The organism is Streptomyces sp. NPDC058678 (assembly GCF_042714835.1).
Classification (GTDB): domain Bacteria; phylum Actinomycetota; class Actinomycetes; order Streptomycetales; family Streptomycetaceae; genus Streptomyces.
The window spans coordinates 1-56,307 of record NZ_JBHXSG010000055.1 but is presented as its reverse complement, the minus strand read 5'-3'; the positions used below and the strand labels follow the sequence as shown (position 1 = coordinate 56,307).

Annotated in this window: 48 protein-coding genes and 4 pseudogenes (1 of these 52 only partly in view); 25 read left to right on the top strand and 27 right to left on the bottom strand. The window is 70.9% G+C overall.

The features are described 5' to 3' along the window. The 4 genes from ACFWWR_RS36505 to ACFWWR_RS36490 all read right to left on the bottom strand — a co-directional run. Positions 1-341 carry the 5' portion of a hypothetical protein gene (locus ACFWWR_RS36505; protein WP_384307875.1) on the bottom strand. It extends 178 nt beyond the left edge of the window, so the window shows 341 of its 519 coding nt (coding positions 1-341); it begins with the start codon at positions 339-341; its stop codon lies off the left edge, out of view. Between the two features lie 213 nt (positions 342-554). Beyond that, positions 555-2,204, bottom strand: a complete 1,650-nt coding sequence (locus tag ACFWWR_RS36500) for a phytoene desaturase family protein (protein ID WP_383864224.1) — start codon at positions 2,202-2,204, stop codon at positions 555-557. Next, positions 2,197-2,700: an SRPBCC family protein gene (locus tag ACFWWR_RS36495; protein WP_383864226.1), complete on the bottom strand. Its 504-nt coding sequence runs from the start codon at positions 2,698-2,700 to the stop codon at positions 2,197-2,199. Before ACFWWR_RS36495 ends, ACFWWR_RS36500 begins: the two co-directional genes overlap by 8 nt. 226 nt (positions 2,701-2,926) lie before the next feature. Continuing rightward, positions 2,927-3,169 carry a polysaccharide deacetylase family protein gene (locus ACFWWR_RS36490; RefSeq protein WP_383864229.1) on the bottom strand — a complete coding sequence of 81 codons (243 nt, stop codon included), beginning with the start codon at positions 3,167-3,169 and terminating at the stop codon, positions 2,927-2,929. Positions 3,170-3,347: 178 nt separating this feature from the next. Between ACFWWR_RS36490 and ACFWWR_RS36485 the strand changes: the two genes are divergently transcribed. The 4 genes and pseudogenes from ACFWWR_RS36485 to ACFWWR_RS36470 all read left to right on the top strand — a co-directional run bounded on the left by ACFWWR_RS36485 (position 3,348) and on the right by ACFWWR_RS36470 (position 8,588). Further along, entirely contained in the window at positions 3,348-4,301 is a 954-nt protein-coding gene (locus ACFWWR_RS36485) for a zinc-binding alcohol dehydrogenase family protein (protein ID WP_383864231.1), read from the top strand. Between the two features lie 630 nt (positions 4,302-4,931). Then, positions 4,932-5,786, top strand: a pseudogene (locus ACFWWR_RS36480) (VOC family protein); the annotation flags it as partial. 802 nt (positions 5,787-6,588) lie between these two features. Next, positions 6,589-7,764, top strand: coding sequence for an alpha/beta hydrolase (locus ACFWWR_RS36475; protein WP_384307873.1), 1,176 nt, complete (start codon positions 6,589-6,591; stop codon positions 7,762-7,764). A gap of 17 nt (positions 7,765-7,781) precedes the next feature. Further along, a complete protein-coding gene (locus ACFWWR_RS36470; protein ID WP_384307870.1) occupies positions 7,782-8,588 on the top strand; it encodes an amidohydrolase family protein in 807 nt (268 codons plus the stop codon). Positions 8,589-8,797: 209 nt separating this feature from the next. Here the strand turns inward: ACFWWR_RS36470 and ACFWWR_RS36465 are convergent, their stop codons facing one another. The 3 genes from ACFWWR_RS36465 to ACFWWR_RS36455 all read right to left on the bottom strand — a co-directional run bounded on the left by ACFWWR_RS36465 (position 8,798) and on the right by ACFWWR_RS36455 (position 11,665). Next, the gene (locus ACFWWR_RS36465; protein ID WP_383864239.1) at positions 8,798-9,457 is read right to left on the bottom strand and encodes a TetR/AcrR family transcriptional regulator; all 660 of its coding nucleotides are present in this window, start codon (positions 9,455-9,457) and stop codon (positions 8,798-8,800) included. 737 nt (positions 9,458-10,194) lie between these two features. After that, positions 10,195-10,983, bottom strand: a complete 789-nt coding sequence (locus tag ACFWWR_RS36460) for a DUF2993 domain-containing protein (protein ID WP_384307868.1) — start codon at positions 10,981-10,983, stop codon at positions 10,195-10,197. A gap of 43 nt (positions 10,984-11,026) precedes the next feature. Next, complete coding sequence (locus ACFWWR_RS36455) at positions 11,027-11,665, bottom strand: TetR/AcrR family transcriptional regulator (RefSeq protein ID WP_384307865.1); 639 nt, start codon at positions 11,663-11,665, stop codon at positions 11,027-11,029. A 108-nt stretch (positions 11,666-11,773) separates the two neighbouring features. Between ACFWWR_RS36455 and ACFWWR_RS36450 the strand changes: the two genes are divergently transcribed. Further along, entirely contained in the window at positions 11,774-13,396 is a 1,623-nt protein-coding gene (locus tag ACFWWR_RS36450) for an MFS transporter (protein WP_384307862.1), read from the top strand. 49 nt (positions 13,397-13,445) lie between these two features. Here the strand turns inward: ACFWWR_RS36450 and ACFWWR_RS36445 are convergent. After that, positions 13,446-14,082: pseudogene (locus ACFWWR_RS36445) on the bottom strand (TetR/AcrR family transcriptional regulator). 135 nt (positions 14,083-14,217) lie between these two features. Between ACFWWR_RS36445 and ACFWWR_RS36440 the strand changes: the two are divergent. The 5 genes from ACFWWR_RS36440 to ACFWWR_RS36420 all read left to right on the top strand — a co-directional run bounded on the left by ACFWWR_RS36440 (position 14,218) and on the right by ACFWWR_RS36420 (position 20,869). Beyond that, a complete protein-coding gene (locus ACFWWR_RS36440; RefSeq protein ID WP_384307860.1) occupies positions 14,218-15,360 on the top strand; it encodes a VOC family protein in 1,143 nt (380 codons plus the stop codon). Beyond that, positions 15,357-16,295, top strand: coding sequence for a fumarylacetoacetate hydrolase family protein (locus ACFWWR_RS36435; protein WP_384307857.1), 939 nt, complete (start codon positions 15,357-15,359; stop codon positions 16,293-16,295). Before ACFWWR_RS36440 ends, ACFWWR_RS36435 begins: the two co-directional genes overlap by 4 nt. A gap of 19 nt (positions 16,296-16,314) precedes the next feature. Beyond that, positions 16,315-17,913 carry a bifunctional 3-(3-hydroxy-phenyl)propionate/3-hydroxycinnamic acid hydroxylase gene (locus ACFWWR_RS36430; RefSeq protein ID WP_384307854.1) on the top strand — a complete coding sequence of 533 codons (1,599 nt, stop codon included), beginning with the start codon at positions 16,315-16,317 and terminating at the stop codon, positions 17,911-17,913. After that, on the top strand, positions 17,910-19,928 hold the full coding sequence (locus ACFWWR_RS36425; protein ID WP_383864259.1) for an acetoacetate--CoA ligase: 2,019 nt from the start codon (positions 17,910-17,912) through the stop codon (positions 19,926-19,928). The genes ACFWWR_RS36430 and ACFWWR_RS36425 overlap by 4 nt, the downstream gene beginning before the upstream one ends. 338 nt (positions 19,929-20,266) lie before the next feature. Further along, positions 20,267-20,869: an NUDIX hydrolase gene (locus ACFWWR_RS36420; protein WP_384307852.1), complete on the top strand. Its 603-nt coding sequence runs from the start codon at positions 20,267-20,269 to the stop codon at positions 20,867-20,869. A gap of 358 nt (positions 20,870-21,227) precedes the next feature. Here the strand turns inward: ACFWWR_RS36420 and ACFWWR_RS36415 are convergent, their stop codons facing one another. Next, on the bottom strand, positions 21,228-21,620 hold the full coding sequence (locus ACFWWR_RS36415) for a hypothetical protein (protein ID WP_384307849.1): 393 nt from the start codon (positions 21,618-21,620) through the stop codon (positions 21,228-21,230). Positions 21,621-21,735: 115 nt separating this feature from the next. On the opposite strand from ACFWWR_RS36415, the gene ACFWWR_RS36410 reads away from it, so the two are divergent. Then, positions 21,736-22,065 carry an antibiotic biosynthesis monooxygenase family protein gene (locus ACFWWR_RS36410; RefSeq protein WP_383864268.1) on the top strand — a complete coding sequence of 110 codons (330 nt, stop codon included), beginning with the start codon at positions 21,736-21,738 and terminating at the stop codon, positions 22,063-22,065. A gap of 297 nt (positions 22,066-22,362) precedes the next feature. On the opposite strand, the gene ACFWWR_RS36405 is transcribed toward ACFWWR_RS36410, so the two are convergent. From ACFWWR_RS36405 to ACFWWR_RS36395, 3 genes are read right to left on the bottom strand one after another with little or no spacing between them, the layout of a single operon-like run. Then, on the bottom strand, positions 22,363-23,589 hold the full coding sequence (locus tag ACFWWR_RS36405) for an MFS transporter (RefSeq protein WP_384307846.1): 1,227 nt from the start codon (positions 23,587-23,589) through the stop codon (positions 22,363-22,365). Beyond that, complete coding sequence (locus tag ACFWWR_RS36400; RefSeq protein WP_384307844.1) at positions 23,586-24,977, bottom strand: NAD(P)-binding domain-containing protein; 1,392 nt, start codon at positions 24,975-24,977, stop codon at positions 23,586-23,588. Before ACFWWR_RS36400 ends, ACFWWR_RS36405 begins: the two co-directional genes overlap by 4 nt. 32 nt (positions 24,978-25,009) lie before the next feature. Beyond that, positions 25,010-25,177, bottom strand: coding sequence for a hypothetical protein (locus ACFWWR_RS36395; RefSeq protein WP_384307841.1), 168 nt, complete (start codon positions 25,175-25,177; stop codon positions 25,010-25,012). A 17-nt stretch (positions 25,178-25,194) separates the two neighbouring features. Here ACFWWR_RS36395 and ACFWWR_RS36390 point away from each other — a divergent pair, with 17 nt between their 5' ends. Next, positions 25,195-25,503 carry an ArsR family transcriptional regulator gene (locus ACFWWR_RS36390; RefSeq protein WP_384307838.1) on the top strand — a complete coding sequence of 103 codons (309 nt, stop codon included), beginning with the start codon at positions 25,195-25,197 and terminating at the stop codon, positions 25,501-25,503. Positions 25,504-25,774: 271 nt separating this feature from the next. Here ACFWWR_RS36390 and arsB read toward each other — a convergent pair whose 3' ends face one another. Continuing rightward, positions 25,775-26,878, bottom strand: a complete 1,104-nt coding sequence (arsB, locus tag ACFWWR_RS36385; RefSeq protein ID WP_384307835.1) for an ACR3 family arsenite efflux transporter — start codon at positions 26,876-26,878, stop codon at positions 25,775-25,777. Further along, positions 26,875-27,183, bottom strand: a complete 309-nt coding sequence (locus tag ACFWWR_RS36380) for an ArsR/SmtB family transcription factor (RefSeq protein ID WP_384307832.1) — start codon at positions 27,181-27,183, stop codon at positions 26,875-26,877. Before ACFWWR_RS36380 ends, arsB begins: the two co-directional genes overlap by 4 nt. A gap of 81 nt (positions 27,184-27,264) precedes the next feature. Between ACFWWR_RS36380 and ACFWWR_RS36375 the strand changes: the two genes are divergently transcribed. Together ACFWWR_RS36375 and ACFWWR_RS36370 are read left to right on the top strand one after the other, a co-directional pair. Next, a complete protein-coding gene (locus ACFWWR_RS36375) occupies positions 27,265-27,726 on the top strand; it encodes a hypothetical protein (RefSeq protein WP_383864274.1) in 462 nt (153 codons plus the stop codon). A 62-nt stretch (positions 27,727-27,788) separates the two neighbouring features. Continuing rightward, positions 27,789-28,208, top strand: a complete 420-nt coding sequence (locus ACFWWR_RS36370; RefSeq protein ID WP_383864277.1) for an arsenate reductase ArsC — start codon at positions 27,789-27,791, stop codon at positions 28,206-28,208. A 70-nt stretch (positions 28,209-28,278) separates the two neighbouring features. Here the strand turns inward: ACFWWR_RS36370 and ACFWWR_RS36365 are convergent, their stop codons facing one another. After that, on the bottom strand, positions 28,279-28,986 hold the full coding sequence (locus ACFWWR_RS36365; RefSeq protein ID WP_383864280.1) for a TetR/AcrR family transcriptional regulator: 708 nt from the start codon (positions 28,984-28,986) through the stop codon (positions 28,279-28,281). Between the two features lie 162 nt (positions 28,987-29,148). Between ACFWWR_RS36365 and ACFWWR_RS36360 the strand changes: the two genes are divergently transcribed. Both ACFWWR_RS36360 and ACFWWR_RS36355 read left to right on the top strand, forming a co-directional pair. Further along, positions 29,149-30,648, top strand: a complete 1,500-nt coding sequence (locus ACFWWR_RS36360; RefSeq protein ID WP_383864283.1) for an APC family permease — start codon at positions 29,149-29,151, stop codon at positions 30,646-30,648. A 23-nt stretch (positions 30,649-30,671) separates the two neighbouring features. Continuing rightward, entirely contained in the window at positions 30,672-32,330 is a 1,659-nt protein-coding gene (locus tag ACFWWR_RS36355) for an amidohydrolase (RefSeq protein ID WP_383864286.1), read from the top strand. A 59-nt stretch (positions 32,331-32,389) separates the two neighbouring features. On the opposite strand, the gene ACFWWR_RS36350 is transcribed toward ACFWWR_RS36355, so the two are convergent. Further along, on the bottom strand, positions 32,390-33,094 hold the full coding sequence (locus tag ACFWWR_RS36350) for a DUF6215 domain-containing protein (protein ID WP_384307829.1): 705 nt from the start codon (positions 33,092-33,094) through the stop codon (positions 32,390-32,392). A 486-nt stretch (positions 33,095-33,580) separates the two neighbouring features. On the opposite strand from ACFWWR_RS36350, the gene ACFWWR_RS36345 reads away from it, so the two are divergent. After that, positions 33,581-34,453, top strand: coding sequence for an amidohydrolase family protein (locus tag ACFWWR_RS36345; protein ID WP_384307827.1), 873 nt, complete (start codon positions 33,581-33,583; stop codon positions 34,451-34,453). 46 nt (positions 34,454-34,499) lie between these two features. Here ACFWWR_RS36345 and ACFWWR_RS36340 read toward each other — a convergent pair whose 3' ends face one another. From ACFWWR_RS36340 to ACFWWR_RS36330, 3 genes are all read right to left on the bottom strand, one after another. Continuing rightward, complete coding sequence (locus ACFWWR_RS36340) at positions 34,500-34,955, bottom strand: pyridoxamine 5'-phosphate oxidase family protein (RefSeq protein ID WP_384307824.1); 456 nt, start codon at positions 34,953-34,955, stop codon at positions 34,500-34,502. A gap of 123 nt (positions 34,956-35,078) precedes the next feature. Beyond that, complete coding sequence (locus tag ACFWWR_RS36335) at positions 35,079-35,705, bottom strand: glyoxalase (RefSeq protein ID WP_384307821.1); 627 nt, start codon at positions 35,703-35,705, stop codon at positions 35,079-35,081. 471 nt (positions 35,706-36,176) lie between these two features. After that, positions 36,177-37,148, bottom strand: coding sequence for a LysR family transcriptional regulator (locus tag ACFWWR_RS36330; RefSeq protein ID WP_383864301.1), 972 nt, complete (start codon positions 37,146-37,148; stop codon positions 36,177-36,179). 206 nt (positions 37,149-37,354) lie between these two features. Here ACFWWR_RS36330 and ACFWWR_RS36325 point away from each other — a divergent pair, with 206 nt between their 5' ends. Both ACFWWR_RS36325 and ACFWWR_RS36320 read left to right on the top strand, forming a co-directional pair. Continuing rightward, the gene (locus ACFWWR_RS36325; protein WP_383864304.1) at positions 37,355-39,127 is read left to right on the top strand and encodes an FAD-dependent oxidoreductase; all 1,773 of its coding nucleotides are present in this window, start codon (positions 37,355-37,357) and stop codon (positions 39,125-39,127) included. Positions 39,128-39,209: 82 nt separating this feature from the next. Then, positions 39,210-41,147 (top strand): maleylacetate reductase and hydroxyquinol 1,2-dioxygenase domain-containing protein, encoded by a 1,938-nt coding sequence (locus ACFWWR_RS36320; RefSeq protein WP_383864307.1) that lies wholly within the window; start codon positions 39,210-39,212, stop codon positions 41,145-41,147. A gap of 159 nt (positions 41,148-41,306) precedes the next feature. On the opposite strand, the gene ACFWWR_RS36315 is transcribed toward ACFWWR_RS36320, so the two are convergent. Beyond that, complete coding sequence (locus ACFWWR_RS36315) at positions 41,307-42,092, bottom strand: SDR family oxidoreductase (protein ID WP_383864310.1); 786 nt, start codon at positions 42,090-42,092, stop codon at positions 41,307-41,309. A gap of 126 nt (positions 42,093-42,218) precedes the next feature. Between ACFWWR_RS36315 and ACFWWR_RS36310 the strand changes: the two genes are divergently transcribed. Further along, entirely contained in the window at positions 42,219-45,362 is a 3,144-nt protein-coding gene (locus tag ACFWWR_RS36310; RefSeq protein ID WP_384307818.1) for an ATP-binding protein, read from the top strand. Here ACFWWR_RS36310 and ACFWWR_RS36305 read toward each other — a convergent pair. After that, positions 45,343-46,134, bottom strand: a complete 792-nt coding sequence (locus ACFWWR_RS36305) for an ABC transporter permease (RefSeq protein WP_383864316.1) — start codon at positions 46,132-46,134, stop codon at positions 45,343-45,345. The genes ACFWWR_RS36310 and ACFWWR_RS36305 overlap by 20 nt on opposite strands. Further along, on the bottom strand, positions 46,131-47,102 hold the full coding sequence (locus tag ACFWWR_RS36300; protein WP_383864319.1) for an ATP-binding cassette domain-containing protein: 972 nt from the start codon (positions 47,100-47,102) through the stop codon (positions 46,131-46,133). Before ACFWWR_RS36300 ends, ACFWWR_RS36305 begins: the two co-directional genes overlap by 4 nt. 121 nt (positions 47,103-47,223) lie before the next feature. On the opposite strand from ACFWWR_RS36300, the gene ACFWWR_RS36295 reads away from it, so the two are divergent. Further along, on the top strand, positions 47,224-47,943 hold the full coding sequence (locus ACFWWR_RS36295) for a hypothetical protein (protein ID WP_383864321.1): 720 nt from the start codon (positions 47,224-47,226) through the stop codon (positions 47,941-47,943). Between the two features lie 93 nt (positions 47,944-48,036). Here ACFWWR_RS36295 and ACFWWR_RS36290 read toward each other — a convergent pair. The 4 genes and pseudogenes from ACFWWR_RS36290 to ACFWWR_RS36275 form a co-directional block, all read right to left on the bottom strand. After that, positions 48,037-49,053: pseudogene (locus tag ACFWWR_RS36290) on the bottom strand (aldehyde dehydrogenase family protein); the annotation flags it as partial. A 12-nt stretch (positions 49,054-49,065) separates the two neighbouring features. After that, positions 49,066-49,479, bottom strand: a complete 414-nt coding sequence (locus tag ACFWWR_RS36285; RefSeq protein ID WP_384307815.1) for an ATP-binding protein — start codon at positions 49,477-49,479, stop codon at positions 49,066-49,068. Positions 49,480-49,692: 213 nt separating this feature from the next. Continuing rightward, entirely contained in the window at positions 49,693-50,295 is a 603-nt protein-coding gene (locus ACFWWR_RS36280; protein WP_383864324.1) for a dihydrofolate reductase family protein, read from the bottom strand. Then, the gene (locus ACFWWR_RS36275; RefSeq protein ID WP_383864327.1) at positions 50,292-51,191 is read right to left on the bottom strand and encodes a metalloregulator ArsR/SmtB family transcription factor; all 900 of its coding nucleotides are present in this window, start codon (positions 51,189-51,191) and stop codon (positions 50,292-50,294) included. Before ACFWWR_RS36275 ends, ACFWWR_RS36280 begins: the two co-directional genes overlap by 4 nt. A gap of 205 nt (positions 51,192-51,396) precedes the next feature. Here ACFWWR_RS36275 and ACFWWR_RS36270 point away from each other — a divergent pair, with 205 nt between their 5' ends. The 4 genes and pseudogenes from ACFWWR_RS36270 (at position 51,397) to ACFWWR_RS36255 (ending at position 54,592) form a co-directional block, all read left to right on the top strand. Then, positions 51,397-52,218: an endonuclease/exonuclease/phosphatase family protein gene (locus ACFWWR_RS36270; RefSeq protein ID WP_383864330.1), complete on the top strand. Its 822-nt coding sequence runs from the start codon at positions 51,397-51,399 to the stop codon at positions 52,216-52,218. Positions 52,219-52,485: 267 nt separating this feature from the next. Then, positions 52,486-53,691, top strand: a complete 1,206-nt coding sequence (locus tag ACFWWR_RS36265; RefSeq protein ID WP_384307812.1) for an FAD-dependent oxidoreductase — start codon at positions 52,486-52,488, stop codon at positions 53,689-53,691. Beyond that, a pseudogene (locus ACFWWR_RS36260) lies at positions 53,692-53,817 on the top strand (IS5/IS1182 family transposase); the annotation flags it as partial. It abuts the gene before it with no gap. Between the two features lie 160 nt (positions 53,818-53,977). Continuing rightward, complete coding sequence (locus tag ACFWWR_RS36255) at positions 53,978-54,592, top strand: dihydrofolate reductase family protein (protein WP_383864335.1); 615 nt, start codon at positions 53,978-53,980, stop codon at positions 54,590-54,592. 62 nt (positions 54,593-54,654) lie between these two features. On the opposite strand, the gene tal is transcribed toward ACFWWR_RS36255, so the two are convergent. After that, entirely contained in the window at positions 54,655-56,211 is a 1,557-nt protein-coding gene (tal, locus tag ACFWWR_RS36250; RefSeq protein ID WP_383864353.1) for a transaldolase, read from the bottom strand. Positions 56,212-56,307 lie beyond the last annotated feature (96 nt).

Sequence of the window (56,307 nt, the reverse complement as noted above, 5' to 3'; positions counted from 1 at the left end):
ACGGCGGAACGTTCGAAGTCCTTGAACGGCTGGTAGTAGGTGCTGTCGTAGGCCTCGACGACCTGGAAGGTCCAGTGCCCCGGGATGACGTTGCGGCCCAGGACCTGCGTCTGCAAGGTCTCGGCCCACTCGGGACGACCGGCCTCGCGCAGCAGCCGCACCGCCCGGTCCAGTTCGAAGTCCGCGGCTCCGGTCAGCTGGTGGAAGCTGTACAGGTGGCCGCGGGCGCGCTCGGTCGTCTCCAGCGCCTTGGACAGTGCCCCGAGGGCCTCCACCGTCTTGTCGGTCACGCCTTCGGGCCGCCGGTGGTCACGGTCGGGTCCGTCGCCGTTCATGGTCATGGTCCGCCTCCGGCGGTTTGGGAGTGAAGGGTCCGGCTGCGGCCCGGTGGCGCCGGCCCCACGTCCGCGACCCGGTCCCGTGGCCGCCCGGGTCTGCCGACCGGCCCGGGATCCGGACAGCACGCTCGGCTGCCGCGCTGTGCCCGCTCGGCGCGGTGCTCATCCGTCGCCCGCACGGCGCGGTGCTCATCCGTCGCCCGCACGGCGCGGTGCTCATCCGTCGTCCGCCTGTCGGTCGCTGTGCGTGCGCCGGGAGCCGGTGCGGTCACGGCGGGCCAGAATGCGTTGTGCCTTGGTCCCGCCCGGTGGCAGGCGCCGACGCAGTGCGGCGCGTGCGGCATTTGCGCCCGGAGCCCCGTGAACCCCGCCGCCCGGGTGCGCGCCCGCGGAGGCGAGGTAGAGGCCGGCCACCGAGGTCTCCGGCCGCGCGGTACCGGGCATGGGGCGGAAGAGCAGCTGCTGGTGAATGGCCGTGGTGCCGCCGTTGATGGCTCCGCTGACCAGATTGGCGTCGAGTGACTGCAGCGTGGGCGGAGCGAGAATGCGGCGGGCGCGGACCAGGGAGCGGAAGCCGGGAGCGAACCGTTCGACTTGACGTTCGACGCGGTCGGCCATGATCTCCTGCTCCCCCGCGTCCCAGCTGCCCGTCAGGCCCTCCTCGCCCGCGTCGCCGCCGACCTCCCGGGGGACATGGGTGTACGCCCACGCGGACTCGGTGCCCGTCGGCGAGCGTGAGGGGTCGGACGTCGTCATCTGGCCGAACAGGGCGAAGGGGCGGTCGGGGACCTGACGCATGGCGATCTGGGCGGCGAAGCGGGTGAGCTCGTCGACACCGTCCGCCACGTGGACCGTCCCGGCGCCCGCGGCCTGCGCGGCCTGCCACGGCACCGGGCCGTCGAGGGCCCAGTCGACCTTGAACGTGCCGAAGTCCCACTGGAAGCGCCGCAGGTCGTCCAGCAGCTGGGCGGGGAGGTGCTCCTCGGCGACGAGGTCGCCGTACAGAGCGGGCACGGACACGTCCGCGAGCACGGCGCGCCGGGCCGGGACCATTTCGCCGCCGGCGGTACGCACGCCTACGGCCCGTCCCTTCTGGACGACGACTTCATCGACCCGCTGCCCGCAGCGCACCGTGCCGCCCGTGGTGTCCAGTCGGCGGGTGAGGGCTGCGGTGAGGGCGCCGGAGCCGCCGACCGGCACGGGAAAACCGTAGGTCTGTCCGAGCATCGACATCAGCCAGCCGAAGCCGCCACTGCCCGCGGCTTCCGGCGCCAGGTCGGCGTGCAGCGCGTTGCCGGCCAGCAGGAGCCTGCCCCCCTCGCCCCGGAACTCCTCCTCGCCCATGCGCCGCACCGGCAGCAGCAGGCTGCGCGCGAGACGCAGGCCTCCCGCCCCGCGCAGGCGTAGGCCGAGGCGGACCGCGGCACGCACCGGTGGGAAGGGCGTGAACAGGGCCCGCAGGAGATCCTCCCGCACGCCCTGCCACACGTCGTGCAGGCGCCGCCAGGCGGCTCCGTCGCCCGGCGCGAAGGCCTCCAGCGAGTCCGCGGTGACCTCGAGACGCCGGTCGAGGACCGCGCAGCTGCCGTCGCTCAGCGGATGGGCCAGCACGTGCGAGGCGTGGCTCCACCGCAGCCCGTGGTCCTGCAGGCGCAGCCCCGCCAGGATCGGGGAGGCCGCGGCCAGCGGGTAGAAGGAGCTGAAGAGATCGCTGATGAACGCGGGGTCGACGCCCCGGTCGTGGCGCACCGCACCGCCGGCCTCCGCCTGTTCCTCCAGGACGGTCACGCTCCACCCGGCGTCGGCGAGCAGGTTCGCCGCGACCAGCCCATTGGGGCCGGCGCCGATCACCACGGCATCAGGCATGGCCGCTCCCCGCTGGGCCGATGCGCGCACCCCTGTACGGCTCGGCGCCACGCTCGCGCCGCTCGGCCTCCCCTTCGCACACCTTGGCGAGCCGAGGCAGCATCGCGCGGTGCCGCAACTGGATCACTGCCTCGGCCCCCATGTTGTGCAGCATGCCGCCGACGCCCTGCAGAGGATGCTCGTCGACGATCACCAGGCAGTGCTCGCCCCAGGGGCGCAGTTCGATGGCGATCCGCGCCGTGCCCAGCCAGCCGGCGTGGGCTTCGAGTTCCAGCGCGGTTCCCTCCTCGCATCGCCGCACCACGGTCTCGTTGGTCAGCCGGGCCGGCCCCAGCCGGACCTCGTAGGCGATCGCCGCGCCTTCCTGCGGCCACCGCCCCCGCAGGGGAGACGAGTCCGAGGTGCCCACCACCCACTCCGCGTACCGGTCACCGTCGGCAAGGACCGCCCACACCGTCTGTGGGTCGGCTGTGATCAGACGATGGCGTACTGCCATGCGAACCTCCCGCTCTAGGCATCCTGTCCGTCGTCATCGCGGAGTGCCCTGCTCAATCAATTCAAAACGGGCTATTCCGGGCATGAGCAGCGACGACCGGACCCGGAGCCGTTCCCGGCGAGACCGACAGCGAAGACCCAGGGGCCCGCGGACCGCGAGCCCGGCATCGGCATCGGCATCGGCATCGGCATCGGCATCGATGTGAACGGCGATGAGCACCGGTCGGTCACCGCGGTCCCCCAGGCCAGGTGCGAGGTGGGCTCTGGTGATGGTCATCACCGCAGGGCGGGCGGAGAGGCGCGGCTACTCGCGCGGCGACCTCGGCGACGAGGTCGCGCGCCCGGGCCAGGTCGCCGTACGTCCTGACGGGGCCACGGAGTAGCAGGGGGCGATGCTGCCAGCCGTGGATGCCGATCTCGTGGCCGGCGGCGGCCATCCCCCGGGCCGATCCCGGGCCGCGGACCAGCATGGAGCCGAAGGGGAAGAACGTTGCCTCGAAGGCATGACAGGTGCGCGTGCCCCCTGGCGCTTTTTATGGTTACTATGTATCCGTAAAGCGAGGTCCACTCCCAACCCTGGTTGCAGCATCCGGAATTCAGTCGGATCGGTGCTGAGCCGCAGCAGGACCCCTTGAGCCGTGGAGGCAAATGATGAAGGCAGCAGTGGTGGCAACGGCGGGTGGCGCGGTGCCCGAGTACCGGGACTTCCGTGATCCCGAGGCCGGACAAGGGCAGCAGATCGTCGACCTGGTCGCGACCGCGATCCACCCCGTCGTACGCGCCAAGGCGTCCGGCGAGCACTACAGCAGCAGCGGGCAGTTCCCGCTGGTGCCGGGCGTGGACGCGGTGGCACGCACGGCCGACGGGACGTTGGTGTACACCGGTGACGTCGAGGAGCCCTGGGGCACGTTCGCCGAGCGGATGGCGGTCACCATGGCCCTCCCGCTTCCGGACGGGACCGACCCGGTCGCCGTGGCGGCGGGCGTGAACCCGGGCATGTCGTCCTGGATGCCGCTCACCGGTCACGCGGACGAACACGGCACGCCGGACACCGTGATGATCCTCGGGGTGACCGGTGCGGCCGGCGGGCTCGCTGTGCAGAACGCCCGAGCACTCGGCGTACGGCGCGTCATCGGCGTGGGCCGCGGCATGGCCGACCTCAACCGTGTGGCCGGTCTCGGCGCCGAGACCGTCGAAATCGTCGGCACCAAGGACGCGGACGCGGCGGCCATCGGTGCGGCCCTCGACGGCAAGGCGCCCGACCTCGTTCTGGACTTCCTGTGGGGCGGCGCGGCCGAGGCCGCCTTCCAGGCGCTGGCGGACATTCCCTGCGCGGGCACCACCAGCTACGTGGAGATCGGCGGCGCGGCCGGCGAACAGGCCACCGTGCCCGCCTCGCTGCTGCGCAGCCGCCCCTTCCGCCTCAGCGGCAGCGGCATCGGCTCCTTCGACATGCGCCGCTATTTCACCCAGGTCGCCGCCTACGTACAGCTCATCGCCGACGGCAAGGTGAAGGTGGACGCCCACGCCTACCCGCTCTCCCGGGTCAGCGACGCGTGGACGGCCCCCGCAGGCCCCCGCCCCGTCTTGATCGCCGACTGAGCGGCCGCCCCGGCCGTACGCACGGGCCTGGCGGCGGTCACGTCACCGCCAGGCAGCACAACAAGGACGCTGCCCGCGACCACCAGCGCCCCGGCTCACCCCTACGCGAGGACCGGAGTGAACCGACCGCCGGCCTGGCCTGACCGTTCACGGCGGCGTCCAGCCTGACCTCGGACACACCCCGCCCTGCCGCGGGCGCACTCAGCATGGCCGCCACCGCACACGCGGCCCCACCCCGTGTCTGCTCGCCTAAGCGATCTCCTGCCTCGCTGTCGCGCCGTGCCGCTCGGACCGGTCCGTGCGAGGTGCTGGGCGGTGTCGTCAAGAGAGTGCCCGGCGACCGTGCAGGCCGGGACTGGCGGACACGCCACGTCAAGTTGGGCACGGTTCCGCATGGCCGCCGCGCCTGATGCACGGCCCGCGGCGGCACGAAGGCTCCGACAGGCGCCCGCATACCGAGGGCACCAGGCGGCGAGTCAGCACCCGCTGACCTTTCGGGCGCCTCGGACACCCTCGAGGAGGCCTCGGTCGCGGCGGCGCTCGACACCTTCAGTCGCCGACGCCGGAGGGCAAAGGGCACCGGGCGATCCCGCGAGCCTCCCCCTGTGGGCCCAGCATGCGCAAGGCCATCTCGGCCAGGCGTTCCGCGCGGCCGAGCGGGCCGATCTGGACCGGCTGGCCCGCGCGACGGCGACCGATGTGCGGGACGCGGACGTCCCTGGAGGCGGCAAGGTGATCGACCTGATGGACCCGTCCGGCCTCCCGGTGCGGGTGGTGCACTGTGCCGAGGAGCTGCCGGAGCTGCCTGGGCAGCGGCCGGTCCTCCTCAACTCCGGAACGGATCACCGTCGCAGGAACGCCACCCAGCGCCCACCGCGCGAGCCGTCGCGGATCCAGCGGCTGGGGCACCTGGTGCTGGAGACCCGGGCGTTCACCCGGGCCATGAACTGGTACCTCGGCACGCTCGGCATGATCATCAGCGACTTCCACTTCCTGGACCGGCAGCGGGAGCGCGGCCCGGTCATGGCGTTCTTCCGCTGTGACCAGGGAAGCGTCGCTGTGGACCATCACACACTGGCCATGCATCTGGGGCCGGGAACGCAGTACGTCCACTCCGCCTACCAGGTCACCGACCTCGACGCGATCGCCGCAGGCGGGGAGTATCTGGCCGAGCGCGGCTACCAGCGCAGTTGGGGCATCGGCCGGCACACCCAAGGCAGCCAGATCTTCGACTACTGGCGTGATCCGGACCGTCTCATGGTGGAGCACTTCGCCGACGGCGACCTGTTCTCCTCCGACGTGGAACCGGGGTGGGCTCCGCTGTCGGCGAGCGGGCTGGCGCAGTGGGGGCCACCCGTCACTCGCGAGTTCCTCGGTACGAACCCGTCTCCCGCCAAGGTCCGCGAACTGCTGCGCGCCCTGCGCGAGGACAACGAATTCGACCCCGCCCGGCTGTTGGGGCTACTGAAAGCGATGAACCCATGAGCACGAACGACGCGCCGCACCGCGGACGGCTGGTGGGTGGTGCGCAACGAGCGTGCCGTCCGTATCGAGACCAAGGCAGTCACCACAGCCGAGTTGTTCGCGGACCGCGAAGCCGTACGGGAGACCGTCGTCCCGGACGGCATCGCACGCCGCCCGAGCCGCAAGCGCCGACCTCCCAGCCTCCGATCAACTGCCGTCGGCGCGCGTCGAGTCAGGTACCCCCACTGAGGATATCTCCGGTCGACCGGTGAGTTGCGGGTGGCTTACCGGCATCGGTTGCACCTGACGCAATTTTACGGCTACGTTGTACCCGAAACACCTTCACGCACGGCTTAGGGACATCGGTGAACCCGCATCACCCTTCCCGAAGTCACAGCATGAAAGACCACAAGGATGTGTTCATGACGGCTGCCTGCTCGGCTGGACTGATGCCGACTGGGTTTCAGGCCCTGGGCGCAGAGGACCGGCCGAATTCCGGCCCCGGGCAGGGTGGGCAGGTGCGCCGAACGCTCGCTTCGGCAGCTACGAGGCCAAGCGGCAGCCAGTCGCCGCCCTGATCCTCTCCCCCTCCAGTGAGCAGAGGAGCGACCGCCGTCGGTACCGGGCCCCACCTGCGCCAAGCCCACGGAACCATGCACAGCTTCCGTGAGACCAGAGGGTCATGTCACCCATGCCGCTCAGAAGGGCTGGACCACAGCCCCGTACCGGCGCACACCCAATTCGTCCGACCGCAGCTCTCCGGACAGCCGCCCGGCGTACCGCTGCGCCTCCCAACAGCCACCGCACAAGAGGAATACCAGGGATGTCATCACAGCAGAGGGTCGCCGAGGGGCGGGCCCTGATAGTGACCCGCGACTTCGTCGGCAGCCGCCCGGAGACGAACGACATCGTGTCGAAGCTCTCGGCCGAATCGCAGGCCGCGCTGCGCCAGTTCTCGTTGGAGCGCATGACCGGCTACGGCGTCGATCACGCGGATGCCGTCGAGTTGCGTGCCCGCGTGGTCGAGGGGGAGGACTGGCGTTCGGCCGCCACGGAACTCGCGGAGGTGTGCGTGCGTCGCGTCAAGAGCGCCCCGGATGCCGCCGATAGGCCGACCCGGATCGGGTACCTGCGCCGCGCGTCCGCCCTGCTGCGCATGAGTCAGATGATGATGCTGTCCGACACCGCGCAGCGCCGGGCAATCTTTGCACGGGCCGGCGAGTTCTACGCCCAGGCCGCCGAACTCAGTGCTGACCGCGAGCGCGTCACGATCGGAACGGACCGCGAGGCCCTGGTGGGGTGGCTCGTCCCCGCGGCCGACACCGCGGTCGGCTCTGCCATCGTCATCGGGGGCGTCGAGGGCTGGGCCATGGACTTCGACAGCCTCGGTGAGGCCCTCGCGGCACGCGGCATCGACGCACTGCTGCTCGACGGACCGGGGCAGGGCGAAACGCGGCTCACGCACGAGCACTACCTCACCGCCCAGTGGCGTGACGCCTACGGACGAGCCGTCGACTTCCTCGACGAGCGCTCGCCGGGCCGCCCGATCGGCTTCGTCGGCAACAGCATGGGCGGCAGCGTCGCCATGGCCGTCGCAGCACAGGACACCCGAATCAGGGCGTGCGTCGACAACGGCGGCATCCACGCCCCGTGGCTCGTGCCGCCGACCATGGGGACCTTCTTCTTCAAGATGGTGGCCGCCTGCGGAACCGAGGACGCGGACCGGGCGGTGGGCGTCTGGGAGACCGTCACCCCGCTCGCCGACGGACCCAACTCCGGCTATCCGCTCCTGGTCGTGCAGGGCGGCAAGGACCCCATGATCTCGATGGACCTCGCACAGATCCTCCTGCGGGGCGCGCCCACGAACGACAAGCAGATGGTCGTCTTCTCCGACGGCAACCACTGCGTCTACAACCACAAACACGACCGCGACGCGCTGATCGCCGACTGGACGAGGGCGCGCCTCTGCGGCCTGCCGAGCCCCGAGATCGCGCACTGACACCAGGGAACGCACCCATGCAGATCATCGACGCCCAGATTCACCTGTGGGCGGCCGGGAGTTCGCCGCCACACCACTGGCGCGCGCCGTACACCGTCGACACCGCCCTGCGTGCCATGGACGAGGCCGGCGTCGACCGCGCGGTCAACTGTCCGGCGATCTGGGACGCCGGCGCGAACGACTACGCGGTGGAGGCGGCGAAGCAGCATCCCGAGCGGTTCGCGACACTCGGCTGGTTCCCGCTCGACCAGGCTGCGGACGAGTCCCTCGTCGACGCGTGGCTGGACAAACCCGGCATGCTCGGTCTGCGCTTCATGCTGGCGGCGCCCGACATGGCCGACCGCCTCGCATCGGGCGGGCTCGACTGGCTGTGGGCGGCCGCCGACCGGCGTCGCATCGCCGTGGGGATCATGGTCATGCCTCCGTACCTGCCCGCCGTCGGGGACATCGCAGCCCGGTACCCGCACGTGCGCCTGATGATCGACCACCTTGCGATCAACCCGTTCGAGAAGCTGCCCGACGCGGCCGCACACCTCGACGCACTGCTCGCCCTCGCGCGCCACCCCAATATCGCGGTCAAGGCCACGGGCGTGCCGAGCATGGCAACCGACCCATACCCGTTCGCCAGCACGCACGGCGTACTGCGGCAGGTCTTCGACGCCTACGGCGCCGAGCGGATGTTCTGGGGCACCGACATCACGCGTCTGCACTGCTCCTGGCGCGAGGCCGTGACCATGTTCACCGAGGAACTGCCCTGGCTGCGGGGCCGCGCCCTGGAGCTGGTCATGGGCCGTGCCGTGGCCGACTGGATCGGCTGGCGCTGAGCGGCGAACCCCGCCGACAACGCCGACGCGCGACCGTGATCCCGGAGGGCAGGATGCTCCTTCGGGATCACGGTCGTCGGGGGATCGAGGACGAGCATCCCACCTGTGCCACACAGCCGCATGGCCGAGCCGAAGCCGCGTCACGCCGAGCTGTGATCCTCGGAGTCACGCCACGTGACGTGCAGGACGGACCACCCCTACAGGCGGGCTCAATGCCCCCTGACTTCTTCATGCTCCTGCGACGAGTTGAGTCTGACCTTTTCCAGCCCGTCGAGAAGCAGGTCCAGGCCGAACCGGAACTCCTCGTCCAGCGGTACGGAGGTCAACTCGTCGGCCGCGGCCATCGTGGCCGGATAAGAGGCCGGGTCAAGCGAGTTGTAGTAGGTGCGCAGCTGCGACTGCTCCTCGGGGCGCGGTGTCCCGGGCCCGTGCTGCTGGATGGCGAAGCCGATCACGTAGTGGCCGATGGCCGTGAAGGCACGAGCGGCCAGGCCGACCGGGAACCCATGACTCAGGAACAGTGTGATGAGCCGTTCTCTGGCCCGGAGGCCGTTGGGGCCGACCGGAACCTGGGCCGCCAGCAAGGACAGCGCGTGGGGGTGCCGGCACAGGGTGCCGTAGAAGGCCTCCGCCGCGACGGTCACGGCTTCCCGCCAGGACAGGCCATCCAGTTCCTCGGGCGGGACGCGGACTTCGCCCAGGATCCTGTCGGCGACAAGAGCGAGCAGTTCGTCCTTGCCATTGAAGTGCCGGTAGAGCGTCGCCGTGCCCGAGTCCAGGGCTTCGGCGAGCATACGCAGGGTCAGCGCCTGGATCCCGACCTCGTCGATGAGCTTCAGAGCCGTGTCGACGATCCGCCCGACGTCCATCGGAGGGCGCCCGCGCCGGTACGCAGGGGCGGGCGTCCGACCCGCCCACCAAGCAGGACTTCCCGGAACGGGCTGGGCCTCCGAAGCCATGGAGCGGTCACCCTCTCGACCAGGTCACTGCGGACACGTATGGGGAAACAAGAGTTTCGGCCTTATCGTATCCGTTTTTGACAGCGGCACCGCGGGACGCTCCCCTACAGGCGCGTGGCCACCCTCGTCACGAGGGCGCGGGCCGTGAGTGGGCCGTCCGTGCTCGGTGTTCCGCGAGGAGGTCCAGGCCGAAGTCGGAGGCCGGGTCGCGCCATACCGAGTGGGCGTGGTTGGCGTGCCGTTGGGTGTTGGCCCCGGGTTCTACCGGGAGCTCGTGGCGTACAGCAGAAAGCATCCCTCGCAGCTGACAGAACGCTATCGGGACATGCTCACCGCTCTCGAACTGCCGCTGATCGCGGAGGCAGACCTGCCCGAGGGCGCCGTTCGCTGCTGACGGCCCGGGGCGTGGGCAAGGGGGCGCCGGGAGCGCTGCGAGGACGATCTCCTCGGCGGAGGACGTACGCGGCAACACCCAGCGCGCCCTGGTGCGGATGCTCGGCAATCCGGTGACGCCGTCGACGCGACGTCCGGGAGCGTCGGCTACCGGACGGGATGGCACGGTCGGCGCACGAGGCCGATGAAAGCCGGGGCAACCGCGACGGGCGGCCTTGCTCGAAAGTGAACGGGTCGATGCCGCCACGCCGGCATCAACCCACCGGCACCGCCTTCCCCGCACCGTCGACGACGGTGGGCGCACACCCTCCCGCTGATGCCCGGTCCGGTTCGGCTTCCCCTGCGCCGTCCGGGCGGAAGGTGACCGAGCGGCCCGAGAACCGAGCCCTCAGGCCTGTTGCCGTGCTGGTGATGGTGCGCAGGTGCAGGCCCGCGGGGATGTTCCGCAGCTGGATCGGCTCTGCGAAGGCCTTGTTGAGCAGTTCTTCCCCAGCCGTCGGCAGTCGGCCACCGGTGACATGGAAGTCCGTGAAGGCGATGCGGTTGCCGGAGGCCGCCGAGACGCTCGTGGTCACGGTGACCTCGTTGCCGGGAGGCAGCAGGACTGCCGCACTCACCTGGCCGGGACGGGCGCCTTGGGAGATCTCCAGCCCAAGGGCGTTCGACACGTCCGTGTACGACAGGTGAGCGAGGGCCTCCGCCGCGCCCGCGTGTGCCTCGCTCTCGTCGCCGGACTTCCGCAAGTCGTCGAGGCGGAGGGTGAGTTCGGTCACCGGTAGAGGACGCTCGGTTCCCCGGGCCGGTATGTCGTGCGCGGTGATGTCCACGTGGCTGAGGGTGCCGTCGGCCAGTTGGGTCAGGGCGGGAAAGCCGCGCACGTGAACCTCGGGCGGCAGCGGAGTCTCCATGCCTTCCTGGAATGCTTTGGCCGTACGGGCTTCCGCCCAGGCTGCCGCCAGACGGTCGGCCGAGACGGCGAGGAAAGCCATCGTGAGGAGAGCCGCGACGGCGATGACGTCCGTTCGCAAGGGTCGAGGGCTCACGGGGCGTTGATACATCAGGACTCCTCGGGAGGTGGGGGTGTGCTTACCGCTTGCCGGGCGGAGTGGCGCGCAGGCGGTGGACCGTTGAGGCCGCGACGCTCGTGTCGACGCCCGCGGCGATCAGCGCCGCGGTGGCGGCGCTCGTGCCGTCGTCGGCCCAGATCCCGGAGTTGACACTGTCGAGCAGGGCCTTCAGGTGCGCTTCGAGGGCTCTGCTGAGCGGGCCGGGCGGCACGCCGGTGTGGAAGGCGCCCTGCTGCTGGCCGCGGGCGAGGATCGCGGCCGCCGTGTCGCGGGCCGGGGCGAGCAGCTCGCTCACTCGCTGTGCCCCGAGGTCGTGAGGGGCGAGTCCGATCAGCATGCGGTAGCGGTCGCCTACCGGCCACAGAGTGAGGACGAAGCGCGCCAGGGCGGTCGCCGGGTCCGGGTGCGGAGTGCGCGTGACGGCGATCGCGAGCCGCACCGCCTCCGCGGCGTCGGCGGTGAGTCCCTCGATCAGCGCGGCCCGGCCGGCGAAGTGGACGTACACCGTACGACGTGCCACCCCGGCGGCCTCGGCGATGGCACCGAGGCTGCTGTCGGGGTCACGGCCGAGCATCTGGCGGGCCGCTTCGAGGATGCGGGTCCGTGTGGCGTGCGACCTGTGCCGGCGTGCTGCGTGCGGAGCTGGGGGGCTCGTCATGTGGGCACCTCGGTGCGGGTAGCGGTCTCGAGATATTTGCACGTTGATGGGCAATAAACTAGCCTGCACATCGATGGGCAATTAACTCGTCCCCCTTAGGAGCCTTCGATGTCCCTCCTGGCACAGACCCCCGTCGAGAAGATGACCGGGCCGTACCCACGGCGCTGGTGGGCACTGCTGGTGCTGTGTCTGAGCCTGCTGATCGTGGTCATGGCGAACACGTCGCTGATCGTGGCCGCCCCCGACATGACCCGGGATCTGAGTCTGAGCAGCAGCGATCTGCAGTGGGTCATCGACGGCTACACCGTCCCGTACGCCGCGCTGATGCTCGTGCTGGGCGCGATCGGCGACAAGTACAGCCGCCGTGGCGCCCTGATCGCCGGTCTGGTGATCTTCGGCGGCGGCTCCGTCATGGGCAGCCTGGTCGACGGGACCGGACTGGTGATCACGGCCCGGGCCGTGATGGGCGTCGGCGCCGCCGTGGTGATGCCGGCCACCCTGTCCCTGCTGGTCGCCACCTTCCCGCGGGGCGAGCGCGCCAAGGCCATCACGGCCTGGACCGCCACCTCCGGCCTCGCCATCGCCGTCGGCCCCCTGGTCGCCGGCTGGCTGCTGGAGGACCACGCCTGGGGCTCGACCTTCCTGATCAACGTCCCGATCGTCGTCGCTGCCATAGTCGGGGCGCTCTTCCTCGTACCGCCGTCCAAGGCCGAGGGCATGGGCCGGATCGACTACGTGGGCGGCCTGCTCTCCATCGTCTCCGTCGGCTGCCTCGTCTACGCGACCATCGAGGGCCCGCACTTCGGCTGGGGCGCCGGACCTGTCACCGCGGCCGTGGTCGCGGCCGTCGGCCTCGTCGCCTTCGTGGCCTGGGAGCTGCGGCACCCGCGTCCCATGCTGGACGTGCGCAAGTTCCGGCTGCGGCCCTTCAGCGGGTCGATGCTCGCGGTGCTGTTCTTCTTCTTCGGCACCTTCGGCGCGATCTACTACTCCACCCAGTTCCTGCAGTTCGTTCTGGGCTACGACGCTCTGCAGACCGGCGTACGGCTGCTGCCGTTGGCCGGTGCGGTCTTCGTCGGCGCCGCTCTCACCGGCCGGCTGACCCCCCTGCTCGGCATGAAGACGTCGGTCGTCGCCGGCATGGCGATCGGCACCGCCGGGGTCCTCCTGCTCACGCAGGTCGACAAGAGCTCGACGTACACCGACTTCCTGGCGTCGATGATGATGCTCGGGTTCGCGATCGGACTGAGCGTGTCCCCGGCCACGGACGCCATCATGGACTCCTTCCCCGAGGCCGAGCTGGGCGTCGGCGGCGGCGCCAACGACACCGCACTGGAACTCGGCGCCTCCCTCGGCATCGCGGTCCTCGGCTCACTCCTCGGCACGAGCTACCGGGACGAGCTGACCGGCCTGGTCGGCGGGCAGCTGCCGGCCGCGGCCCTCGACACCGCCAAGGACTCGGTGGGCGGCGGTCTGGCCGTCGCCGAACAGGTCGCGAAGGACCCGGCCGCCGGACCGCAGCAGGCCCAGGCCCTCGTCGACGCCGTCCATCAGGCATTCGCCCATGGTGTCGCCCAGACCAGCATGGTCGGCGGGATCGTCATGGCCGCCGGTGCGCTGATCGTCCTGGCGGTCCTGCCCGGCCGCTCCGGCGCGGGGAAGCGCCGGTCGGAAGGTCCGGCCGCCGAAGGAGCGGACGCGAGGGAGGAGAACCACACGAAGGTCGGCTGAAGTCCGGCCCCTGCGCCCCCTCCCGAACACCTCCGACCGGTATCCGCGGTCAGGCCAGGTCGGGCAGGGGGTGACGGGCGATGTCGCGGGCGCCTTCCGCGGGCACCCCCAGCATGCGCAGAACCATCTCCGCCAGGTTGGCGGTCGCCTCGTCGGCGTCGAGTTCGGGGCGGGCGAACCTCAGCTCCACCAGGGACAGCAAGGACCCGCCCAGCGCGGACAGGGCGACGGTCGGGTCGGCGACGACGAAGCGGCCCGCGGCGACGCCGCGTTCCAGGTCACGCAGGGCTCGGGGCGCCAGCCCCCGGTGGGAGCGGATGTGGCCGAGTCCGCGGTGGCGCAGTACCTGCATGAGCTCCGGGTGGGAGTCGACCATCCGCACGCTGAGCCGCAGGCCGGCCGCGACGAGCTCGGCCGGGTCATCGGTGCCCTCCAGGTGCCGGTCGACGGTCTGGCCGAACTCCTCGAGCGCGTCGACCACCGCCGTGTCGAACAGTTCCGTCTTCGACTCGAAGTGGTTGCAGAAGGTGCCGAAAACCCACGTCGGCGCGCTCCGCGATCGCCTGGATGCTCGCGCTCGTGTCTCCGGTCTCGGCCAGGATCTGCCGGGCCGCGCGGACGAGCGCCTGGCGGGTCTCGGCGCGGCGTCGTGCGAAACGGTTGCTGGGCGGGGCTGGGGTCGGCATGCGGTGACTTTTATCGACTCGGCGGCGGCGATCACATTCCTGACGAATCCATCACTTCGCCGGTTGGAGCCCTTGACGATCAAATACTCAGAGCTGATGATTTCCTCATTACGGCAATGTCGCTTGGAGGGCACCGTGTCCCACACGCACGTCGACGACGACGTCAAAACAGCTCACCAGGACCTCCACAGCGAGGAGGGCGCCCTGCGCGGCGAACGCCCCGGGCGCTCCCGCAATCCGCTGATCAAGGTGGCCGACCTGGCCTGGCTGGAGTTCGAGAAACCCGACCTCGACCGCGCGGAGGTGTTCGCCCGCGACTTCGGTTTCGGGGTCGCCGCCCGCGATGAGCGCGCGCTGTGGCTGCGGGGCACCTTCGCCGGCTCGCCCTGCATGGTGATCCGGCGCGGCCGCACGTCCCGTTTCATCGGCCCGGCGTTCCGCGCGGCAGAACGGGCCGATGTGGACCGGCTGGCCCGCGCGACCGAATCCGCCGTGCGGGACGTGGACGCGCCCGGCGGCGGCAAGGTGGTCGACCTGCTCGACCCCTCAGGCCTTCCGGTGCGGGTCGTGCACCGGGGAGAGGAACTGCCGGCGCTGCCCGGACAGCGGCCGCTCCTGCTCAACTTCGGGACGGATCACCGTCGTACCAACGTCACACAGCGCCCGCCGCGCGAGCCGTCACGCATTCAGCGGCTCGGTCATGTCGTCCTGCAAACACGGGTGTTCGCCCGTGCCCTGGACTGGTACCTGGACACCCTCGGCATGATCGTCAGTGATTTCCACTTCCTGGACGGTCAGCGCGAGCGCGGCCCGGTCATGGCGTTCATCCGCTGCGACCAGGGCAGCATCCCGGTGGACCACCACACGCTGGCGATGCATCTGGGGCCGGAAACGGGCTATGTCCACTCCGCCTACCAGGTCACCGACCTCGACTCGATCGCGGCGGGCGGGGAGTACCTCGCCGAGCGCGGCTACCGGCGCAGCTGGGGCATCGGCCGACACATCTTCGGCAGCCAGCTCTTCGACTACTGGCGTGACCCGGACCGCTTCATGCTGGAGCACTTCGCCGACGGCGATCTCTTCTCCCGCGACGTGGAGCCCGGCTGGTCTCCCATGTCGGCGAGCGGCCTGGCGCAATGGGGGCCGCCGGTGACCCGGGACTTCCTCGGCACCAATCCCTCTCCCGCCAAGGTCCGCGAGGCGCTGCGTGCCCTGCGCGGCGACAACGAACTCGACCCCGCCCGGCTTCTGGGCCTGCTGAAAGCGATGAACTCATGAGCACCAACGTCACGCGCACCGCCGACGGCTGGTGGGTCGCCCTCGGCGACCGCGCCGTCCGCGTCGACACCAAGGCCGTCACCACCGCCGAACTCCTCGCCGACCGTGACGCCGTACGCGAGGCCGCGGCGTCGGGCGAGCCGGGCACGCCGCTCGCCGACCTGGTCGCACTCTCCCCGGTCACCACGCCCTGCCGGGTGGTCGCCCAGATGGTCAACTACCGCAGCCACGCCCGCGATTCGGGCTTCACCGGAGAGATCCCGCCCACCTTCTTCCGCAAGGCGTCCGGCTCGGTCAGCGGCCCGCACGACGCGGTCGTCCGGCCGGCGCACGTACGGTTCCTCGACTACGAGGTCGAACTCGGCCTGGTCATGGGCGCTCCCCTGCCCGTGGGCACCGTCGTCACCGAGCAGGACCTGCCGGCGTACGTCGCCGGGCTCGTGGTGACCAACGACGTCAGCGCCCGTGACGTCCAGCTGACCAAGACGCAGTTCTACGAGAGCAAGTCGTACCCGACCTTCACGCCGACCGGTCCGTACCTGGCGCTGCTGGAGCCGGAGGACTTCGCCCATCTCCTCGATCTGCGGCTGCGGTTGTCCGTCAACGGTGAGCTGCGTCAGGACCGCACCCTCGCCGACATGATCCTCCGCCCGGCGCAGGCGCTCACGCTGCTCGCCCGCTTCCAGACCCTCGACCCCGGTGACCTGCTGCTGACCGGCACCCCCGGCGGCACCGCCCTCAAGGCCCCGCCCAAGCCGGTGGAGAAGCTCGGCGCGCTGCTGCCACCCGCCGTCAAGTGGAAGGCGTTCTTCAAGAGCCAGGCCAAAAATCCCCGCTACCTCCACGAGGGCGACGTGATCACGGCGACGATCGCGACTCCCGACGGGCTGATCGACCTCGGTGAGCAACGCACACCCGTGACCGACGCGAACTGAGACACGAGACGAGCCGCACATGACCACAGACCACGCCGTCGGGCAACGGGACATCGCGACCGGGGCGCCACGCCTGCCCGTCGTCATCATCGGGGCCGGGCCGGTGGGTGTCACCACCGCCCTCCTCCTCGCCCGGCACGGAGTCCGCTCCGTCGTCCTCGAGCGCCACCGGGACGTCTACCCGCTGCCGCGCGCGGTCGCCATGGACGACGAGATCCGGCGGATCCTCCAAGCCGCCGGGATCGACGCGGAGTTCGCCGCCGTCGCACGGCCCTCCAACGGGCTGCGCCTGCTGGACGCCCGGCACCGGGTGATGGCCGAGTTCCGGCGCTCCCCGCACGGGCACCACGGCTTTCCCCAGACCAGCATGTTCGACCAGCCGCAGCTGGAACGCCTGCTGCGGGACGCCCTGGCCAGGCGTCCGGAGTGCGAGCTGCGCGGCGGCGTCGAGGTGACCGCCGTGCATCAGGACGGCGACGGCCCGGTGAGCGTGACCGTCCGCGGGGACGACGGCGAGACCCACCTGTGGGCCGACGCCGTACTGGGCTGCGACGGGGCGGGCAGCCTCACCCGCGACGCGATCGGCGCCGGCTGGGAGGACCTGCTCTTCGAGGAGCACTGGACCGCCATCGACGTCCGCACCCGCGCCCATGTGCGGTCCTGGGAAGGCGTCGACCAGGTCTGCGACCCCGCCAGGCCCGGCACCTTCATGCGCATAGGCGAGGATCGCTACCGCTGGGAGTTCCGGCTCCGCGACGGGGAGAGCCTCGACGGCGCGCACGGACGGGAGCGGCTGCTGGCTCTGGTGGCCCCGTGGGTGTCCCTCTCGCACGGCGACGACTTCGAGGTGATCCGGCAGGCCCGCTACACCTTCCGGGCCCATCTCGCCGACCGGTGGCGCCGGGGCCGGATCTTCCTGCTCGGCGACGCCGCCCACCTCACTCCGCCCTTCATCGGGCAGGGCCTGTGCTCAGGCATACGCGACGCGCACAACCTCACGTGGAAACTCGCCCGCGTCCTCCAACAGGGCGCCGACGAACGGCTCCTGGACACCTACGAGAGCGAACGCAAACCGCACGCCCGCCATGTGATCCGCCTCGCCGTCGCGACGGGCTGGGCCATGACCGGCGGCCAGGACCGCGCCGCCGTGATCCGCCGGACCCTGCTGGGTGCCGCGTGCCGCGTCCCGGGGGTGGCGGGCCTGGCCGGCCGCAGCATCAGCCCCGCCCTGACCTCCGGCCCGCTGATCCGGCGCGGCCGCCTCTCGGGCACCTGCTGCCCCCAGCCCTGGGTGACCGCCGACGGCCGGCGCACGCGCCTCGACGACGTACTCGGGGACTCCTTCGCCGTCCTGACCGCCGTACCCCTGATGCCGTCGACGCGGGCCGTCGCCGAGGGGCTCGGTGCCCGGATCGTCCCCGTGGACGAGGTGGGTGACGACGGCACCCTCGCCGCCTGGCTGCACGACGGCCGCGCGGACGCCGTACTCCTGCGCCCCGACCGCATCGTCCTGGACAGCGTGCCCACCGGACGCGGCGGCTTCACCGACGCCGCGGCCTGGGCGCCCCTGCTGTGCACGACCCACCGCCCCGCACTCCTGAGGAGCACCGCGCGATGACCACGACAAGTGCCGCACCGTCGGCCCCGGACCCCTTCTGGTCCCCCGCCCCGGAGACGGCCGCGCACAGCCGTATCGCGGACTTCGGCCGCCGGCTCGCGCGGCAGCGCCACGTCGAAGACGCCTACGACTACACCGACTACGCCGCCCTGCACCGCTGGTCCGTCACCGACCTCGAAGGGTTCTGGAGCGCGGTGTGGGAGTACTTCGACGTCGACGCGGCCACACCGTACGAGAAGGTGCTGGAAGAGGAGAAGATGCCGGGCGCCCGCTGGTTCCCCGGCGCCACCCTCAACTACACCCACCACGCCCTGCGTCACCACGGCGACGACCGGCCGGCGATCATCGCGCTGGACGAGACCGGAGCCGCCTACGAGGTGTCCGGCGACCGGCTGCGCACCCAGGTCGCCTCCGTCGCCGCCACCCTGCGCGACCTGGGTGTCGGCCAGGGTGACCGGGTGGTGGGCTACCTCCCCAACACCCCGCACGCGATCATCGCGTTCCTCGCCGCCGCGAGCCTGGGCGCCGTCTGGTCGGTGTGCGGCCAGGACTACGCTCCGCAGGCCGCCGCCGACCGCTTCGGCCAGCTGGAACCCACGGTGCTGATCGCCGCGGACGGCTACCTCTTCAACGGCACGACCCACGACCGCCGCGACGCCGCCCTGGACCTGGCACGGTCGCTGCCCACCCTCAAGGCCACCGTGCTGGTGGACCACGTGGGTCTGCCCTGGCCGCAGGGCGACAACCCCGCCCTGACGCTTGCCTGGGAGGACGCGGTCACCCGCACCGAGCAACTCGCCTGCACAGCTGTGCCGTTCGACCACCCCCTGTGGGTCGTCTTCTCCTCCGGCACCACCGGTCTGCCCAAGGGCATCGTCCACGGCCACGGCGGCGTCCTGCTGGAGCAGTTGAAGACCCTGGGCCTCCACTCCGATCTGGGCCCCGGCGACCGCCTCCTCTGGTACACCACCACCCACTGGATGATGTGGAACCTGGTCGCCTCCACCCTCCTCACCGGCGCCACCACCTGCACCTACGACGGCAGCCCTGCCCCGTTGACCCGCCCGGACGTCCTGTGGGACCTGGCCGCCCGCCACCGCGTCACCCTCTTCGGCACCAGCCCCCAATACCTGCTCGGCATGGCCAAGTTCGGCATCGACCCGTCCGTCCACGACCTGTCGTCGATCCGCGCCGTCGGCTGCACCGGCTCCGCGCTGCCCGCCTCCGCCTACCCCTGGGTCCGCGACCACGTGGGCGAGCGCGTCCAGTTGGCCTCCATCACCGGCGGCACGGACGTCGTCTCCGGCTTCGCCGGCAGCGCCCCCACCACGCCCGGCTGGGCCGGGGAACTGTCCGCGCCTCATCTGGGCGTGGCCCTGTCCGCGTACGACGCCGAGGGATTCCCCGTGGTCGACCAGGTGGGCGAGTTGGTCGTCACCCGCCCCATGCCGTCCATGCCGCTGTTTTTCTGGAACGACCCCGACGGAACCCGCTTGCGCGACGCCTACTTCACCGCCTACCCCGGCGTGTGGCGGCACGGCGACTGGATCACGGTCACGGGGCACGGCTCGGTGATCGTGCACGGCCGCTCCGACTCCACCCTGAACCGCAACGGCGTACGCCTGGGCAGCGCCGACATCCACGACGTCGTCGAACGCCTGCCGGAGATCGCCGAATCCCTGGTCATCGGTGCCGAGGAACCGGACGGGGGTTACTGGATGCCCTTGTTCGTGGTCCCCGCGGCCGGAGTGGAACTGGACGACGCCCTGCGGGACAAAATCCGTCACGCCATCCGCACCGGCGCCTCACCCCGCCACGTGCCCGACGAGATCCTCGCCGTCCCGGGCATCCCCCACACCCGCACCGGCAAGAAGCTGGAAGTCCCCGTCAAACGCCTCCTGCAAGGTGCCCCCGCCGCCCAGGTCGTCAACCCCGCGGCCGTGGACAGCCCCGACCTCCTCGCGTTCTTCATCCGCCTGGGCGCCGAACGCAGGGATGTGCGGACCAGCACGTGACATCGGCGCCTCGGCCGGCCTCGTCGCCGAGGGATGCGCCCCGTTCACCCGGACAGAGAGGTTCGTACGCCACGACACCTGCCCGGCAACGACCAGGCGGAAGGGCTCACCCACTGGCCGAGTCGACCGCGACGGCCGTCCTCGCATCGGCGTACTCCGTCGGCAGCGGCGCACGGCCCGCCTCCTGAAAGGGGGTGGGCCGTTGGGCCTTCCGGCGCGGCCCGGTGGAAGAGCGCTCCCCCCAGGGCCACGCCCGGGGCTCCGGCCGAGGACAGCGCCCGACGTACTCGCGGCCGCGCGGCGACGGTCTCCTGACGGCCGCGTGCCAGGATGCGTGGATGACCGCGTCTCACAGCTTGCCCAGTGCCCATGACGGGCGTCGTCGTGCTCAGTTGGTGGAGCTCGTCGACGGCATCGACCCTTGGGACGAACTGGAGCGGAGTCACCTGGGCATCGCCGCCAAGTGGCTTTCCGGCAGTGCCCCGGTGTACAGGATGCGAAAGCCTGATGTGCCGGACAGGCATCTGGTGAGCTACTTCGTCGTTCTGGACGAGGAGCGCGAGAAACTCCTGCTTGTCGCGCACCGCAAGGCCGGCCTGTGGCTTCCCACCGGTGGACATGTGGAACCGGGCGAGGACCCGTGGGCCGCGGTCGAGCGCGAGTGCCGTGAGGAACTGGGTGTCTCGGCGGTTGCCTCGGAGTTCGCCGGAGAGCGACCGGTCTTCCTCACCGTCACCCGAACCAAGGGACAGGGCGAGCACACCGACGTTTCCCTTTGGTATGTCATCAGCGCCCACGCGGACAGCATCACTTCCTATGACGAAGAGGAGTTCACGGCGATCCGATGGCTGACGCCCGAGCAGGTGCTCGACGAGCCGCTGAGCTCTCTGGACCCGCACATGCATCGCTTCACCCGCAAGCTGCTGCATGTCCGCTCCTGAGAAGCGACCTCTGGACCCGGCCGACGGGCCGTCCTCGCAGCTGCTCTTCGGCGGAACGGCGGTGCCGCCACACACCAGACCCTCGTCGCGGCCGCGCCTGTGTCGGCTCAGCTCCGCGGCCAGGAGCCTTGTGCGTTTTCGCCCCCGCCGCCCCTTCCCGTCCCGTCCCCGGGGGCCGCGCCCCCCCCCAGACCCCCAAGTCGCGCTTCGCGCTCGTCCTCAAACGCCGGACGGGCTGAAATGCCGCCGCTTTCCGCCCGCCGCCTTCTCGCCCGCAGCCCGGAGCGCGACGACCCGGTGCACGAGGTCCAACCAACCGTCACGACGGCTGCCCGGCAGAGTGATCGGGAGGTTTCCTTCAGCCTGCGCCTGCGTCGTAAGGCGGTGAAGGTTGGTTCCAGACGGCGTCGAACCTGCTGACGACCCGGCGCAGTTCACGCGCGCTGCGAGGTGAAACGGCCTGCATCACGGTGTCGAGGAGGGCCCGGGCTTCGAGCGGGCCGGCGCAGCAGTAGTGCACGTTGCCCCACTCGTAGTCGTGCCACAGCCGGCCCTCGGGACGATGGACGTAGTCCTTCCGCAGGCGCACGGCCGCGCTGACGTCTCCTGGCTGCAGATGATTGCGGGTGCGCTCGAGACGGAAGATCTCGGACAGCGCACGCGAGGACAAGCCGTCGATGACCGGCTGTGCATCTGGTGTCCAGTGGCGGGAGAAGCCGGCCCGGATGTGTCCTGGCCGTCTACGCGGCATGGACCTTTCGGTTCGTCGTCATGCCGGAGATGAGGCCACGGCCTCGACCCCTCGAAGTCGCGTGATGTACGAGCCGCTCCCCGGCTGTCGGCCGCCATAGGCCAGGATGGGTCCCATGAGCGTAGTCAAGATCAACGTACTGACCGTCCCCACCGAGCAGCGCGAGACGCTGGAGAAGCGCTTCGCTTCCCGCGCCCACGCCGTGGAGAACTCCGACGGGTTCGAGTGGTTCGAACTCCTCCGCCCCGTCGAAGGCACCGACAACTACCTCGTCTACACCCGGTGGCGCGACGAGGAGTCCTTCCAGGCATGGATGGAGGGCCCCATGAAGACGGCCCACCAGGGCGGTGACGCCAAGGGCGGTGAGCGTCCCAAGCCGGCAGCGAGCGGATCCACACTGTGGTCCTTCGAGGTCCTGCAGCAGGCGGAACCGAAGAACGCGTAGACAAGCCGTCGCGGGCAGCGAGGGCGCACGAGCCATACTCCGGCCCCGCCTGGACGGCGGCGAAGCCGTCTGCTCCTGGCCGGGTGGCACGGTTGCCCCTCTGTCCAGCGGCCCTGAGCTGTTCGGCTGCCGACAGCCTTGGCCCGACCAGTACGCAGCGGTCCGGCACCCGCCCCGTCGTTCCGGGTGGGGGGCGGGCCGCTGCCCGGCTGTACGAAGTCCGGTTCACACCTCTGCTCGCACCACTGCTCACAGCGCTACTCGTGCCCGGTGGTCCGACCGGGCACCGTCACCGGCTCAGAGTCGGCCGGCGCGCGGTTCGGTCCCGAAGGTGACCAGGGCGGCGAGTCCGGCAATGAGTGCCAGGAGCCCGAACAGCTGAGGGTAGCCGCCCAGTGGCGCGGCCAAGGCGGCGCCGGCGAAGGGGGCCAGTGCGGAGGCTGCGGTGGTGGGCGCGGCGAGCAGTCCGGACAGGCGGCCGTAGTGGGTGGTGCCCCAGCGGTCGGTGATGGCGGTGGCCTGAAGGAGGGTGAGGTTGCCGCGGACCATTCCGGCCGCGACGGACAGAGCTACCAGCAGGGAGTAAGGGCCGGGTACGAGCGCGAGGGCCGTTGTGGTCAGCGCGCCCAGCGCGATCAGAGCGGTCGTGCGGGTCGTTGTCCGGGTGCGGCGGGCGATGGTCGCGTACAGGGTGCGGCCCAGGGTCTGGCCGGCGCCGCCGAGGCCGAGTGCCCAGGCCGCTTCGGTGGTGGAGTAGCCGCGTTCGAGGAGGAGGGGCACGAGCGCGACGACGACGGCGGAGACGGCGAACGCGGAGAGGGTCAGGGCTGCGGCCAGCATCCAGAAGGGGCGACTGCGGGACACCTCTTCCGAGCCCCCGGTGATGCGAGCAGGGGCGGGCGGCGCCTTGGGCCAGGGTGCGTCGAGCGCGAAGGCGTGGGCGGGGATGGTCACGGCGGCGAGCACCAGGGCGAGCACGGCGTATGTCGCACGCCAGGACAGGTGCTCGGCAAGGGCCGCGGTCAGGGGTGCGAAGACGGTGGAGGCGAGGCCGCCCGCGAGGGTGACGATGGTGAGGGCGCGGACGTGGTCCGGGGCCCACCAGCGGGTGAGGGCGGCGAAGGCGGGCTGGTAGAAGGTGGATGCCATCGCCACCCCGGCGAGGAGCCAGCCGGCGACGAAAACGGGCAGGTTCGGGGCGGCGGCGACGAGGAGGATGCTCAGCACCCCGAGGACCGATCCGGCGGTCATCACGGCGCGCGGCCCGCGGTGGTCGATGACCCGGCCGACGCGGATCCCGGTGACGGCGGAGACGAGCAGGGCGAGGGAGAACGCGGCCGTGGTCGCTCCGGTCGGCCACCCGGTGGCGTGGGTGATCTGCGGGTTCAGCACGGGGAAGGCGTAGTAGACGATGCCCCAGCTCGTGACCTGCGTGAGGCAGAGGGCGGGCAGGGCGGCACGGGGCCGCGACCGGTCCCCGGTTCCGGTCTCTGCCCCGTGGTCAGAGGTGTCGAGGCTGCTCACGAGCCGCAGCAGCCGCCCGCCGGTGCCTCCTCGACGACAACCGCGTTGGGCGCACCGGCACCGAGTTGGACGAGCGCGGGCGCCGGGGCGCAGCAGCCGCCCGCGTCGGCCTGTCCGGCTGCCGGGTCGTCGAACAGGCCGGCTCCGCCACACACACCCGTTTCGGGGAGGGTGAGTTCGACGCGGTCGGCGGACTCGAAGTCGCCGGCGATCGCTGCGGTGACGGAGCGGACCTGCTCGTAGCCGGTCATGGCGAGGAAGGTGGGGGCGCGGCCGTAGGACTTCATGCCGACCAGGTAGACGCCCTGCTCGGGGTGGGACAGCTCCCTGTGGCCGTGTGGGTAGACGGTGCCGCAGGAGTGCTGGTTGGGGTCGATGAGCGGCGCCAGTTCCACCGGTGCTTGAAGGCGCTCGTCCAGCCCGAGACGGACCTCGGACAGGAAGGAGAGATCCGGGCGGAAGCCGGTGAGCACGATGACCTCGTCGACGGGGTCCAGGCGTCGGCCGTCCTCGCCGACCAGCACCGGCCGCCCGTCGTCCGCCCGCTCGATCACCTCGGTACGGAAGCCGGTGACGGCGTCGGCGTGGCCGTCGTCCACTGCCGCCTTGGCCGCGAGGCCCAGGGCGCCGCGGGCGGGCAGTTGGTCGGCTTCACCGCCGCCGAACGTGGAGCCGCTGATGCCGCGCCGCAGCACCCACACCGCGTGGGTGCCGGGCTCGTCCCGGGCCACGTCGGCGAGGGTGGCCAGCGCGGTGAAGGCGGAGGCACCGGAGCCGATGACGGCGGTGCGCTTGGCGGCGTAACGGGCGCGGACTGCCGGGTCCCTGAGGTCGGGCACACGGTAGGTGACGCGGTCGGCGGCGGCCTTTTCGCCAAGGGCGGGCAGTCCGTCGGCCCCGGCCGGGCTGGGCGTGGTCCAGGTGCCGGAGGCGTCGATGACGGCACGCGCGAAGAGGCGCTCCTCGCGGCCGTCGGCGGTGGTGAGGTGCAGGACGAAGGGCTGGCCCTCGCGATCGGCGTCCACGATGCGGTCGCGGCCGGTGCGCGAGACACCGGTGACCGTCACGCCGTAGCGGACGCGGTTCCCCAGGACGTCCGCCAGCGGCTGCAGGTACTGCTCGGCCCAGTCGCCGCCCGAGGGGTAGCCGGTGGCGTCCGGCTTGGTCCAGCCGGTCGGGGCGAGGAGCTTTTCGGCGGCCGGGTCGGTGACCTCGCCCCAGGTGGAGAACAGGCGCACATGGCTCCACCCGCGCACCGCGGAGGCTGCGGCCGGTCCGGCTTCCAGGACCACGGGCTCGATGCCGCGCGCGACGAGGTGGGCGGCCGCGGCCAGGCCGACGGGGCCGGCTCCGATGACGACGACGGGGAGCTGCTGCTGCTCGCTCATGGTGGTCGATCTCCCTGAGTAGGTGGGACGAATCAGCGGGCGAAGGAGAGTGCGGACGGGGTGCGTCGCTGGTGGGCCGTGGCCGGGCGGGAGCTGTCGCCGACCTGGGCGCAGCCGTCGCGGAAGCTGACGCCGGCCAGGTGACGAGCCGTACGGCGGGGCCGGGCTGCGGTGAAAGCGGTGCGGATCGGTGCCGTCACGGCAGCCTCTTGTTTCGATGCCCGTCGATGTTGCGCATGCCTGGAGCCTGCCACCCATATCGATGAGTGTCAACATAGACGCATGTCGAAGTCAGGGCTCATGGAGCCGCATCCCCGACGTCGGCGCGTCCCAGCCGACCGTCTCCCACCACCTGAAGACTCTTCGCCAAGCCGGCCGTTCACCACCGCGCGACGCGGCACTGGGTCTTCTACCAGGTCACCCCGCCCGTGGTCGCCGCGCTGTCGGCCATGCTCGTTCTACGCACCTGCCCGCAACGGCGCCACCGGGCGCCGCCCGTCAGTACGCGGCGGGCGGCAACGCGTGACTGCGCGGGCGGTCATCGCGGCGATCGGCGAGCGACTCCGGTTTGGCCGCAGCCGATCACCACTACATCGGCGTGCGGCGTCATGCCGCCTGCCGCGCCGCGCACGTGGGGCATCGCACCGTGCGGGCCGGGGGCCGGCACGGCGCAGCGGGCATCGATCCGCGACGGATCTCGTGCACCACTGATGCGGCGCGTGTCTCACAGATCGCGGTGCGACAGTCGCGGCGGACACCGACAGCCGTGCCGGCCGCGTGCCGCGTGCGGCAGTGCGTCAGCGAGCGTCACCCCCGGTGGTCAGCGCGGGAGTGGTGAACCTCTTGCGCCAGGCCAGCGACACGTAGACGAGCGCGACCAGCACCGGGACCTCGATGAGCGGACCGACCACGCCGGACAGGGCCTGGCCGGAGGTGACGCCGAAGGTGGCGATGGCGACGGCGATGGCCAGCTCGAAGTTGTTGCCCGCCGCGGTGAACGCGAGGGTCGCCGTGCGGTCGTAGGCCAGGCCGATGACCTTGCCGAGCGCGAACGTGCCGAACCACATGACCGCGAAGTAGACGAGCAGCGGCAGCGCGATCCGCGCCACGTCCAGTGGCTGCGACGTGATCGTCTTCCCTTGCAGGGCGAAGAGGATGACGATCGTGAAGAGCAGGCCGTAGAGAGCCCAAGGGCCGATCTTCGGAAGGAAGCCGGACTCGTAGGACTCGCGGCCCATCTTCTTCTCGCCCAGGCGGCGGGTGAGGAAGCCGGCCAGCAGCGGGATGCCGAGGAAGATGACGACGTTCAGCGCGATCTTCCACATGGAGATGTCCAGGTGCTCGCCGTCTCCGAGGCCCAGCCAGCCGGGCAGCAGGTCGAGGTAGAACCAGCCGAGCAGACCGAACGTCAGCACCTGGAAGACCGAGTTGAGGGCCACGAGGACGGCCGCGGCCTCGCGGTCGCCGCAGGCGAGGTCGTTCCAGATGATGACCATGGCGATGCAGCGGGCGAGGCCGACGACGATCAGGCCGGTGCGGTACTCGGGCAGGTCCGGGAGGAAGATCCAGGCCAGCGCGAACATGACGGCCGGGCCGACGATCCAGTTGATGACCAGCGACGAGATCATCAGTTTGCGGTCACCGGTGACCGCGTCGAGCTTGTCGTAGCGGACCTTGGCCAGGACCGGGTACATCATGATCAACAGGCCGACGGCGATGGGGAGCGAGATACCACCGATCTCGACCTTGGCGAGGGCGTCGTTCAGGCCGGGGACGGCACGGCCGAGTCCAAGGCCCAGGGCCATGGCGGCGAGGATCCAGACGGCGAGGAAGCGGTCGAGCGTCGACAGCTTCGCGACGACCGATTCCTCGGTGGCCGCGGGTACTTCGGTGTGGGTCACGGACAGGCCCTCTTGTTGTCGGCGGCACTGCGGGCGGACTCGGCCAGATCGGCGAACTGCCCGGCGAGCGATGCGATGACGTCCGGGCGCAGCTTGTAGTACGTGAAGCGCCCGCACGGCTCCGTCTCGACGACCCCTGCCTCGCGCAGCACTCTCAGGTGGTTGGAGAGGTTGGTCTGCCGTGCACCGGTCTCCTCCACCAGGTGGGTCGTGCACAACGTCTCGCGGGCGAGCAGGGTCACGATGTGAAGCCTGAGCGGATCGGCCAGAACCCGGATCAGATCAGTGTCGACTGACGTCATCATGGGCTGATACTTTCACATCAGTCCAGGCTGACATCATCCCGACCTGATCTCTGGGACCGGCAACACCACGAAGGGGCCCTCATGGCTTCGTCCCCGCCTCCCCTCCCGCCGGATGACCGTCGCGCGACCGGCTCGACCCACCCGGGCACCCGCTACCGAGGCCAGTCCTCGGCGGACACCGTCCAGGGCCTCATCGTCGACTCCGCCACCCGGTTCGCCGAGGACGCACGGATAGGCACCCGCCTCGTTGTCCTCGCCGAGCACCGTGCCGTCGTACGCCGCGAGGCGCCCGCCCACAGTGCGGGAGCACGGGGCGTCGGACTGCCGCGGGTGCTGTTGGTGCGCAGCCGCAACGCCGACCGCTCGCAGCCGGCCGCGGCCCTGTCGGCCCACCGCTCAGCACGCCGCGTCAGCGCCTCCTCCACTGGTACGGACCGTCCCGTCGCCGACGCCGAGAACGCCCCGATAGCGGTTGTCCGCGGCGAGACCGACGCCCGCGACGCCCGCACCACCGAAACGCTCGCGTCGTTGCCGAGCACCTGAACCCCCGCACCCCGCACCCGCACCCCACATCAACGCTCCACCACCGCGTGAAGGAAGAACCGATGTCCTCCAGCCCGCTCGCCTCCGTGCTGTTCGTCTGCGTCCACAACGCCGGCCGCTCACAGATGGCCGCCGGATTCCTCACCCATCTCGCCGGCGACCGGATCGAGGTCCGCTCCGCCGGCTCGATCCCGGGCGACCAGGTCAACCCGTCCGCTGTCGAGGCCATGAAGGAAGTCGGCATCGACATCGCCGACGCCAAGCCGAAGATCCTGACCACCGAGGCCGTCCAGGCATCCGACTACGTCATCACCATGGGCTGCGGCGACGCCTGCCCGATCTTCCCCGGCAAGAAGTACCTCGACTGGGCCCTCGAGGACCCGGCGGGCCAGGGTGTCGTAGCCGTACGGCCCATCCGCGACGGGATCAAGACCCGCATCGAGGCCCTGATCGCCGAGATCGACGCCAAGCAACAGGCGTGAGGGGCGTGACCGACGGAGACGACGTACGCGAGATGTACCTGTAGAAGGCCGTGACCGACGACGACCGTCCTCATGTCTGCCCGCGCCGCCCGGCGGGAGCGCTCGCGGCGAGGGCGGTCAGCAGGAGGTCCACGGCCTCCTCGAAAGAGCTGTCCACCATGGCGTCCAGCTCCTCGCGCACTGCGGTCAGCGTCGGGTACTCCTCGGGGCTCACCGTCCGGTAGACCTCCGTCCATGCCTGGTGGTCGGCTTCGCGCTGGTGCCGGGGCAGCGCCAGGCACGCCGCGTCCATGGCCGCGTGACCGAGGACGGTGTCGATGAACGCCAGGTAGAGGCGGACGGCGCGGCGCGGCTCGAAGCCCGCCGACAGCAGCAGGCCGACTCCGGTCTCCACCGCGCGGATCTCGTTCGCGCGACGGGTGACGCGGTACGAGGCCATGGCGGCGGCACGTGGATGGGCGAGGTATCCGGCACGCACCCGCAGCGCCATCTCACGCAGCGACGCCACCCAGTCGGGACCGGGTGTGAACCCCCGCATGGCATCACCGATGACCTTGTCGGCGATGGCCAGCAGCAGATCGTCGGTGTCGCGGAAGTAGCGGTAGAGCGCGGTCGGGTCGCAGCCGAGCGCGGTGCCCAGGCGACGCACGCTGAGCCCCTCGGGGCCGTGTTCGCCGATCAGCCGCAGGGCCGTCTCCACGATCAGGTCCTCGGAGAGCAGGACTCCTGAGCGGGTGGGGCGACGGCGCCTGCGCTCCTGCGGGACTCGGGTCGGCATGCCGGGCTCCTCCTGCCACACGACGGGCTTCAGCTCGCTCAGTGAACGGTCCGCGGCACCTTATGTCAACAGGATTGACGCTAAGCGGACGTCCGTTGTTCCATCACATCTCCGCACGGCTCTTCCCTCCCGCCTTCCTCCCTCTTCGCGAGGAGCCCCGCCATGTCATCCATCCCTTCGGGCGGCCCGTCCGCAGGCCTGCGCCGATCCCTCGGCGTCGTCGACGGCGTCGCCATCGCCGCCTCCAGCACGGCCGCCACCACGAGCATCGCCATCGGCATGGGGGCCATCGCCGCCACCGTGGGCCTCCAGGCCCCGGCCCTCCTCCTGCTCGCGTTCCTCCCCGTGCTCGGCATCGCCACCGCCTACGCCCGCCTCAACCGCTCCGAGCCCAACTGCGGCAACGGCTACACGTGGGTGGGCAAGTCGCTCGGGCCCTGGCCGGGCTTCCTGACCGGCTGGGTCACCGTCGTCGGCACCATGATCTTCCTCGCCTACACCAGCGCGGTCACCGGTTCGGTCGTCCTGATCCTCGCCAACAGGGCCGGTCTCAACAGACTCGCCGGCATCGCCCTGGACCCAACCTCCACCGCCGTGAGCACCTGCGTCGGAATGGTGGTCCTCGCCGCGGTCACCGTCCTGGCGGTCACCGGCGTGCGCAGCGCCACCCGGCTCCAGTTCGGCCTGCTGGTCTTCGAGTACGCCGTCCTGCTGGTCTTCTGCACCTGGGCGCTCGTCACCGGCCGGCAGGAGTTCTCCCTGTCCTGGTTCAACCCCTTCGAGATATCCAGCGGCACCGCCTTCGCCCAGGGCCTGGTTCTCGCGGTGTTCTTCTTCTGGGGCTGGGACGCGGCGTTCAGCGTCACGGAGGAGACCAAGAACCCGGGAGACTCTGCCCGCGGCGGCTTCATCGCCCTGCTCGCCATGCTCGGCCTTTTCCTCTTCGCGTCGGTCGCCTTCCAACGCGAGATGAGCCTGCCCGAACTCATCGAGAACGGGCCGCAGGCCCTGCCGTATCTCGGGGCCAAGCTGGCCTCCGAACCGTGGGCGAGCCTGCCGCTGCTCGCCCTGATGTTCTCGGCCGTCGCCTCCGTCCAGTCCTCCGTCATCCCCACCGCCCGCGGACTGCTGGCCATGGGCCGCGACCGCACGATGGGGCCGGTGTGGACCCGGGTCCACCCGAGGTACGGCACCCCCGCCGCCGGAACCGTCATCGTCATGTCGATCGCCACCGGCATCGCCCTGCTCGCCCTGGCCATCCCCAAGCTGAGCGACATGCTGCTGGCCGCCGTCAACGCCATCGGCCTGGTCGTCGCCCTCTACTACGGCCTCACCGCGCTCGCCTGCGCCGTCCGCTTCCGCGCCGCACGACACGACGGGCCGCGCGAGGCGCTGCTCGCGGTCGGTGTGCCGGCCGTCTCCGGGGCGGTCCTGCTCGGCCTCGGCGGATACCTCGCCTACTCCTACCTGACCATGAGCGACCACTTCGAACTGAGCCCCGACAACGGCTGGTTCATGTTCTCCGTGCCCGCCGCCATCGTCCTCTCCGGCGTCGTCATGGCGGCTGTCGCCAAGTACCTCCGCCGCTCTGCCTACTTCAGCACCGGGCGCGGCACCGACGCCGACGCCCTCACCCTGCCCATGGACCGCACGGCGGTCTGACCCCCCATCTGGAGACCAACCCCATGTCCCTCTCTCCGGCCGCCGATCTCGTACTGACCGGCGGACCCGTTCACACCGTCGATCCCGCCCGCAGCCGCGCCACCGCTGTGGCCGTGCGCGGCGGACGGATCGTCGCCGTCGGCCACGACGAGGTCCACGAACTGATCGGCCCCCGCACCGAGATCGTGGACCTCACAGGCCGACTGCTGCTGCCCGGCTTCCAGGACGCGCACGTCCACCCCCAGGGCGCGGGCATCGAACTCGGGCTGTGCCACCTGGGCGACACGACCGATCCGGCGGAGTATTTGCGGCGCGTCAAGGCGTACGCCGACGAGCACCCGGACGCCGAGTGGATCACCGGCGGCGGCTGGTCCATGGAGGCCTTCACCGGTGGCACCCCCACCGCCGCCCTGCTCGACGCGGTCGTCCCCGACCGGCCGGTCTTCCTCCCCAACCGCGACCACCACGGCGCCTGGGCCAACACCCGCGCCCTCGAACGCGCCGGCATCGACGCCCGTACCCCGGACCCCGCCGACGGTCGCATCGAACGCGACGACGAGGGCAACCCCACCGGCATGCTCCAGGAAGGCGCCGCCAACCTCGTGGCCCGACTCGTGCCCGAACCCGGGCCCGAGGAACAGCTCACCGCTCTCCTGCGCGCCCAAGCCGTACTGCACTCCTACGGCGTCACGGCCTGGCAGGACGCCATCATCGGCGCCTACACCAACATGACCGACCCGTCCCCCGCCTACCACGCGGCCCTCGAGCACGGCCTGCTCACCGCCCGGGTGGTCGGCGCCCTGTGGTGGGACCGCGCCCGCGGAGCCGAACAGATCCCCGAACTCGTCCAGCGGCGCGAGGAGTTGAGCCGCGACCGGTTCCGCGCCACGACCGTCAAGATCATGCAGGACGGCATCGCGGAGAACCACACCGCCGCCCTGCTCGACCCGTACCTCACCGGATGCGGCTGCGCCTCCGACAACAGCGGCATCAGCTTCGTCGATCCCGGCGAGCTGAAGAAGTACGTCACCGAACTGGACGCTCTCGGGTTCCAGGTCCACTTCCACGCCCTCGGCGACCGAGCGGTGCGTGAGGCACTCGACGCCGTAGAGGCCGCCCGCGCCACCAACGGCCGGCGAGACACCCGCCACCACCTGGCCCACCTCCAGGTCGTCCATCCCGACGACACGCCCCGCTTCCGTGACCTGGGAGCCACCGCCAACATGCAGGCGTTGTGGGCCGCCCACGAACCACAGATGGACGAGCTGACCCTGCCCTTCCTCGGCACCGAACGCGGCCGACGGCAGTACCCGTTCGGCGACCTGCTGCGCTCCGGCGCCATGCTTGCCGCGGGCAGCGACTGGCCGGTCAGCAGCCCGGACCCCCTCCAGGCCATCCATGTCGCCGTCAACCGGATCGCCCCCGCCGCGCCCGAGGGCACCCCGGCCTTCCTGCCGGAACAGCGCATCGACCTGCAGACCGCTCTCGCCGCCTACACGGCCGGCAGCGCCTATGTGAACCACCTCGACGACACCACCGGCAGCATCGCCGTCGGCAAACTGGCCGACCTGGTCGTCCTGGACCGCGACCCGTTCGCCGGCCCGCAAGAAGAGATCGCCGCCACCCGTGTCCTACAGACCTTCGTCGAGGGCGAACGTGTCCACGCGGCCCCCGACGCCTGACAGGGCTGGGGGCCGGCCCTCGGCGTGGTCGACGGCGTGCGACGCGGTGAAAGCGCCTGTCAGCCGGCGGCCGTCCAGTCCGGGACGGTGGGCAGCACCTCCTGCGCGATGCGCAGGAGTGCCGTGTCGTCCGGCCGCATGTTGTCCTGCCGCCAGATGGCGAGTTCGTAGGAGCCGCCGCCGTCCTTGGTGTCCGGGGAGACGACCAGGGTGCGGGCGATGCCGCCGGGGCCGGTGTCGGACTCGCCGCCGCCGAGGTTGAAGCGGATGGCGATCGTCTGGCCCGAGTAGAGCACCGCGGGGTGTCCCAGGATCGTCGTCTTCTCCGCGTCGTTCAGCAGGTCCTCCATGCCCGCGATCGGAAGGTCGTCGTAGGTCCGCGAGAGTTTCACGGTGTAGGTGTCCAACCGGACGGTCCCCTCAGGCATGGGGATGTCGGTCCCGCCCGCCATCTCGACCGAACCGTCACTGCCGTAGGCCGTCAGCGCGTGCTCCTGCGGCGTGCCGAGGAGTGCCGGCAGCTCCCCGCGGTTCAGCGCCCTGCACAGCTCCGTTCCGGAGACGCGCTGCGCCGCCTTCGCCTCCTCGGCGGCCTTCTCGTCCTTGTCGCCGACCGAGCAGACCGCCGGTTTGTCGGCGGCCTCGGCTTCGTTCTTCTGAACCACGTACAGGCCGCCCCCGAGCGCCCCGCAAAGGACCAGCGCCGTGATGGCTTGAGCCCATGCGTTCGGGCCCTTCTCTGGCGCGACGACTTCCTCGGCCATGTCCCCCATTACCCCCGGTACTCCCTGCTCAGACTCGTCCCCCGGCACGCGACGGACGCGTGCGCTGGGGGAGCCTAGCGGTTGATCCGATCACCGAGCGACCCGTGGGCAGGAACGCGCCACGGCCCAACCGCTCCTTTGAGTCGGATCCGTCAGCACCTGCCGCACCTGGCTCGAACGGGGCGGCCGACAGCCGCTACGGCTGCTTCCAAGCCCAGCGATGTCTACGCGGCGCGGCTGTCGGGCGCGGCCTCGAAGGGGCACGCGGAGTGCCCCCAAGGAAGAGGCTGTGACGCACGCCCTCCAGCCCGAGGGCGGCCAGGGTGACAGTGCCTGCGACGGGCGTTGAGGAGGTGGAAAGGATCAAGGGGTTGTCCTGACGGCGCCGCTACCTGACAGTGAGGGGCATGACTGCTCCACGCGTACGGCCGATACCTCGACGCATCTTCACCCTCCTGCGCGGCAACGCCGAAAGGAATCGCCCCCGTGGGTGAAGTCGAGGCTGTCGAGAGGTTCCGGCGACGTGTCGGGGTGCCCGGGCTTGTCGATGTGCACACGCATTTCATGCCGGAGCGGGTCCTGCGCAAGGTGTGGGAGTACTTCGACGCCGTCGGCCCGATGACCGGCATCGAGTGGGGCATCACCTATCGGCAGGACGAAGACGAACGGCTCGCGCTGCTCCGGCAGTTCGGGGTGCGCGCCTTCACCGCGATGCTCTACCCGCACAAGGCCGGTATGGCACCCTGGCTGAACGAATGGGCCGCCGACTTCGCGGGACGCACGCCCGACTGCCTGCACACGGCCACCCTCTATCCCGAGGAGGGCGTGGAGCAGTATGCGCGCGCGGCGGTCGAGGCGGGGGCCCGGGTCTTCAAGTCCCATGTGCAGGTGGGGGCGTACGACCCCACCCACGAGCTGCTCGACCCCGTGTGGGGGATGCTGGCCGAGGCGGGAGTCCCCGTGGTCATGCACTGCGGCTCGGGCCCCGCGCCCGGCAAACACACCGGGCCGGAGCCGGTGGGGCGGCTCCTCGCCCGGCATCCGCGCCTGCCCCTGATCGTCGCGCACATGGGGATGCCGGAGTACACCGACTTCCTGGACCTGGCCGAGCGGTACGACGAGGTGCGCCTGGACACGACCATGGTGTTCACGGACTTCAGCGAGGGCCTCAGCCCCTTCCCGGCGAGCGAACTGCGCCGACTCGCCGACCTCGGCGATCGGATTCTTCTCGGATCCGACTTCCCCAACATCCCTTATCCGTACGTCCACCAGCTCGAAGCCCTTGAACGGCTCGGACTGGGTGACGAGTGGTTGCGCGGAGTCTGTTACGGGAACGGGGCGCGGCTCTTCGGGCTGTAGCCACCACTGCCACCAAGGCGACGACGACCGCGTGTGCTCCCGGCGGTCAGCCGAGCCAATGCCCGTCGCACATGAGGTCGCGTCCCTGCAACTCGTTCGCCTCCCGCCAGGCCTGGATGCGCCGCGGCCGGATGAGGAAGTACTGGTAGGGCTCGTCGAGCTCGCGCGGATCGAATCCGGTCCTGGTCGCGAACGCGTCGCCTGTCTCCGGGCCCAGGTCGGCGACGTCCACCGGCTCGGCGGTGCCCTCGACGACGACGACGTCGCGCGTCGGCCCGAGACTGAGGCGCACCCGGCCGTCCGCCAGCAGGTTGCGGCCGGTGATGGAGGCGCGCGGAGTCGAGATGAGGAACGCGGCCCCGTCCCAGAGGAACGAGAGCGGGATGAGGTGGACGCCGCCCGGGGCGCCCGATGTCGCGACCCAGAGATCGACATCGCTCTCCAGTCTCACGCGAGTGTCCCGCAGCCTGTCCTCAAGCCCACGCGGCGGCGCGCCCGTCATGCTTCCTCCAGTCACTTCGTCAGGAGCCCGTTCTCCAAGGAGGAGACTCCGTCGGTCATCGGTCGGTTCACCCGACGGCCGTCTCGTGATCGGCTGTCAGGCAGGGCTCGCAACAGTGCCACATCAGGGCGCGGGCGTCAGCGACGCGGCCTCCCATGCGAACCCGTCCGGGTCGGTGAAGGGTGCGGCAGTCCCGCCGATCGTGAGCCGGTGCGATCCGGTGCCGTCGGGAGAGACGCCGACATCCTTGGCAAGGGCACGACGTCTGTACAGGGCCGGCTTGACGGGGCTCGACCCGGCGGCGAACTCGACGTACATGCGCCCGAAGCTCTTCGCGACAGCGAGGCCCTGGTCGACGTAGAACCGCTTGCTCGCGGCCACGTCCGCGACTCCCAGCAGCAGCACGATCTCGTCGAACTGACGGGTGGCAGGGCCGGTGTCCTTCTTCGCCGAGGTCGCGACCTTCCAGATCGTCCCGTCCGGGGCCTGCACGACACCGCCGTAGCCCCAGAGCGACTTCGCGGCAGGCTTCAGCGAAGTGGCTCCGGCATCGAGGGCGGTGTCGATGAGGCTGTCGACGGTCGCCGGCTGGGAGACGGTGAGCGACAGGGTGAACCCGCGGAAACCGGTCGTCGGTGCCTCCGAGGCCCGCAGGCGAATCTGCGTGTCCAGCCCGAAGGCGGCGGTGTAGAAGCGGTGGGCGGCCGTGGGGTCGGCCACGTCGAGGGTGACGGATTCGATGGATGCCATGACCACAACGCTAGGTGCCGTACGGCGACCGGCGCTTCTTCATTCCTGACCGATCTGGCCGCCGGCTGCGCTCATGGCCGTCAGGGCATCCGCCGCGCGGCGGCAGACTTGGTCGGTGGTGCTCGGGGAGCCCTGCCGGATCCCCGACCGCGAACTGGACGGCCAGGTCGGGCAGCGGGCCGGCGTCGCGACTCCGGTCCAGATGTGTCCGGCGCCGTCGACGACAGGGAAGCCGACGGATACACCCGCGGATCGCAGGGCCGTGGCCAGGACCCGACTGCCCGGCATCCGACGCCCGACGCCCGGCATCCGACACCCGACGCCCGCAGCCCGCAGCCAAGGCCCAACGAGCGGGACCGGCCGTCTGCAACGCCCGGCAGCGTCGTCGCCGGGTGTGCCGTTCGGTCGGGCAGGCCGATCACGGCCATGGCGTCCCGGGTCAGCGGGTCGACGTGGCGGCACCTCCGCTGCTCAGCGGTGGGCTGTGGTCCGCCCGTCCCTCGCATGGTCCGGTCCCAGCATGTCGGGTTCCGGCGTGGCCAGAGCCGCACGGAGGAAACGGCGCATGACCGGGGAGTCCTCGTCGGGCCGCCAGCAGACCGCGGTCTCCAGTACGGCGGTGTGCCGGCGCAGGGGGCGGGTGACGAGGCCCTCCCACATCATCGTGGTGTACTGCGCCGGCAGCAGCGTCACGCCGGCACCCGCCTCTACGAGGGCGAGCGCGTGCATCACCGACCCGGCCTCGTGCCGGACCCCGGACGCCGCGTCGGCACCCGCCCAGGCCACTCGTGCGTGAGCGGTGAACCCCTCCCCCGCCCTCTGCGCGATGACCACCCGGTCGTCGCGGACCTCCGCCAGGTCGATGCGCTCCGTCGCCGCGGCGGGATGCGACGCGGAGAGAACCGCGACGAGGGGCTCTCGCGCCACCACCGCGATCTCCAAACCCCGAGCGCGGCCCCGCACGGATCCCGTCCGGCCGGCCGAGCCGGGTTCGAGGGGTTCCAGGTGGAGGAGGCCCGCGTGTGCGTCGCGCCGGTGGACGCGCTCGACCACGTCGGAGTCGGACGCCTCCGCGAGGACGAAATCCACGCCGGGGCCCAGCGTGGCACTGCTGAGGAGGTGGGACAGCAATCGCGGCGACACCGTGCGGCCGACCGCGATGCCCAGTCGGCCCCGGGTCCCGAGGCCGACGGTGCGCACCATCTCGGTCGTGGTGTTCAGCTCCGCGAACATCCGCCGCGCACGTTCGGCCAGTACCCGTCCCGCCGCCGTCAGGTCGACGCCCCGGCCGTGCCTGACCACCAGGGCGACTCCGAGCTCCCGTTCCAGAGCCTGCAGCCGGACGGTCAGCGGAGGCTGGGTCATGTGCAGCGACGCCGCGGCGCGGCTCACCGAGCCTTCGTCGGCAACGGCCAGAAAGCATTCGAGGGCCCGCAGATCCATACTCTGAGCGTATATCAGTCACCCTGACTTCGTATTGGACGTATAGCTGGGTCCTTCGCATACTCATTCGTGAGAGTCGAGGCAGAGCAGCCCGGCGGTCCGCTTCCCGTGACACGGAGGCTCGGAGGGCTCCTCGTTGCCCTGCAGGTGGCGATAGGTTCCGAGCACGGTTCGGTATCGCGCCTGACATCCAGAGACGAGGCGGCGTGAGCGAGATCGGGAAGACCTCCGACGAGGTTGTGACGACGGACGTGCTGGTGATCGGCAGCGGACCGGCCGGGGCCTCGGCCGCCCTGTTTCTGGCCACCTACGGCGTGGCCCACATCGTGGTCACCAAGTACCGCTGGACGGCCAACACCCCACGGGCACACATCACGAACCAGCGCACCGTCGAGATCCTTCGCGACCTGGGGATCGAGGACGACGTCAGGGCACAGGGCACGCCCGTGTCACTCATGGGCGACACCGTCTTCTGCACGAGCCTGGGCGGCGACGAGATCGGCCGGGTCCGGACCTGGGGCACGCACCCGGCACGCAGGGCCGACTACACCCTCGCCAGCCCTTCGGAGCACTGCGACCTTCCGCAGACCCTGCTCGAGCCGATCCTGATCGGGCACGCCGCCGAGCGCGGCAGCCGGATCCGGTTCGACACCGAGTACCTGTCGCTCGAGCAGGACGACCACGGCGTCACCGTCACCGTGCGAGACAGACTCAACGGCCACGTCTACCGGATCCGCGCGAAGTACGTGATCGGTGCCGACGGCGGCCGCAGCCAGGTGGCGAGCGACGTCGGACTGCCCTTCGAGGGGGACATGGACCTCGCCGGGAGCATGAACATCGTCTTCCACGCCGACCTGACGGCCTACGTCGAACACCGGCCGAGCGTCCTGTACTGGGTCCTGCAGCCGGGATCGAACATCGGCGGCATCGGGATGGGCCTGGTGCGCATGGTGCGGCCCTGGGACGAGTGGCTGGTCGTGTGGGGTTACGACATCAGCCGGCCACCCCCGCAGGTGGACGACGCCATGGCGACGAAGATCGTGCACGACCTGATCGGCGACGACACGATCCCGGTCACCATCCGCTCCACCTCGTTGTGGGGCAACAACAGGATGTACGCCACGCGATACCGGGCGGGCCGGGTGTTCTGCTCCGGAGACGCCGTGCACCGGCACCCGCCGTCGAACGGCCTGGGCTCCAACACCTCCGTCCAGGACTCCTACAACCTTGCCTGGAAGCTCGCCGCGGTGCTGTCCGGCAGGGCGGGCGAAGGGCTCCTCGACAGTTACGACGCCGAGCGGGCACCGGTCGGCAAGCAGATCGTGCTCCGCGCGAACAGGTCGATCGCGGAGACCGGCGCGGTCTTCGACGCGCTCGGGTTCACCGACACCGACGACCCGGCCGAGCAGATCGCGAACATGAGGGCGCGCGCGGAGGACACACCGCGGGCCGCCGAGCAGCGCGCCGCGTTGCGTGCGGCACTGGAACTGAAGGACTACGAGTTCAACACGCATGGCGTGGAACTCGGTCAGCGCTACCTCTCGCCGGCCGTGATCGGCGACGGGACGCCGGAGCCGGAGTTCACCCGCGACCCCGAGTTGTACTACCACCCGACCACCTGGCCGGGAGCGCGGCTGCCGCACTGCTGGCTCGGTCGCGACGGGCACCGTGTGAGCACCCACGACATCACCGGGAAGGGGCGGTTCGCGGTACTCACCGGCATCTCCGGACAGGGCTGGGCCAAGGCCGCGGCCGGCGCGGCCCGCACGCTGGGCATCGAGATCGACGCGCACGTGATCGGGCCCGGTCGCGAGTACACCGACGTCTACGACGACTGGTCGCGGTTGCGTGAGGTCAGCGAGTCCGGCTGCGTGCTCGTACGGCCGGACGCACACGTCGGCTGGCGCGCTCACGAGCTGCCCGCCGACCCGGAGAAGGCTCTCACCGCGGCTCTCGCCCGGCTGCTCGCCCGCGACTGACGCGGGCCGAGCCGGAACAAGGACCGACGCGGGTCGAGGCACACTGTTCGACGCGGGCTGAGACCGAAAGAGGTACGTCCCGATGACCCACCACCACTTCTCCTACACAGCGCTTCCGGCCCGGATCGTCTTCGGGCACGGCACCCTCGATCAGGTCCGTGAGGAGGTCGAGCGGCTCGGCCGGTCCAGGGCCGTCGTCCTGGCGAGCCCGGCTGTCGCCGCGGCGGGCGACCGGATCGAGAAGGCGCTCGGCCCGCTCGCGGTGGGCCGCTTCGACGGCGCCGCCATGCACACGCCGGTCGAGGTCACCGCGAGGGCACTCGACCTCCTGCGGGACGTCGGGGCGGACTGCGTGGTCGCGGTCGGCGGCGGCTCGACGACCGGGCTGGCGAAGGCCCTCGCCGTCCGTACCCGGGTCGACCAGGTGATCCTGCCGACCACCTATGCCGGCTCGGAGGCCACCCCGGTTCTCGGCGAGACCGAGGACGGGCTCAAGACGACCCGCTCCTCGCCGGACATCCTCCCCGAAACGGTGATCTACGACGTCGAGCTCTCCAGCGGGCTCCCCGTACCGATCGCCGTGACCAGTGCCGTGAACGCGCTCGCCCACGCCGTGGAGGCGCTCTACTCCCCCGACGCCAACCCGGTCGTCGACGGCATGGCCCTGGACGCGGTCGGCCGGCTCGCCCGCGGTCTGCGCGGCCTCACGGCCGACGCGGGCGATCTCGACGCGCGATCCGACCTGTTGCAGGGCGCCTGGCTGGCCGGAACCTGCCTGGGTGCGGTGGGAATGGGCCTGCACCACAAGCTCTGCCACACCCTCGGCGGCAGCTTCGGCCTTCCGCACGCGCCGGTCCACACCGTCGTGCTCCCGCACGCCATGGCCTACAACGCGTCCGCGGCACCCGAAGCCATGCGCCGGATCGCCGAGGCGCTGGGCGCCGCCGACGCGCCCACGGCCGTGTACGACCTGATCGTCGCGGTCGGCGGTCCGACGTCCCTGCGCGAGCTCGGTCTGGCCGAGGCCGATCTCGACCGCGCCGCCGGACTCACGACCGCCGAGCCGTACCCCAATCCCGTCGAGCCGACCCGCGACGGCGTTGCGCTGCTGCTGCGCGACGCCTGGGAGGGTAGGCGTCCCTCGGCGACGGCCGCCGCCGGCCCGCCGGGGCTCGACCGGCTCACCGCGCAGGTCGTGTCGACGTTCGCCGGTACGCCGGATCCGCGACTGCGCCGGCTGCTGTCGGACCTCGTCGTGCGACTGCACGGGTTCGCCGTCGACAACGACCTCACCCAGACGGAGTGGCAGCGCGGCATCGACTTCCTCACCCGCACGGGGCAGCTCTGCGACGACACCCGGCAGGAGTTCGTGCTGCTGTCCGACACCCTCGGGCTGTCCAGTGTGGTCGACCTGCTCACCAACTCCCGGACCCCCGACACCACACCGTCCGCGGTACTCGGCCCCTTCTATGTGGACGGTCCGCCCGAGCTGCCCCAGGGAGCGGACATCGCGCAGGGCCTGCCCGGCACGCCGCTGTGGGTGGACGTCCTGCTCACCGACACCGACGATCAACCCGTGCCGGACGCGATCGTCGACGTCTGGCAGTCCAATGACGACGGCTTCTACGACGTCCAGCTGCCCGACCTCGAAGGACCGGTCCTGCGTGGACGGCTACGGACCGACCGCGACGGCCGCCTGCGATTCTGGTCGATTCTCCCGTCGGAGTACCCGATCCCGGCCGACGGTCCGGTCGGCGCGATGCTCGGTGCGACCGGGCGGCATCCCTACCGAGCCCCGCACCTGCACTTCATGATCGAAGCCGACGGCTATCAGCAGCTGATCACCCAGCTCTTCGTCGCGGGCGGCAAGTACCTCGACTCGGACGCCGTGTTCGGAGTCAAGGAGTCGCTCATCGTCGACTTCGAACCACGCGGCGGCCCCACTCCCGACGGCCGGGAGGTGGCCCGCGAGTGGCGTGAACTCGGCTTCACTTTCCGGATCGCACCTCGCACCTCGTGAGAGGAGCGCGGCGGTGACGAGGCTCGTCAGTGCCCCTGGCGCCGTCGCGACCTGGGCGGAGCGAAGCGGGAGTGCTGGGGCCTGTCCGGCGGATCAAGTCGCAGGAAATCCGCGGCGCCTCATCGCCCCGCGTCTGCGGCATGATCCGCCGGACAGGCCCTAGGCGAAACCACCGTTGCTCATCAGCAGCTGTCCGTTGATCCACTGACCCTCCGGTGAGCAGAGGAAGTCCACGAGGTGTGCGGTGTCCTGCGGGACGCCGAGGCGGTTGAGCGGTGTCTGGCGAAGCACGTACTCGCGCACCTCGTCGGACATCCAGCCGGTGTCCACCGGCCCTGGATTGATGACGTTGGCGGTGACACCGAGGTGAGCGAGCTCGCGAGCGGCGGCCATGGTGATGCGGTCCAGGGCTCCCTTGCTCGCTCCGTACGGAAGGTTGCCCACGGTGTGATCGCTGGTGAGGCTGATGACGCGTCCGGTCCCGGGAACGCCGGTGAAACGTCGACCGTACTCGCGGATCAGCAGCCAGGTGGCGCGCGCGTTGACCGCGAAGTGGCGGTCAAAGCTCTCGACCGTGGTGTCGAGCAGGCCGGAGTCGACCGACTCGCAATGCCCCATCACCAAGGCGGTGACCCCGCCGAGGTGACGCTCTGCCTCGTCGAAGATGCGGGCGGGTGCGTCCGGGTCCGTGAGGTCGGCCTCGATGGCCGCAGTGTCCGCGCCGCGCTCGGTGAGCTCTCGGACGATGGCGTCAGTCGCTCCCTGCTCGACGCCCCAGGGCATGCGCTGGTCATAGGGGGTCCAGTACGTGAAGGCGATGTTCCAGCCCGACGCCGCGAGTTGGCGGGCAATGCCGGCGCCGATGCCGACCGTGCGGCCGACGCCGGTCACCAGCGCCAGTGGCCGGGGCCCGTCGAAGCCATGGTGTTCTCCGGTGCTTGTCACAGCACTGGATCGTTCGCGACCGGCGTCGACAAGGCAAGTGCTTTTGTCCGCGCACAGCGGTACGCGACAAGGGCATTGCCTGCGGCGGGAGTTCGGGCTGCCGGCGGCCTTGGCTAATCTGCACGGGTGACCACCGACCTGACCTTGCTGCCGCGTGTCGCCTGTCGCGGACAGGAAGTCACCGCGCCCCGGCTCCGCGGCCTTCTCGCGCTGCTCGCGGGTGACTTGCGCACCGGGTGCAGCACCGAGCGGCTTGTGGCGGGGCTGTGGCCGGACGAGTTGCCGGAGCGGCCGGGAAAGGCGCTGCAGGTTCTCGTGTCCCGGGTGCGGTCGCAGCTGGGCGCCGACGTGATCGCCGGCACACCGACCGGGTACCGGCTCACCCTCACCGAGCATCAGGTCGACAGCTCCGCCCTGCTGCTGCACGCCGCCGCGAGCGCGGACCGGGCTAGGGCCGGGGACCACGCGGGGTCCCTGGCTGCGGCCGAGGCCGGGCTCGCACTGTGGGAGGGCACTCCTGACGGGGCCGGCGACACCGACGACCCCGTAGCCGCGTTGCGCGCGGAGCGCGCCCCCGTCCGCGGCACGCTCGTCCGCGCGCGGGCGCTCGCGCTCGCCCGGCTGGGGCGGCACGCGGAGGCGGCCGGGCCGCTGGCCGTTGCCGCCGCGGAGCACCCGCGCGACGAGGAGGTGCTCGCCGAGCTGCTGCGCTGCGAGGCGGCGACGGCGGGCCCGTCCGCCGCGCTGACGCGCTACGAGGCGTACCGCCGTGGGCTGCGCGACGAGCTCGGCACGAATCCCGGCACCGGGCTCAAGGCCGTGCAGCAGGAGCTGCTGCGCGGCGAGGCGCCGGTGGTCAGGCACGGTGTGCCGCACGAGCCGAACCCGCTCCTCGGCCGGGACGGGGACATCGCGGCGGTGGAGCGGCTGTTGCGCGCCTCCCGGGCCGTCACCGTCGTCGGCCCCGGCGGTCTCGGCAAGACCCGCCTCGCGTACGCCGTCAGTCGTCGGGCCGAGCAGCGCGTGGTGCATTTCGTGGCGCTCGCCGGCGTCACCGCGGACGTGGACGTGGCCGTGGAGGTGGCCTCCGCGCTCGGCGCGGGCGAGGGCCGACACGGCGGCGTCAGTGGCAGCGCCTCGGCCGACCCGGTGGCCGGCATCCTCGGCGTGCTCGGCTCCGGGCCCGCGCTGCTGGTCCTCGACAACTGCGAGCAGGTCATCGGGGGCGCCGCCGACCTCGTACGGGCCCTGGTCTCGTCCTCGAAGGACCTGCGGGTGCTCGCCACCAGCCGAGCCCCGCTGGGCCTCACCTCGGAGGCGGTGTACGCGCTGCCGGAGCTCGGTCTCGACACCTCGGTCGAGCTGTTCACGCAGCGGGCCCGGGCCGCCCGGCCCGGCGTGGAGCTGCCGCCGGACACGGTGGCCGAGCTGTGCCGCCACCTCGACGGGCTGCCGCTGGCCGTGGAGTTGGCCGCGGCGCGGGTGCGCGTGCTGTCGGTGCCGGACATCGCCCGCCGCCTCGGCGACCGGTTCGCGCTGCTGCGCGGCGGGGCGCGGGACGCTCCGGAGCGGCACCGCACGCTGCACGCGGTCGTGGACTGGAGCTGGAACCTCCTCGACGAGGAGGCCAGGGCCGCGCTGCGCATGCTGTCCGTCTTTCCGGGCGGCTTCTCCGGCGAGGCGGCGGAGCAGGTGCTCGGCGAGGATGCGCTGCTGCTGCTGGAGCAGCTGGCCGACCAGTCGCTGCTCACCGTCGCCGACACCCCGGCCGGCGTGCGGTTCCGGATGCTGGAGACCGTACGGGAGTTCAGCGCGGCCCGGCGCGCGGAGGCGGGCGAGGACGAGGAGGCCGTCGACCGGTTCCTCGCCTGGGCGCGGGCCTTCGGGGTCGCGTACCACGACTGGCTCCTCGGCTCGCAGCCCGGCACCGTCTGGGAGCGGATCAGGGCCGAGCAGGACAACCTCGTGCTGGCCCTGCGGCATGCCCTGGCCCGCACGGACGGCCCCACCACCGCCGCCCTCACCGCCGTCCTGGCCGCCCTGTGGTCCACCGGCTCCAGCTACCCCCGCCTCACCGCCCTCGCCGCGGACACCGGCCCACCGCTGTCGCACTACTACCCCGAGCCCGAATACGTCGAAGTCGCCCGCGCCGCCGCGGTGTTGTGCACAGCGAGCCTGTTCATGGGCTTCGGTCCGCACGCCGTACGCCAGCTCGTCACCCTCCGGCGGCTGCCCCCGGCCCCGCCGGACACGCTGCTGCGCGCCATCGCGATCGTGCTGAGCGCGGTCCCTGAGATGCTGCCTCCCGACTACGACGTGCTGCGGGGGCTCTGCGACAGCGAGCAGCCGCTGCTCGCCGGCGTCGCCGAGGGAGTCGCCACCTACGTCTGGGAGTACGAGCAGGACATCGACCGCGCGCTCGCCTCGGCTCGCCGGATCATCGCCGCACTGGCGCCGGTCGACACTCCGTTCCTGCAGGTCATGGGGCACGCCCGGCTGAGCGAGCTGTACATGCAGACGGAGCAGGGCGAGGCCGCGTACAGGCACCTCAAGGCCGCGCTGGAGGCGCTGCCGCGGCTCGGCGACGAGCACGACACCATCGGCGTCCGCTGGGGCCTCGTCCTCGCCTGCCTGCAGCGCGGCGACCCCGACGAGGCCGAGTACTGGCTGCGGCAGGCGGAGGGCGACAATAGACCGCAGAAGGACGACTTCTACAGCCCCGACTTCGGCGGGCGGGCCGAGATCGCGCTCGCCCGCGGGCTGACCGAGGTCGGGCTCGGCCTGTGGCGCAGCTCCCTGGAGCGGATGCCCGCGGTCGGTTCGCAGGGCGGCGACCCCTTCTTCGACCGGTGGGCGCTGCAGATCCAGTCGGCGGCGGTGACGGCACACGCGCACGCCGGCCGTCTCGAACTTGTCGCGGGGCCGGTCGACCGGCTGCGGCAGGCGCTGCGGACGCTGCTCTCCGCTCCGTCCGGCTCGCCCACGGAACTCCCCCTGTTCGGGACGGTGCTGCACGCGCTCGGCATGGCGGGGCTCGCCTCCGGCGACGCCACCGCCGTACGGATGATCGCGCTGGCCGAACGGCTGCGGGTGCTGCGCGAGTTCCAGCCGACGATGTCGGCGGACCGCGCGCGGCAGGCGGTCGGGGCCGCCGGGGACGCTGCCAGGGCGGCGTACGCCGACGCGGTGTCGGAGTACGCCGCCCTGGGGCGGGACGAGCTGCGGGACACGGCCCGCGCTGTCATGGCGGTTACTTCGGGTCGCGGTTGAACAGCGAGGTCGACCAGCGGTAGCCGAGCGCGATCAGGCCGACGCACCAGGCGATCGCGATCCACCCGTTGTTGCCGATCTCGGTGCCGAGGAGCAGGCCGCGCAGGGTCTCGATGGCCGGCGTGAAGGGCTGGTACTCGGCGATCGGCTGGAACCAGCCGGGCATCGTGTCGGCCGGGATGAAGGCGCTGGAGATGAGCGGGAGGAGGATCAGCGGCATGGCCATGTTGCTGGCCGCCTCGGGGTTCGGGCTGGCCATGCCCATCCCGACGGCGATCCAGGTGAGCGCCAGGGTGAACAGCGTGATCAGTCCGAAAGCAGCCAGCCACTCCAGGGCCGTGGCGTCCGTGGACCTGAAGCCGATGGCCACGGCGACGGCACCGACAAGGACCAGACTGGCGAGCACCTGCAGCGCGCTGCCGACGACGTGCCCGATGAGGACCGACCCGCGGTGGATCGCCATCGTGCGGAAGCGGGCGATGAGGCCTTCGTTCATGTCCATGGAAACGGAGATCGCGGCCCCGATCACGGTACTGCCGATGGTCATCACCAGGAGGCCCGGGACGATGTAGGCGATGTAGTCGGAGCGGTCGGCGCCGCCGCCGCCGATGCCCGTGCTCATCACGCCTCCGAAGACGTAGACGAAGAGCAGCAGCAGCATGATCGGCGTGAGCAGCAGGTTCAGGGTCATGGACGGGTAGCGCCGCGCGTGCAGCAGGTTGCGGCGCAGCATGGTGTTCGAATCGCGTACGGCGAGGGAGAGGGCGCTCATCGGACGGTCTCCTTGGGCTGGTCGGGGGCGTTGGTGGCGCTGGTCAGGGCGAAGAACACGTCGTCGAGGTCGGGGGTGTGCACGGTCAGCTCGTCCGCCTCGACGCCGGCCGAGTCCAGCCAGTCGAGGATGGCGCGCAGCTCGCGCTGGCTGCCGTCGCTGGGGATCTGCAGCGCGAGCGCCTCGTCGTCCCGGGTGGCCTCGCGCAGGGCGACGGCGGCGGACTGGTAGGTGGCAGGGTCGGTGAACCGCAGCCGCACGTGCCCGCCGGGGATGAGCCGCTTCAGCTCGTCGGCGCTGCCCTCGGCGGCGATCTTGCCGTCGTTCAGCACCGCGATGCGGTCGGCGAGTTCGTCGGCCTCCTCCAGGTACTGGGTGGTGAGGAAGACGGTGACGCCGTCGGAGACGAGCTCACGGATGATCTGCCACATGTTGTGGCGGCTGCGCGGGTCGAGTCCGGTGGTCGGCTCGTCGAGGAAGATGATCCGCGGGTCGCCGACCAGCGTCATGGCGATGTCGAGTCGGCGCTTCATGCCGCCGGAGTAGGTGGAGACGGGCTTCTTCGCGGCCTCCACCAGGTCGAAGCGCGCAAGCAGTTCGGCGGCGGTACGGCGGCCCTCGCTGCGGGAGAGGTGGTGCAGGTCCGCCATGAGCAGCATGTTCTCCTCGCCGGTGATGAGCCCGTCGACGGCGGAGAACTGCCCGGTGACGCCGATCGCGGCCCGTACGGCCTGCGGGTGGGTGGCCAGGTCGTGGCCGCCGACGTGCAGGTCGCCGGCGTCGGCGGTGATGAGGGTGGAGAGGATCTTGACAGCCGTGGTCTTGCCGGCGCCGTTCGGACCGAGCAGGGAGAAGACGGTGCCGGCCGGCACCGCGAGGTCGATGCCGTCGAGGACCGTCTTGTCCCCGTACGCCTTGCGCAGCCCCTTGGCCGCGATGGCGAGTGAGTGGGATGTCGTTGTCGTCATGCCGCAGAGATTGCGGCAGGGCGCATTCAACGCGGTTTCACGATGGTTTCAGCGCCCTGGAACCGGGGTTGCCGCCCGAAAATGAGTATGCGGCCGTGCGACGTCGAGCGAGCATGTGGGTATGACCGATCAGCCGGCGATCAGCATCTTGACCTTGCAGCACAGAATCCTGGACGACTGGGCGGCGGACCCCTGGGCCGAGGTGCGTCCTCTGATCGACGGCGTGGACCTCCTGAAGGAGGTCCATCCGGACGGGCTGGCACTCAGTTGCCGGTACTGGAGAGGCCCGGCCGAGAGCTGGCCGCTGGCGGTCACGGAGGAGCCTCGCAGGATCATGATCACCGAGCCGTCCTGCACCGCCGGCTGCTGCGGCGCCCTGTATGTCACCATGCGCCGCGAGGGCGATCGCGTGATCTGGGACTCCTGGGAAAACACCAGCAACATCAATGCTGTGCTCACGGAAATCCGCTTCGATGCCGCCCAGTACGAGGCCGAACTCGCCCGGGCCGCGGCGGATCGTGATTGGGAGGAGCCGCTGGACACCATCGCCCGGCTCCTCGAAGAGACCCTCGCGGACAGCGGCTGGTTCGAGCGGTGGGGCTGCGTCCTCACGGGTGTCTCGCCACGACGCGAGGAGCCCGACCTCCCCGAGGAGATCACCAGCCCCGAGGGCGTCGATGTCGAGTTCCACCAGGCCCAGGGGCGGGAAGGCCGCACGGACTACTACGGCTACGAGTTGTTGGTCACCCGCGGCCAGTCCGTGGAGGAGCAGGTGGAAAGGTTCGCAGCCCACATCCTGACCGATGATCCGCGGAAAACCGCTGAACTGCAACAATACTGAGAATGAGTTCCTCACCGACCTACTGGACACGGAGTTCACGCCCGGACGGCAGGTGAGCATGTCGCCGACCGGGCGCGTCCGGGCGCTGACCCGTCAGATCGGGAAGTGCGCGTGTCCCACGGCCTGCGCGGTGATCCAGCGCGTGTCGGTGAAGGCTTCGGCGCCCGCCTGTCCGCCGAAGCGGCCGTAGCCGGAGCTCTTCACGCCGCCGAAGGGGGCCTGCGGTTCGTCCGCGATGGACTGGTCGTTGACGTGGACGATGCCGGTGCGCAGACGGCCGGCGATCCGCAGGCCCGTCGCCAGGTCCTCGGTGATGACGCCGGCGGTCAGCCCGTACGGGGTGTCGTTGGCGAGGGCCACGGCCTCGTCGGCGCTGTCGACCACGTGGACCACGGTCGCCGGGCCGAAGACCTCGTCGTAGTAGATCTTCATCTCCTTGGTGACCCCGGTCAGCACCACCGGCCGGATCAGTGTGCCCGGCTCCTCGATCTCGCCGGTGCCCGCGGCGAGTTGGGCGCCCGGCGCGGCGTCCGCGACGAGCGCCGAGACCCGGCGGGCGGCGGCCTCGTTGACGACCGGTCCGACCGCTGTGCCGGGGTCGCTCGGATCGCCGCACGGCAGTGCCTGGACGCGGGCGGCGAACTTGGCCGTGAACTCGTCGGCGACCGCGCGGTGGACGATGACCCGGTCCAAGCACATGCAGATCTGTCCGGCGTTCATGAAGGAGCCGAAGACCGCGGCGTCCACCGCGTAGTCTGCGTCGGCGTCCTCCAGCACCAACAGGGCGTTCTTCCCGCCGAGTTCGAGTACGGCGGGCTTGAGATGCCGGGCGACCTGGACGCCGATGGCTCGGCCGACCTCCGTGGAACGGGTGAAGTTGACCATCCGCACCCGGGGGTCGGCGATCAGCGCGGAGACCACGTCGGGGGCGTCGGCGCGGTCGTTGGTGACGACGTTGAGCACGCCCGCGGGCAGTCCGGCCTCGTGCAGGATCTCCGAGATCAGCAGGCCGCAGGCGATCGGCGCGTCCTCGCTGGGCTTCATCACCACGGTGTTGCCCATCGCGATCGGCATCGCGACCGCGCGGACACCGAGGATGAGCGGCGCGTTCCTCCTGCCGAGTCAGCCCGGCGCCATGACGGCGGTGGGACACGGCACGATGGCCGTCACCGTCTTTCCCGCCGAATGGACCCGGACCCGCACGTCCGCCGACAGTTCCCGCACCACATGCCAGCCGAACCCGCCCGGCTTCCTGGCGTCCAACGGCACCGGCCGCAGCGGCAGCGGGCTGGCGTCCTGTACCGCCACCGTCACCTTCCCCGGGCCCGCGTCCAACCGGAATCCGGTCGCCCCGCCGGCGTGCCGCACCGCGTTGGCGAACAGCTCCGACACCACCAGCAGCACGGCCTCCGCCCCGCTCCCGCCGTCCGGCGCGGCCACCGACAAGAAGCCACGGGTCACATCCCTGGCCTGCTCAGCCGTCCGCACGCTGCCGTCATCGACAGAATTTCGCTCCTGCTCGGACGCATACACCATCGCGATCTCCGGAAGTTCGGCACCCAGATTTCTCCGCTTGTCCCGGACGGAACACATCACGCATGAAATCAGCCACTGGCTGACATTTAGCGCCTGGGAACGGGCTACCAGCCCGCGTCCACGCGCTCGTCAGTGAACGAACGGCGTGGCTACGCCGCCTTCCCGTCGCCGGGCCGACGTGCGAGGCGACCGCGACGGCGCTGATCGGCCGGCTCAGCGGACTCGGTCGTAGACGAGGGCCAACGTGCCGTGCTCGCCGGCGGCCTGGCTGACGAGCGTCCACTGGCTCGCGGGCAGGCCGTCGTCGAAGAGGCGCGGCCCGCCGCCGAGGAAGACCGGAAAGATCGTGAGCGCCAGCCGGTCGACCTTGTCGGCCGCCAGCAGTACCTTGACGACGCTCGCGCTGGAGAGCACGAGAATGTCGCCGCCTTCGGAGGCCTTGAGGTCCGCGACCACCTCGACGGCCGGCTTGTCGACGATCGTCGTCCGCTCCCACGGCGCCTCGTCGAGGGTGGAGGAGAGGACCACCTTGTCGGTGTCGACGAGCCACTTCGCGAAGCCCTCATCGCGCGGGTCGGCACCCTCCATGCCGATGACGGTGGGCCAGAAACCGAGGAATCCCTCGGCGTTGACCCGCCCGAGCAGCGCTGTCGTCGCCGGCTCCCAGAGGCTGGTCAGGTGGTCACGGGCGACGTCGGTCACGGCGTACGGCATCACCCACCCCATGTCCAGCGGGTTGTCCGGCGCGGCGTAGTGGCCGTCGAGGGAGAGGGCCATGTTCGTGACAACTCGGCGGCCGGCGATCTGCTCTGTCATTTCGTGCCCCTTGTGTCGGTGCTGTCGGTGCTGTCGGTGCTGTCGGTGCTGTCGGTGCTGTCGGTGCTGTCGGTGTCGTGCGCGTCCGCAGCGAGAGTCGCCGCGAGCTTGTCGAGGCTCTGGCCGAAGCCGATCTCGATGCCGGCGACGAAGTCCGCGGAGTCGACCGTGCTGTCGGTGATGCGCCAGTGGACGTCGAGGTCCGTGCCCGCGTCGGTGGGCCCAAGGCCCATCTCGACGTGGGCGGTGAAGGCGAGGCGGCCGTCGGGAAGCAACGGGGAGAGCCGGTAGGCCAGGCGCTCACCGGGGCGTACGTCGTCGACGACTCCCTCCGCTCGCCCGGCCACCTGGGTGGAGTCGTCGGCGTCTTCGGCATCGCGGTACTCCTGGACGATCCGCCCACCGGGTCGTGCCTCGAAGACGAGCTCGGAGACGCGGAGGTCCTCGGGGGTCCACCAGCGCGCGAGCAGAACGGCCTCGGTGAGGTGGCGCCAGACCAGCTCGGGACGCCCTGTGAGCGATCGGTGGAACCGGAACGAGCGGCCGTCGGCCCACCCCGACTCCTCCGCGGCGAGCCGCTCCGCCTGGAGGCTGAGCTCATAGCGGCCGTACGTCGCGCGCGGGCCGCTGACCTGGTCCGCGGTGTCGGCGAGTCGGCTGAGCACAGCCGCCAGGTCGCGCAGAGGACCAGGCCGGAGTGCGTAGATACGGCGCTGACCGGTGCGCTGGGAGGTCACGACGCCGACGCGCTCGAGGGTCTGCAGGTGCTTGGTCGTCTGCGGCTGGCGGGCATCGGCGAGCTGAGCGAGAACGCCGACCGAGCGGGGCCGCTCGGCCAGCAGGCTCACGAGCCGCCAGCGAGCCGGGTCGGCCAGTGCGGCGAGGAGTGCGTCCATGAGAAGAAGTATTCTCCACAGAGAATATTCGTGTCAAGGAATAACCGGTCCACCATGCCCGCGACGCGCTCTACGAACTGCTCGGAGGCAGCGAGATCCGGCACACCCCGCGCGTAGCTCACAGCCTCGTCCCATAACCTCGTGCTTGGTGGCGTCAGATGCCATGCGGATCCACTTTGAGGAGGCGACGGTGCTCAGTAGGGGCATGCGTTTACTCGCGGGCGCCTTGATCCTGGCCTGCATGGTGCTCGTCGGCCGCAGTGCACCGAGCGGTGCCCTCTTCGCCGGGTCACTGCCCGCGGAAGCCGTCCGGGATGTCGTACCGAACCGGGTCATGACCTGGAACATCTGCAACCCCTGCGAGCCGAGCGACGTCGACCGGGCAGCGGAGATCGCCCGGTATGCGCCCCAGGTCATCGGCCTGCAAGAAGCGTGCGTGCGTGACGTCGAGAGGATCCGGAACTATCTGGAGAGCCGTCACGGGCTGACCTACCACGTCGAGTACGGGACGGTCCTGCGGAATTGGGGCCGCTGCGGGGGAGCGCCGTGGAGTCCGGGGGGCTACGGCCAAGCGGTTCTCTCGGCGGCACCGATGACGGACCGCGTCAAGGTGGAATACCCCGACGGTGGATCCGAAGACCGTGGGTACATGGCAGTCACCACCACGGTGGGCGACCGAACCGTCCGGGTCTTCAACACGCACCTTGCCGAACGACGTCAAGAGGCAGTCCGAGCAGCCCAGATCGGCGTACTCTCCGCGGAAGTCGCCCGGCACGACCGCGCGATCGTCATCGGCGACTTCAACGCCGTGCCGGACGCCCCCGAACTCACCAAGATGTGGGCCCTGGCCGCGGATACGGACCCGCAGTGCCGTCCCTCGGCCACCGGCAACTGCAAGACGACCACGGACTGGCAGAGCAAATTCGACTACGTCTTCCTGCGCGGCTTCGTCCCGCTCGAGCACCGTGTCCATCCGACCCCGTACTCGGACCACGACCTGGTGCAAGCCGATGTGGACACCACGTAAGACCGCGACGCCTCAAAGAACTCCGCCTACTCGGCATGGCGCAACCGGCCTGGTCCGCAGGGCATCTTCGTTGTACGGCCGGGGCGTTGCGTGCCAAGGTAAAGCGTTCACCGGGCTGCGGATGGACCGGTTCGCGTGGCCGCTGAAGGCGGTACCGACCCGTATGTGCGCAGACTCGGGGCGACAAGCGGGACCAGAGGAAAGGGAGAACGCATAGAACACGTAGGCGGCCGTACAAGTGAGCCCATAGGGGATTGCGGTCCGTCGGTGTTGGACGCCCTTGGCGTTGCCGGGTGGACATCGGGTCGCAAGATCTCCACCGAGGAGTGGACACAGCAACTGACGGGCGCCGGGTTCGAGCTCAACGACCTGGCGATCGGGATCTGGGCCGAGTTCGGCGGCCTGACGATCAAGTCCTCCCCGGCCCGCGTTCCCGGCTCGTCACTGCACCTGGACCCCGTTGACGCCTGTATCGACGCCGCCGCGGAAGCAGCCACTCTGAGGCACCGATACGGAGAGAACTACAGCCCCCGGCGCTGGCGGGTCGCGATGAGCGCCCTCGCCCCGCTGAACCGGCAGGCGCTGGCCGCGTACGACGAACTCGCCCGAGGCGGCGTCGCCGAACCGACCCGCACGAGCGACCCGTGCCTCATCGTCTTCACCACCGAGGCCGCCCGCGCGCCGTTCGTCCACGAGCTGGAGGCGGTGCGCGCGGCCGGCCAGAGCGTCGACCACGAGCTGCTCTCCGGCGCCGAGGCCCGTGCCCTGGAGCCGGCGCTGTCGGAACGGACCGGCGCCGCCGTACGGCTGCACGGCCAGCGTTTCCTGAACCCGGGAGCTTATGTCGCGGCGCTCGCCGACGCGGTGCGCGAGCGGGGCGGCAAGGTCGTCGAAGGGCTGCGGATCACCCGGATACAGGATCACGGGAGCGAAGTCGCCGTGCTCGGCGCCGACGGTACGGACCTGCGCGCCGACGTGGCCGTTCTCGCCAACGGAGCCTGGCTGAACCGGCTGGCGGCACCCTTCGGCGTACGCGCCGCCGTGCAGTCCGGCCGCGGCTACAGCTTCACCCTGCCCGCCGAGGGGCTGCCCACCGGGCCCACGTACTTCGCCGCCCAGCGCGTGGTCTGCACACCTCTGGGCGAGCGGGTACGGGTCGCCGGAATGATGGAGTTCACCGCCCCAGACCGGCCCGCGGACCCCCGCCGCGTCCAGGCCGTCATCGACGCGGCACGCCCCATGCTGCCCGGCGCCGACTTCAGCCGCCGCACCGACGAATGGGCCGGCCCACGCCCCTGCACCGCGGACGGGCTGCCCCTCGTCGGCCCGACCCGCTCACCGCGCGTCCACGTCTGCGGCGGCCACGGGATGTGGGGCATCGCCCTGGGCCCGCTGAGCGGCAGACTTCGCGCCGAGTCGATCGTGACCGGGCAGAGCTCCGCCGAGCTCACTGCTCTGCATCCACTTCGCTGAGACTCCAGCATCAACCGGGCTCATCAGCACGCCGCCGACGCCCGCCAGGCGCTCGGCCGGTCCCGCGGTGTACGGACCACCGAGGTTCCTCTCGCTTACGACGGCCGGGGCTCGCCCCCGGCCGTACCGGACGTTGTTCAGGTGCCGCGGCACCGCCCTGCCTATGGCTCACCGTCAGCAGCGTCGCCTCCAGCCGGCCAGGACGCGGCGCTTGTCGAATGCGCCGGTTCCCGATCGACGTGAGAGTAAAGGCAGCACATCCCAGGACTTCAGGAGCAACCCCATCGTGACCGTAACCGCGGATATGGCCATCTCCCTCGACGGCTTCATCGCCGGCACCGACGTCACCGTCCACAACCCGGGCGGTGACGGCGCCGAGCCGCTCTTCGAGTGGATCCACAACCTGGCGAGCTGGCGGCAGCGCCAGGGCATGACCGGCGGCGAGGAGAACCGCGACTCCGAGCTCATGCGCGAGTGGTTCGACGCCACCGGAGCGGTGGTCATGGGCCGGATGATGTACGACACGGGCGAGGAGTTCTGGGGCGACAACCCGCCGTTCCGGACCCCGGTCTTCGTGCTCACCCACCGTCCCCGGCCGACCCTGGTCAAGGAGGGCGGCACCACCTTCACCTTCGTCACCGACGGCATCCACAGCGCCCTCGCCCAGGCGAAGGCCGCCGCCGGGGGCAGGAACGTCGACATCGCGGGCGGGGCCCGCACGGTGCAGCAGTACCTCGGGGAGGGGCTCATCGACGAGCTGCAACTGCACGTGGTGCCCGCGCTCCTGGGAGAGGGACTGCGGCTCTTCGAGGGACCGGCCGCCGGGCGGCGGAACATCGAGCCGGTCAGGGTGGTCGACACGCCCCTCGCCACCCACCTGAAGTACCGCTTCGTGGGGTGACCGGCAAGGAGCCGGAGGTCCCTTCGTTCACCGCGCCCATCCCGCGGGCGCGGTGATCATCGTCATGCCTGGGCCGGCCGCGCGTGCCGTACGGCGTTCAGGAGGCTGTCCCACGAGTCCTGGAACTTCTGGATCCCTTCGGTCTCGAGCACGTGGGCGACATTGCGCCAGGAAATTCCCAGGCCGGTGAGGACATCGAGGTCGGCACGGGCCTGCTCGTAGGTCCCGGTGACGGTGTCGCCGGTGATCTGGCCGTGGTCGGCAGTGGCGTCGAGGGTGGCCTCCGGCATGGTGTTGACCGTGCCCGGTGCCACCAGCCCGGTGACGTACAGGGTGTCGGGACGAGCAGGGTCCTTGACGCCCGTCGAGGCCCAGAGAGGACGCTGCTTGTTCGCCCGGGCCCCGTGGAGGGCGGCCCAGCGGTCGGAGGGCCGGCTCGATCCGTCGACGGAGCCGAACACCTCCTCATAAGCCTGGTAGGCGAGACGGGCGTTGGCCAGGGCTGCTGTGCCGCGGGCCCGCCTGGCCTCGGGGCTGCCGATCGCGTCGAGGCGCCTGTCGATCTCGGTGTCCACGCGGGACACGAAGAAGGACGCCACGGAGTGGATCTTCGCCAGGTCGAGACCCGCTGCCCCGGCCTTCTCCAGGCCGGCGAGGTAGGCGTCCATGACCTCGCCGTAGCGCTCCACCGAGAAGATCAGCGTGACATTCACACTGATGCCGAGGCTGACGACCTGGGTGATCGCCGGGAGGCCCGCCTTGGTGGCCGGGATCTTGATGAGGGTGTTGGGGCGCTCCACCAGCCAGGCGAGCTGCTTGGCCTCGGCGACGGTCGCGGCCGTACCGTGCGCGAGACGTGGGTCGACCTCTATGGAGACCCAGCCGTCGCGGCCGCCGGTGGCGTCGAACACCGGCCGCAGGATGTCGGCCGCCTCCCGGACGTCCGCCGTCGTGATCATCCGGACCGCCTCCGCGACCGTCACCCCGCGCAGCGCCAGTTCACGGATCTGGTCCGCGTAGTCGTCCCCCCTGCCGACCGCCTGCTCGAAGATGGTCGGGTTGGTCGTCACACCGACCACGTGCTTGCGCTTGATCAGTTCGGCGAGGTCGCCGGAGGTGATCCGCCTGCGGGAGAGGTCGTCCAACCAGATGGCGACGCCTTCGTCGGAGAGGCGCTCGAGTGGGTCGCCGGTCATGGAAGCCTCTTCTCCGGCCTGGTGGGCCTTGCTGTCACGGTCGCCGTTCGGGGCGGAGAGGGCGTCACGAGCCGCGGTGGCCACGTTGTCGGCGGTGAAGCCGAACTCGCGGAAGAGCACCTTGCCGTCGGCCGAAGCACCGAAGTGCTCCAACGAGACGATGCGACCGGCGTCGCCCACGTACTTGTGCCAGGTGAGGCCGATGCCGGCCTCGACCGCGACCCTGGCCCTCACCGAGGGCGGCAGGACGCTCTCGCGGTACTCCCGGGGCTGCTCCTCGAACCACTCCACCGAGGGCATCGAGACGACCCGCGTGCCGATCCCCTCAGCCTCCAACTGCTCGCGTGCCTCGACGGCCACGTGCACCTCGGAACCAGTCGCGATCAGGACGACCTCGGGCGTCCCCGTGGAGGCCTCGAACAGGACGTAACCGCCGCGAGCCGCGTCCTCGTTGGGCGCGTACGTGGGTACGCCCTGGCGGGTGAGGGCGAGGCCGTGCGGGGCGGGGTTGGTGGCGTG

Excerpts from the sequence above, each read along its gene's own strand:
- ACFWWR_RS36500 (WP_383864224.1), bottom strand. The coding sequence starts at position 2,204 with ATGCCTGATGCCGTGGTGATCGGCGCCGGCCCCAATGGGCTGGTCGCG.
- ACFWWR_RS36495 (WP_383864226.1), bottom strand. The coding sequence starts at position 2,700 with ATGGCAGTACGCCATCGTCTGATCACAGCCGACCCACAGACGGTGTGG.
- ACFWWR_RS36490 (WP_383864229.1), bottom strand. The coding sequence starts at position 3,169 with ATGCTGGTCCGCGGCCCGGGATCGGCCCGGGGGATGGCCGCCGCCGGC.
- ACFWWR_RS36485 (WP_383864231.1), top strand. The coding sequence starts at position 3,348 with ATGATGAAGGCAGCAGTGGTGGCAACGGCGGGTGGCGCGGTGCCCGAG.
- ACFWWR_RS36475 (WP_384307873.1), top strand. The coding sequence starts at position 6,589 with ATGTCATCACAGCAGAGGGTCGCCGAGGGGCGGGCCCTGATAGTGACC.
- ACFWWR_RS36470 (WP_384307870.1), top strand. The coding sequence starts at position 7,782 with ATGCAGATCATCGACGCCCAGATTCACCTGTGGGCGGCCGGGAGTTCG.
- ACFWWR_RS36465 (WP_383864239.1), bottom strand. The coding sequence starts at position 9,457 with ATGGACGTCGGGCGGATCGTCGACACGGCTCTGAAGCTCATCGACGAG.
- ACFWWR_RS36455 (WP_384307865.1), bottom strand. The coding sequence starts at position 11,665 with ATGACGAGCCCCCCAGCTCCGCACGCAGCACGCCGGCACAGGTCGCAC.
- ACFWWR_RS36450 (WP_384307862.1), top strand. The coding sequence starts at position 11,774 with ATGTCCCTCCTGGCACAGACCCCCGTCGAGAAGATGACCGGGCCGTAC.
- ACFWWR_RS36435 (WP_384307857.1), top strand. The coding sequence starts at position 15,357 with ATGAGCACCAACGTCACGCGCACCGCCGACGGCTGGTGGGTCGCCCTC.
- ACFWWR_RS36430 (WP_384307854.1), top strand. The coding sequence starts at position 16,315 with ATGACCACAGACCACGCCGTCGGGCAACGGGACATCGCGACCGGGGCG.
- ACFWWR_RS36425 (WP_383864259.1), top strand. The coding sequence starts at position 17,910 with ATGACCACGACAAGTGCCGCACCGTCGGCCCCGGACCCCTTCTGGTCC.
- ACFWWR_RS36420 (WP_384307852.1), top strand. The coding sequence starts at position 20,267 with ATGACCGCGTCTCACAGCTTGCCCAGTGCCCATGACGGGCGTCGTCGT.
- ACFWWR_RS36415 (WP_384307849.1), bottom strand. The coding sequence starts at position 21,620 with ATGCCGCGTAGACGGCCAGGACACATCCGGGCCGGCTTCTCCCGCCAC.
- ACFWWR_RS36410 (WP_383864268.1), top strand. The coding sequence starts at position 21,736 with ATGAGCGTAGTCAAGATCAACGTACTGACCGTCCCCACCGAGCAGCGC.
- ACFWWR_RS36400 (WP_384307844.1), bottom strand. The coding sequence starts at position 24,977 with ATGAGCGAGCAGCAGCAGCTCCCCGTCGTCGTCATCGGAGCCGGCCCC.
- ACFWWR_RS36390 (WP_384307838.1), top strand. The coding sequence starts at position 25,195 with ATGCCCGTCGATGTTGCGCATGCCTGGAGCCTGCCACCCATATCGATG.
- ACFWWR_RS36380 (WP_384307832.1), bottom strand. The coding sequence starts at position 27,183 with ATGATGACGTCAGTCGACACTGATCTGATCCGGGTTCTGGCCGATCCG.
- ACFWWR_RS36375 (WP_383864274.1), top strand. The coding sequence starts at position 27,265 with ATGGCTTCGTCCCCGCCTCCCCTCCCGCCGGATGACCGTCGCGCGACC.
- ACFWWR_RS36370 (WP_383864277.1), top strand. The coding sequence starts at position 27,789 with ATGTCCTCCAGCCCGCTCGCCTCCGTGCTGTTCGTCTGCGTCCACAAC.
- ACFWWR_RS36365 (WP_383864280.1), bottom strand. The coding sequence starts at position 28,986 with ATGCCGACCCGAGTCCCGCAGGAGCGCAGGCGCCGTCGCCCCACCCGC.
- ACFWWR_RS36360 (WP_383864283.1), top strand. The coding sequence starts at position 29,149 with ATGTCATCCATCCCTTCGGGCGGCCCGTCCGCAGGCCTGCGCCGATCC.
- ACFWWR_RS36355 (WP_383864286.1), top strand. The coding sequence starts at position 30,672 with ATGTCCCTCTCTCCGGCCGCCGATCTCGTACTGACCGGCGGACCCGTT.
- ACFWWR_RS36350 (WP_384307829.1), bottom strand. The coding sequence starts at position 33,094 with ATGGCCGAGGAAGTCGTCGCGCCAGAGAAGGGCCCGAACGCATGGGCT.
- ACFWWR_RS36340 (WP_384307824.1), bottom strand. The coding sequence starts at position 34,955 with ATGACGGGCGCGCCGCCGCGTGGGCTTGAGGACAGGCTGCGGGACACT.
- ACFWWR_RS36335 (WP_384307821.1), bottom strand. The coding sequence starts at position 35,705 with ATGGCATCCATCGAATCCGTCACCCTCGACGTGGCCGACCCCACGGCC.
- ACFWWR_RS36330 (WP_383864301.1), bottom strand. The coding sequence starts at position 37,148 with ATGGATCTGCGGGCCCTCGAATGCTTTCTGGCCGTTGCCGACGAAGGC.
- ACFWWR_RS36320 (WP_383864307.1), top strand. The coding sequence starts at position 39,210 with ATGACCCACCACCACTTCTCCTACACAGCGCTTCCGGCCCGGATCGTC.
- ACFWWR_RS36305 (WP_383864316.1), bottom strand. The coding sequence starts at position 46,134 with ATGAGCGCCCTCTCCCTCGCCGTACGCGATTCGAACACCATGCTGCGC.
- ACFWWR_RS36300 (WP_383864319.1), bottom strand. The coding sequence starts at position 47,102 with ATGACGACAACGACATCCCACTCACTCGCCATCGCGGCCAAGGGGCTG.
- ACFWWR_RS36295 (WP_383864321.1), top strand. The coding sequence starts at position 47,224 with ATGACCGATCAGCCGGCGATCAGCATCTTGACCTTGCAGCACAGAATC.
- ACFWWR_RS36285 (WP_384307815.1), bottom strand. The coding sequence starts at position 49,479 with ATGGTGTATGCGTCCGAGCAGGAGCGAAATTCTGTCGATGACGGCAGC.
- ACFWWR_RS36280 (WP_383864324.1), bottom strand. The coding sequence starts at position 50,295 with ATGACAGAGCAGATCGCCGGCCGCCGAGTTGTCACGAACATGGCCCTC.
- ACFWWR_RS36275 (WP_383864327.1), bottom strand. The coding sequence starts at position 51,191 with ATGGACGCACTCCTCGCCGCACTGGCCGACCCGGCTCGCTGGCGGCTC.
- ACFWWR_RS36270 (WP_383864330.1), top strand. The coding sequence starts at position 51,397 with ATGCGTTTACTCGCGGGCGCCTTGATCCTGGCCTGCATGGTGCTCGTC.